General features: G+C 71.8%; 56 protein-coding genes and 2 pseudogenes (1 of these 58 running past the window's edge). 39 read left to right on the top strand and 19 right to left on the bottom strand.

The window, feature by feature from the left end:
- The first annotated feature begins 102 nt into the window (after positions 1–102).
- The 15 genes and pseudogenes from H0S67_RS20655 to H0S67_RS28490 all read left to right on the top strand — a co-directional run bounded on the left by H0S67_RS20655 (position 103) and on the right by H0S67_RS28490 (position 13,084).
- Complete coding sequence (locus tag H0S67_RS20655; RefSeq protein WP_180934580.1) at positions 103–825, top strand: hypothetical protein; 723 nt, start codon at positions 103–105, stop codon at positions 823–825.
- A 26-nt stretch (positions 826–851) separates the two neighbouring features.
- Positions 852–1,316, top strand: a complete 465-nt coding sequence (locus tag H0S67_RS20650) for an endonuclease/exonuclease/phosphatase family protein (protein WP_180934579.1) — start codon at positions 852–854, stop codon at positions 1,314–1,316.
- Between the two features lie 82 nt (positions 1,317–1,398).
- The gene (locus H0S67_RS20645) at positions 1,399–2,001 is read left to right on the top strand and encodes a DUF1326 domain-containing protein (protein WP_180934578.1); all 603 of its coding nucleotides are present in this window, start codon (positions 1,399–1,401) and stop codon (positions 1,999–2,001) included.
- A gap of 4 nt (positions 2,002–2,005) precedes the next feature.
- Complete coding sequence (locus H0S67_RS20640; RefSeq protein ID WP_180934577.1) at positions 2,006–2,812, top strand: DUF2182 domain-containing protein; 807 nt, start codon at positions 2,006–2,008, stop codon at positions 2,810–2,812.
- Between the two features lie 147 nt (positions 2,813–2,959).
- Positions 2,960–3,376 (top strand): 2-oxo-4-hydroxy-4-carboxy-5-ureidoimidazoline decarboxylase, encoded by a 417-nt coding sequence (gene uraD / locus H0S67_RS20635; RefSeq protein WP_180934576.1) that lies wholly within the window; start codon positions 2,960–2,962, stop codon positions 3,374–3,376.
- Positions 3,373–3,675: a hydroxyisourate hydrolase gene (uraH, locus tag H0S67_RS20630; RefSeq protein WP_180934575.1), complete on the top strand. Its 303-nt coding sequence runs from the start codon at positions 3,373–3,375 to the stop codon at positions 3,673–3,675. The genes uraD and uraH overlap by 4 nt, the downstream gene beginning before the upstream one ends.
- 1 nt (position 3,676) lies before the next feature.
- Positions 3,677–4,525: a factor-independent urate hydroxylase gene (pucL, locus tag H0S67_RS20625; protein ID WP_180934574.1), complete on the top strand. Its 849-nt coding sequence runs from the start codon at positions 3,677–3,679 to the stop codon at positions 4,523–4,525.
- The gene (locus H0S67_RS20620) at positions 4,525–5,403 is read left to right on the top strand and encodes an FAD binding domain-containing protein (RefSeq protein ID WP_180934573.1); all 879 of its coding nucleotides are present in this window, start codon (positions 4,525–4,527) and stop codon (positions 5,401–5,403) included. Before pucL ends, H0S67_RS20620 begins: the two co-directional genes overlap by 1 nt.
- Entirely contained in the window at positions 5,403–5,876 is a 474-nt protein-coding gene (locus H0S67_RS20615) for a (2Fe-2S)-binding protein (protein ID WP_180934572.1), read from the top strand. The genes H0S67_RS20620 and H0S67_RS20615 overlap by 1 nt, the downstream gene beginning before the upstream one ends.
- Positions 5,873–7,237 carry an 8-oxoguanine deaminase gene (locus tag H0S67_RS20610; protein ID WP_180934571.1) on the top strand — a complete coding sequence of 455 codons (1,365 nt, stop codon included), beginning with the start codon at positions 5,873–5,875 and terminating at the stop codon, positions 7,235–7,237. Before H0S67_RS20615 ends, H0S67_RS20610 begins: the two co-directional genes overlap by 4 nt.
- Positions 7,234–9,537 carry a xanthine dehydrogenase subunit D gene (gene pucD / locus H0S67_RS20605; protein ID WP_180934570.1) on the top strand — a complete coding sequence of 768 codons (2,304 nt, stop codon included), beginning with the start codon at positions 7,234–7,236 and terminating at the stop codon, positions 9,535–9,537. Before H0S67_RS20610 ends, pucD begins: the two co-directional genes overlap by 4 nt.
- Positions 9,534–10,778 carry a DUF6986 family protein gene (locus H0S67_RS20600; protein ID WP_180934569.1) on the top strand — a complete coding sequence of 415 codons (1,245 nt, stop codon included), beginning with the start codon at positions 9,534–9,536 and terminating at the stop codon, positions 10,776–10,778. Before pucD ends, H0S67_RS20600 begins: the two co-directional genes overlap by 4 nt.
- A gap of 4 nt (positions 10,779–10,782) precedes the next feature.
- Positions 10,783–12,126 carry an allantoinase AllB gene (gene allB / locus H0S67_RS20595; protein WP_246354923.1) on the top strand — a complete coding sequence of 448 codons (1,344 nt, stop codon included), beginning with the start codon at positions 10,783–10,785 and terminating at the stop codon, positions 12,124–12,126.
- Positions 12,123–12,553 (top strand): annotated as a pseudogene (locus H0S67_RS28495) (hypothetical protein); the annotation flags it as partial. The gene allB and the pseudogene H0S67_RS28495, both read left to right, overlap by 4 nt.
- On the top strand, positions 12,527–13,084 hold the full coding sequence (locus tag H0S67_RS28490) for a hypothetical protein (protein WP_219635369.1): 558 nt from the start codon (positions 12,527–12,529) through the stop codon (positions 13,082–13,084). The pseudogene H0S67_RS28495 and the gene H0S67_RS28490, both read left to right, overlap by 27 nt.
- A gap of 174 nt (positions 13,085–13,258) precedes the next feature.
- Here the strand turns inward: H0S67_RS28490 and H0S67_RS20585 are convergent, their stop codons facing one another.
- Together H0S67_RS20585 and H0S67_RS20580 are read right to left on the bottom strand one after the other, a co-directional pair.
- On the bottom strand, positions 13,259–13,999 hold the full coding sequence (locus tag H0S67_RS20585) for a GAF and ANTAR domain-containing protein (protein WP_180934567.1): 741 nt from the start codon (positions 13,997–13,999) through the stop codon (positions 13,259–13,261).
- 38 nt (positions 14,000–14,037) lie between these two features.
- The gene (locus H0S67_RS20580) at positions 14,038–14,763 is read right to left on the bottom strand and encodes a GAF and ANTAR domain-containing protein (RefSeq protein ID WP_180934566.1); all 726 of its coding nucleotides are present in this window, start codon (positions 14,761–14,763) and stop codon (positions 14,038–14,040) included.
- Between the two features lie 291 nt (positions 14,764–15,054).
- Here H0S67_RS20580 and H0S67_RS20575 point away from each other — a divergent pair, with 291 nt between their 5' ends.
- On the top strand, positions 15,055–16,131 hold the full coding sequence (locus H0S67_RS20575; protein ID WP_180934565.1) for a phosphatase PAP2 family protein: 1,077 nt from the start codon (positions 15,055–15,057) through the stop codon (positions 16,129–16,131).
- Here the strand turns inward: H0S67_RS20575 and H0S67_RS20570 are convergent.
- On the bottom strand, positions 16,058–18,274 hold the full coding sequence (locus tag H0S67_RS20570; RefSeq protein WP_180934564.1) for an acyltransferase family protein: 2,217 nt from the start codon (positions 18,272–18,274) through the stop codon (positions 16,058–16,060). The genes H0S67_RS20575 and H0S67_RS20570 overlap by 74 nt on opposite strands.
- Before the next feature lie 375 nt (positions 18,275–18,649).
- On the opposite strand from H0S67_RS20570, the gene H0S67_RS20565 reads away from it, so the two are divergent.
- The 5 genes and pseudogenes from H0S67_RS20565 (at position 18,650) to H0S67_RS20545 (ending at position 22,061) form a co-directional block, all read left to right on the top strand.
- Complete coding sequence (locus H0S67_RS20565; RefSeq protein ID WP_028650227.1) at positions 18,650–18,853, top strand: cold-shock protein; 204 nt, start codon at positions 18,650–18,652, stop codon at positions 18,851–18,853.
- A gap of 216 nt (positions 18,854–19,069) precedes the next feature.
- A complete protein-coding gene (locus H0S67_RS20560; protein WP_180934563.1) occupies positions 19,070–19,234 on the top strand; it encodes a hypothetical protein in 165 nt (54 codons plus the stop codon).
- A 76-nt stretch (positions 19,235–19,310) separates the two neighbouring features.
- Positions 19,311–19,604, top strand: a complete 294-nt coding sequence (locus tag H0S67_RS20555) for a metal-sensitive transcriptional regulator (protein WP_180934562.1) — start codon at positions 19,311–19,313, stop codon at positions 19,602–19,604.
- A gap of 23 nt (positions 19,605–19,627) precedes the next feature.
- Positions 19,628–19,834 carry a cation transporter gene (locus H0S67_RS20550; protein ID WP_180934561.1) on the top strand — a complete coding sequence of 69 codons (207 nt, stop codon included), beginning with the start codon at positions 19,628–19,630 and terminating at the stop codon, positions 19,832–19,834.
- 14 nt (positions 19,835–19,848) lie between these two features.
- A pseudogene (locus H0S67_RS20545) lies at positions 19,849–22,061 on the top strand (heavy metal translocating P-type ATPase).
- A gap of 83 nt (positions 22,062–22,144) precedes the next feature.
- Here H0S67_RS20545 and H0S67_RS20540 read toward each other — a convergent pair.
- Positions 22,145–23,194: a hypothetical protein gene (locus H0S67_RS20540; protein ID WP_180934560.1), complete on the bottom strand. Its 1,050-nt coding sequence runs from the start codon at positions 23,192–23,194 to the stop codon at positions 22,145–22,147.
- Between the two features lie 42 nt (positions 23,195–23,236).
- Here H0S67_RS20540 and H0S67_RS20535 point away from each other — a divergent pair, with 42 nt between their 5' ends.
- From H0S67_RS20535 to pstB, 5 genes are all read left to right on the top strand, one after another.
- The gene (locus H0S67_RS20535; RefSeq protein ID WP_180934559.1) at positions 23,237–24,097 is read left to right on the top strand and encodes an NUDIX hydrolase; all 861 of its coding nucleotides are present in this window, start codon (positions 23,237–23,239) and stop codon (positions 24,095–24,097) included.
- A 167-nt stretch (positions 24,098–24,264) separates the two neighbouring features.
- The gene (gene pstS, locus H0S67_RS20530; protein WP_180934558.1) at positions 24,265–25,356 is read left to right on the top strand and encodes a phosphate ABC transporter substrate-binding protein PstS; all 1,092 of its coding nucleotides are present in this window, start codon (positions 24,265–24,267) and stop codon (positions 25,354–25,356) included.
- Positions 25,357–25,456: 100 nt separating this feature from the next.
- Complete coding sequence (gene pstC, locus H0S67_RS20525) at positions 25,457–26,404, top strand: phosphate ABC transporter permease subunit PstC (protein WP_180934557.1); 948 nt, start codon at positions 25,457–25,459, stop codon at positions 26,402–26,404.
- Entirely contained in the window at positions 26,401–27,483 is a 1,083-nt protein-coding gene (gene pstA / locus H0S67_RS20520) for a phosphate ABC transporter permease PstA (RefSeq protein WP_180934556.1), read from the top strand. Before pstC ends, pstA begins: the two co-directional genes overlap by 4 nt.
- A 45-nt stretch (positions 27,484–27,528) precedes the next feature.
- Positions 27,529–28,308 carry a phosphate ABC transporter ATP-binding protein PstB gene (gene pstB / locus H0S67_RS20515; RefSeq protein WP_180934555.1) on the top strand — a complete coding sequence of 260 codons (780 nt, stop codon included), beginning with the start codon at positions 27,529–27,531 and terminating at the stop codon, positions 28,306–28,308.
- 193 nt (positions 28,309–28,501) lie between these two features.
- On the opposite strand, the gene H0S67_RS20510 is transcribed toward pstB, so the two are convergent.
- The 3 genes from H0S67_RS20510 to H0S67_RS20500 all read right to left on the bottom strand — a co-directional run bounded on the left by H0S67_RS20510 (position 28,502) and on the right by H0S67_RS20500 (position 32,361).
- On the bottom strand, positions 28,502–29,500 hold the full coding sequence (locus H0S67_RS20510) for an inorganic phosphate transporter (RefSeq protein ID WP_180934554.1): 999 nt from the start codon (positions 29,498–29,500) through the stop codon (positions 28,502–28,504).
- 4 nt (positions 29,501–29,504) lie between these two features.
- Entirely contained in the window at positions 29,505–30,122 is a 618-nt protein-coding gene (locus tag H0S67_RS20505) for a DUF47 domain-containing protein (RefSeq protein ID WP_180934553.1), read from the bottom strand.
- A 79-nt stretch (positions 30,123–30,201) separates the two neighbouring features.
- Positions 30,202–32,361, bottom strand: a complete 2,160-nt coding sequence (locus H0S67_RS20500; protein WP_180934552.1) for an RNA degradosome polyphosphate kinase — start codon at positions 32,359–32,361, stop codon at positions 30,202–30,204.
- Positions 32,362–32,433: 72 nt separating this feature from the next.
- Between H0S67_RS20500 and H0S67_RS20495 the strand changes: the two genes are divergently transcribed.
- Complete coding sequence (locus H0S67_RS20495; protein WP_180934551.1) at positions 32,434–33,723, top strand: ATP-binding protein; 1,290 nt, start codon at positions 32,434–32,436, stop codon at positions 33,721–33,723.
- Positions 33,724–33,803: 80 nt separating this feature from the next.
- On the opposite strand, the gene H0S67_RS20490 is transcribed toward H0S67_RS20495, so the two are convergent.
- Positions 33,804–34,154: a hypothetical protein gene (locus H0S67_RS20490; protein WP_180934550.1), complete on the bottom strand. Its 351-nt coding sequence runs from the start codon at positions 34,152–34,154 to the stop codon at positions 33,804–33,806.
- Between the two features lie 140 nt (positions 34,155–34,294).
- On the opposite strand from H0S67_RS20490, the gene H0S67_RS20485 reads away from it, so the two are divergent.
- Positions 34,295–35,338 carry an alpha/beta hydrolase gene (locus H0S67_RS20485; protein WP_180934549.1) on the top strand — a complete coding sequence of 348 codons (1,044 nt, stop codon included), beginning with the start codon at positions 34,295–34,297 and terminating at the stop codon, positions 35,336–35,338.
- 17 nt (positions 35,339–35,355) lie between these two features.
- Here the strand turns inward: H0S67_RS20485 and H0S67_RS20480 are convergent, their stop codons facing one another.
- Together H0S67_RS20480 and H0S67_RS20475 are read right to left on the bottom strand one after the other, a co-directional pair.
- The gene (locus H0S67_RS20480) at positions 35,356–36,399 is read right to left on the bottom strand and encodes a zinc-binding dehydrogenase (protein ID WP_219635368.1); all 1,044 of its coding nucleotides are present in this window, start codon (positions 36,397–36,399) and stop codon (positions 35,356–35,358) included.
- 16 nt (positions 36,400–36,415) lie between these two features.
- Positions 36,416–38,965 carry a coiled-coil domain-containing protein gene (locus H0S67_RS20475; protein ID WP_180934548.1) on the bottom strand — a complete coding sequence of 850 codons (2,550 nt, stop codon included), beginning with the start codon at positions 38,963–38,965 and terminating at the stop codon, positions 36,416–36,418.
- Between the two features lie 143 nt (positions 38,966–39,108).
- Between H0S67_RS20475 and H0S67_RS20470 the strand changes: the two genes are divergently transcribed.
- Positions 39,109–39,900 carry a response regulator transcription factor gene (locus H0S67_RS20470; RefSeq protein ID WP_246354922.1) on the top strand — a complete coding sequence of 264 codons (792 nt, stop codon included), beginning with the start codon at positions 39,109–39,111 and terminating at the stop codon, positions 39,898–39,900.
- Positions 39,901–39,935: 35 nt separating this feature from the next.
- On the opposite strand, the gene H0S67_RS20465 is transcribed toward H0S67_RS20470, so the two are convergent.
- The 4 genes from H0S67_RS20465 to H0S67_RS20455 form a co-directional block, all read right to left on the bottom strand.
- Positions 39,936–41,138: a sulfatase-like hydrolase/transferase gene (locus H0S67_RS20465; RefSeq protein ID WP_246355420.1), complete on the bottom strand. Its 1,203-nt coding sequence runs from the start codon at positions 41,136–41,138 to the stop codon at positions 39,936–39,938.
- Positions 41,051–41,362 (bottom strand): hypothetical protein, encoded by a 312-nt coding sequence (locus tag H0S67_RS26045; RefSeq protein ID WP_246355452.1) that lies wholly within the window; start codon positions 41,360–41,362, stop codon positions 41,051–41,053. The genes H0S67_RS20465 and H0S67_RS26045 overlap by 88 nt, the downstream gene beginning before the upstream one ends.
- Before the next feature lie 282 nt (positions 41,363–41,644).
- Positions 41,645–42,451 (bottom strand): mycothiol synthase, encoded by an 807-nt coding sequence (mshD, locus tag H0S67_RS20460; protein ID WP_180934545.1) that lies wholly within the window; start codon positions 42,449–42,451, stop codon positions 41,645–41,647.
- 47 nt (positions 42,452–42,498) lie between these two features.
- Positions 42,499–43,236: a response regulator transcription factor gene (locus H0S67_RS20455; protein ID WP_180934544.1), complete on the bottom strand. Its 738-nt coding sequence runs from the start codon at positions 43,234–43,236 to the stop codon at positions 42,499–42,501.
- 80 nt (positions 43,237–43,316) lie between these two features.
- Between H0S67_RS20455 and H0S67_RS20450 the strand changes: the two genes are divergently transcribed.
- On the top strand, positions 43,317–43,631 hold the full coding sequence (locus H0S67_RS20450) for a MoaD/ThiS family protein (protein ID WP_180934543.1): 315 nt from the start codon (positions 43,317–43,319) through the stop codon (positions 43,629–43,631).
- 98 nt (positions 43,632–43,729) lie between these two features.
- On the opposite strand, the gene H0S67_RS20445 is transcribed toward H0S67_RS20450, so the two are convergent.
- Complete coding sequence (locus H0S67_RS20445; RefSeq protein WP_180934542.1) at positions 43,730–44,161, bottom strand: Hsp20/alpha crystallin family protein; 432 nt, start codon at positions 44,159–44,161, stop codon at positions 43,730–43,732.
- 164 nt (positions 44,162–44,325) lie between these two features.
- Here H0S67_RS20445 and H0S67_RS20440 point away from each other — a divergent pair, with 164 nt between their 5' ends.
- The 3 genes from H0S67_RS20440 to H0S67_RS20430 all read left to right on the top strand — a co-directional run bounded on the left by H0S67_RS20440 (position 44,326) and on the right by H0S67_RS20430 (position 45,490).
- On the top strand, positions 44,326–44,613 hold the full coding sequence (locus H0S67_RS20440) for a MerR family transcriptional regulator (protein WP_180934540.1): 288 nt from the start codon (positions 44,326–44,328) through the stop codon (positions 44,611–44,613).
- A 264-nt stretch (positions 44,614–44,877) separates the two neighbouring features.
- Complete coding sequence (locus tag H0S67_RS20435; RefSeq protein WP_180934539.1) at positions 44,878–45,183, top strand: TlpA family protein disulfide reductase; 306 nt, start codon at positions 44,878–44,880, stop codon at positions 45,181–45,183.
- 76 nt (positions 45,184–45,259) lie between these two features.
- Entirely contained in the window at positions 45,260–45,490 is a 231-nt protein-coding gene (locus H0S67_RS20430) for a hypothetical protein (RefSeq protein WP_180934538.1), read from the top strand.
- Positions 45,491–45,504: 14 nt separating this feature from the next.
- Here H0S67_RS20430 and H0S67_RS20425 read toward each other — a convergent pair whose 3' ends face one another.
- Positions 45,505–46,527 (bottom strand): GDP-mannose 4,6-dehydratase, encoded by a 1,023-nt coding sequence (locus H0S67_RS20425; RefSeq protein WP_180934536.1) that lies wholly within the window; start codon positions 46,525–46,527, stop codon positions 45,505–45,507.
- A 309-nt stretch (positions 46,528–46,836) separates the two neighbouring features.
- Between H0S67_RS20425 and H0S67_RS20420 the strand changes: the two genes are divergently transcribed.
- Genes H0S67_RS20420 through H0S67_RS20410 form a run of 3 tightly spaced genes read left to right on the top strand, consistent with a single transcriptional unit; the run spans position 46,837 to position 48,513 of the window.
- Entirely contained in the window at positions 46,837–47,313 is a 477-nt protein-coding gene (locus tag H0S67_RS20420) for a DUF4395 domain-containing protein (RefSeq protein ID WP_180934535.1), read from the top strand.
- 55 nt (positions 47,314–47,368) lie between these two features.
- Entirely contained in the window at positions 47,369–48,217 is an 849-nt protein-coding gene (locus H0S67_RS20415) for a sulfurtransferase (protein WP_180934534.1), read from the top strand.
- Complete coding sequence (locus H0S67_RS20410; RefSeq protein ID WP_180934533.1) at positions 48,217–48,513, top strand: DUF1416 domain-containing protein; 297 nt, start codon at positions 48,217–48,219, stop codon at positions 48,511–48,513. The genes H0S67_RS20415 and H0S67_RS20410 overlap by 1 nt, the downstream gene beginning before the upstream one ends.
- Positions 48,514–48,991: 478 nt before the next feature.
- Here the strand turns inward: H0S67_RS20410 and dtd are convergent, their stop codons facing one another.
- Both dtd and H0S67_RS20400 read right to left on the bottom strand, forming a co-directional pair.
- Positions 48,992–49,429, bottom strand: coding sequence for a D-aminoacyl-tRNA deacylase (gene dtd, locus H0S67_RS20405; RefSeq protein WP_180934531.1), 438 nt, complete (start codon positions 49,427–49,429; stop codon positions 48,992–48,994).
- Positions 49,430–49,622: 193 nt separating this feature from the next.
- A complete protein-coding gene (locus tag H0S67_RS20400) occupies positions 49,623–51,059 on the bottom strand; it encodes an oligosaccharide repeat unit polymerase (protein ID WP_180934529.1) in 1,437 nt (478 codons plus the stop codon).
- A 223-nt stretch (positions 51,060–51,282) separates the two neighbouring features.
- On the opposite strand from H0S67_RS20400, the gene H0S67_RS20395 reads away from it, so the two are divergent.
- The 3 genes from H0S67_RS20395 to H0S67_RS20385 all read left to right on the top strand — a co-directional run bounded on the left by H0S67_RS20395 (position 51,283) and on the right by H0S67_RS20385 (position 54,511).
- On the top strand, positions 51,283–52,131 hold the full coding sequence (locus H0S67_RS20395) for a beta-keto acid cleavage family enzyme (protein WP_246354921.1): 849 nt from the start codon (positions 51,283–51,285) through the stop codon (positions 52,129–52,131).
- Between the two features lie 122 nt (positions 52,132–52,253).
- Entirely contained in the window at positions 52,254–52,676 is a 423-nt protein-coding gene (locus H0S67_RS20390) for a hypothetical protein (RefSeq protein ID WP_180934528.1), read from the top strand.
- An 89-nt stretch (positions 52,677–52,765) separates the two neighbouring features.
- Entirely contained in the window at positions 52,766–54,511 is a 1,746-nt protein-coding gene (locus H0S67_RS20385) for a DUF4012 domain-containing protein (protein WP_180934527.1), read from the top strand.
- 128 nt (positions 54,512–54,639) lie between these two features.
- Here the strand turns inward: H0S67_RS20385 and H0S67_RS20380 are convergent, their stop codons facing one another.
- On the bottom strand, positions 54,640–54,873 hold the 3' portion of the coding sequence (locus H0S67_RS20380; protein WP_180934526.1) for a DsrE family protein. The gene runs 129 nt beyond the window's last position; only the last 234 of its 363 coding nucleotides appear in the window; its start codon lies beyond the right edge, outside the window — the gene reads right to left on this strand; the stop codon is at positions 54,640–54,642.

Here is a 54,873-nt window from a genome sequence, read left to right as displayed (position 1 = left end):
CCTTCCTCGTCCGCACCCCGCGCACCGCGAGCAACACCCGGATCCCCAACCTGGGGGCCCGACGGTCCGAGCGGGCGCCGGATTCCCGTAGCGTCCCCCGGCGTGACCGACAAGCTCCCCCCGCGCCCGCACGCCCACCGAGGACGCCCGCGCCGCCGGCCGCACCGGTCGCGTGGCCGGCTCTGGGCTCGGCTGGCGGTCGTCCCGATCACCGTGGTCGCGCTTCCGGTCGCGGGCTCGGCGTTCGGGCTGTCGGTGCCCGGCGTCGACGCCGCCCTCCAGGCCGCGGGCGCACCCGCGCTCCATGACACGTCGACCCCCAGGCAGCAGCACGCACCCGCCCACCACGCGCCGACCGCGCCGACCACGCCGGCCGCGGCCGCCCCGCCCGCCCCGGCAGCGCAGCCGCTCAGCTCCGGGCAGACGCTCACCTCGGCGCCCCCGTCGCCGTCCCCCTCCGTCATGGCCGCCCGGGCCGAGAAGGCCGCGAAGCGAGCCCACCACCCGGCACACGCCACCAGCGCGTCCGCCTCGGCGAGTCCGTCGCCCACCGCCTCCTCGAGCCCCGACCTGCCGGCGGCGGCGTTCCGGGTGGCGTCGTTCAACATGCTCGGTGCCTCCCACACCGGTCCCGGCAGCGAGCGTCCGCAGTACGCCTCCGGCCCCACCCGCACCCCGTGGGCCGTGCAGCTCCTGAACAACGCCGGGATCACCGTGGCCGGCCTCCAGGAGTTCCAGACGCCGCAGATCCAGGAGTTCAACAAGGTCGCCACCGGCTGGCACGCGTGGCCCGGGCTCGGCACGCTCGGCGGGTCAACTCGGTGATCTGGCGGACCGGTACCTGGCAGCCGGTGCAGACCCACACCATCGACATCCCCTACTTCGGCGGCAGCGACGTCCCGATGCCCTACGTGCTGCTGCGCCACGTTGCCACCGGCCAGCTGGTGTGGTTCGCCAACTTCCACAACCCGGCCGACGCCCACGGGCCCGCCCAGCGCTGGCGCGACGAGGCCGTACGCCGTGAGGTCGCCCTGGTCAACCGGCTCCATGCCGACGGCACCCCGGTCATCGTGACCGGCGACGCCAACGACCGGGACCGCTTCTTCTGCCCGCTCGCCTCCGGCGCCGGCGTCACCTCCGCCGACGGCAGCCACCTGACCAGCAGCGGCTGCGACCTCGCCCCCGCCCCGGGTGTCGACTGGGTCGTGGGCACCAACGACGACCTCGACTTCTCCGACTTCCACCGGGTCCGCGGCGGCCTGGTGAGCCGTACCTCCGACCACCCCTTCGTCTGGGCGCAGGCCACCGCGCACTGACCGCCGCGAGAGGGCACCGACCGGCCCTTGACGGGTCCCCGGGGCAGTCGAAGACTGGAGGCTCAGGGGAAGGGGCCGGGTCATGGCGTGGAATCTGACCGGTAGCTATGTGGAGACCTGCTCGTGCGAGCTGATGTGCCCGTGCAATCTCTCCTTCGACCACGGCGCGACCTACGACTTCTGTCGGGTGACGCTGGTCTTCAACATCCGCGACGGTGACATCGAGGGCACCGACATCGCGGGGCGGCGGGTCGCGATGATCGCGGACACGCCCAAGGTGATGACCGACGGCAACTGGCGACTCGGCGTGTACATCGACGACCAGGCGAACGACGAGCAGTTCGACAAGCTCGTCAAGGTGTTCGGCGGCCAGCTCGGCGGGCCGATGGGCGCCCTGGCGCCGCTGGTCGGTGAGATCGTCGGGGTCGAGCGCGCCGCCATCGAGATCGCCGACGACGGCCTGCGCCACACTGTGCGCGTCGGCGACACCATCGACTTCGAGATCGAGGACATCGTCCCGTTCGGCGTGGAGACCGGCCAGCCCATCCGGTTCGACGGGATGTTCCACCCGGTCGGCTCGAACCTGACGATGGCCGAGGCGAAGCGCACCAGCATCAACGCCTTCGGCATCTCCTACGAGGGCAAGACGGGCCTGTCCACGTCCGAGTTCTCCTGGGCCTCCTGATCCGATGGCGGCGACGGCCGGACCCGTCGACGCCGGACTCGGTGCGAAGGTCGCCGCGGTCCGGGCCCGTCTCGGCCTGGTGCTGGCGCTGTTCGGGATCGCCGTCGTCGGCTGGATCTGGAGCGCCCACGCGATGGCCGGCATGGACGCGGGACCGTGGACCGGGCTCGGCAGCCTGGCCTGGTTCCTCGGCGTCTGGGTCGTGATGATGGCGGCGATGATGCTGCCGTCGGTGGCCCCCACCGTCGCGTTGTACACCCGCGTCACCAGGCCGACCTCACGTCTCTCCCCGTGGATCTTCGTGGGCGGCTACCTGCTCGTCTGGGCCGCCGCCGGCCTGGTCGCGTACGCCGTGGGCGTCGCGGCCACCACCGTGCTCGGCGACGAGCTCGCGTGGGACCACGCGGGCCGGGGGATCGCCGGTGCCACCCTGGTGGTCGCCGCGGTCTACGAGCTGACCCCGTTGAAGAACGTCTGCCTCGCCAACTGCCGGAGTCCCCTCGGCGCGTTCCTGGGCTCCTGGCGGGGAGGGCGGACCGGTGCCCTGCGGATGGGCGTCCGCAACGGTGCCTGGTGCGTCGGCTGCTGCTGGGCCCTGATGGCCGCCCTGTTCGCCCTGGGCATCATGAGCATCACCTGGATGGCGCTGGTCGCCGGGATCATCGCCGTCGAGAAGACGCTCCCGCTGCGCCGAGACCTCACCTACGCCACGGCCGGACTGCTCCTGGTCCTCGGTCTCCTGCTGCTGGTCGCACCCAGCACCCTGCCCGGCCTGACGATCCCCTCGGGCCAGCGGATGTCGATGACCTGAGCGGACGACGCTCCCGCCCCGGGCAACCGGTGTCGGCAAATGCCTGAGCGACGCCCGCTGAGTGGATAGCGTGGCTGTGGTGCAGGTCACAGAGTTCAACGCTCTGCCGGCGGGGAGGCACGGAGCCTCGTCGCCGGCTGCCTCGGCGTGCCCCGGTGGGTGGACGAGGTCGTGGCCGGGCGGCCGTACGCCGACACGGAGCTGCTGTTCAAGCAGGGACACGACTCGGCGCTGGCGCTGACCGACGACGAGCTCGCGCAGGCCCTGTCGCGCCACCCGCGGATCGGGGAGCGGCCGGACGCCGAGGACGCCGAGGCCCGGCACTCGCGGGCCGAGCAGTCCGGGGTGCGGGCCGAGGACGTGGACCGCCTGCGCGCGGCCAACGCGGCGTACGAAGCGAGGTTCGGGCACGTCTTCCTGATCCGGGCGGCCGGCCGCAGCAGCGAGGAGATCCTCGCCGAGCTCGAGCGCCGTCTCGCCAACGACGACGCGGCCGAGCGCGAGGAGACCGTCACCGCGCTGCGCGACATCGCCCTGCTGCGCCTGGAGAAGGTCGTCGGATGAGCCACGTGACCACGCACGTCCTCGACACCTCGGCCGGGCGGCCCGCCGACGGCATCGCCGTGACGCTGGAGCGCGGCGGCGAGGTGGTCGCCACCGGCACCACCGACGCCGACGGCCGCATCGTCGACCTCGGCCCGGACCGGCTGGACGCGGGGACCTACCGGCTGCGGTTCGACACCGGGGGGCGCAGTCCCTTCTTCCCCGAGGTCGTCGTCGCCTTCGTCGTCACCGACGACACCCACCTGCACGTGCCGCTGCTGCTCAGCCCGCACGGCTACACGACCTACCGGGGGAGCTGACGTGGGCATCGTGCTCGGCACCAACCGCTACGGCAAGGCGGACACGCGCGTCTTCCGGATCGTGCGCGACACCGACCGGCACGTGGTCCGCGACCTCAACGTCTCGACGTCGCTCACCGGCGACTTCGCCGCCGCGCACCTCGAGGGCGACCAGGCCCACGTGCTGCCGACCGACACCCAGAAGAACACTGTCTTCGCGTTCGCCAAGAAGGTGGGGATCGGCGCGATCGAGGACTTCGGGCTCGCGCTCGCGCACCACTTCGTCGACGACGTGGCGCCGGTGACCGGGGCAGAAGTCCGGATCGAGGAGTACGCCTGGGAGCGGATCGCCGACCATGACCACGGCTTCCGCCGGGGCGGACCCGACGTGCGCACGACCCGGGTCGCGGTCTCGGCCGCGGGCACATCGGTCGTCAGCGGCGTCCGGGACCTGGTGGTGCTGAAGTCCACCGGCTCGGAGTTCGCGGGTTTCCTCGTCGACGACTACACCACCCTCGCGCCCACCCACGACCGCGTGCTGGCCACCTCGCTCACCGCCGGGTGGACGTACGCGGCGGACGTCGGCGCCGAGCGGCCCGACTGGGACGCGACGTACGACGCCGTCCGGCGGACCCTGCTCGACCGGTTCGCCCACGTGCACTCGCTGGCCCTCCAGCAGTCGCTGTGGGAGATGGGCCGGGCGGTCCTCGAGGCCGCGCCGTCGATCGCCTCGATCGAGCTGGTCGCCCCCAACATCCACCACATCGCCGTCGACCTGACTCCCTTCGGGCTGGCCAACGACGGCGAGGTCTTCCACGTGACCGACCGGCCCTACGGGCTGATCGAGGTCACCGTCGGGCGCGGGGACTGATGGACTTCCTGTCCCCGACCTCCCTGCCCGACGCGCTGGCCGCGCGTGCGGAGCACCCTGGTGCGGTCCCGATCATGGGCGGCACCGACGTGATGGTGGAGCTGAACTTCGACCGCCACCGCCCGCCCGCGCTGCTCGACCTCACCCGGGTGTCCGAGCTCGCGACGTGGGACCGCGTGGGCGACGAGATCCGGCTCGGCGCCGGCGTCACCTACAGCAGGGTGATCGCCGAGCTCGCCGCCGAGCTGCCAGGGCTGGCGCTGGCCGCCCGCACGGTCGGGTCGCCGCAGATCCGCAACCGCGGCACCGTCGGCGGCAACGTGGGCGCCGCGTCGCCCGCCGGCGACTCCCACCCGGCGCTGCTCGCCGCCCACGCCGAGGTCGAGCTCTCCTCCCTCACGGGAGTACGCCGGGTCCCGGCCGCCGAGTTCTACACCGGGCCCAAGCGGCACGCCGGCCGTCCCGACGAGCTGGTCACCGCGGTCTGGGTGCCGGCCGCGACCGGGCCGCAGCAGTTCAGCAAGATCGGGACCCGCAATGCGATGGTGATCGCGGTCGCCGCCCTCGGGCTGGCGCTGCACCCGGAGCAGCGCTCGGTCGGCACCGGCATCGGCTCGGCCGGCCCGACCCCGCTACGGGCCCGCGACGCCGAGGAGCTGCTGGCCGCCGAGCTCGACTGGGAGGGCCGCGCCGACGTCCCCGACCCGGTGGCCGAGGAGTTCGGCCGACTGGTCGCGGCGGCCGCGTCTCCGATCGACGACGTGCGCGGCACCGCGGCGTACCGCCGCCACGCCCTGGCCGTGATGGCCCGCCGCTGCCTGGCGTGGGCCTGGGCCGAGGCGCAAGGCCGAGAAGGCCCACGAAGGGGAGAGGGCTGATGCGGGTCACGATCACGGTCAACGGCGAGCAGCGCGTGGCCGACGACGTCTGGGCGGGCGAGAGCCTGCTCTACGTGCTGCGCGAGCGGCTCGGCCTGCCCGGCTCCAAGAACGCCTGCGAGCAGGGCGAGTGCGGGTCGTGCACGGTCTACCTCGACGGTGTCACCTGCTGCGCCTGCCTGGTCGCGGCCGGGCAGGCCGACGGCCGGAGCGTCGACACGGTCGAGGGCCTCAGCCACCACGCCGGGGAGGGCGAGCTGCACCCGGTGCAGCAGGCGTTCGTCGAGACCGGCGCCGTGCAGTGCGGCTTCTGCACCCCCGGCCTGCTCGTCGCCACCCACGACCTGCTCGCCCGCGACCCCGACCCGGACGACTCCGAGATCCGTGAGGCGCTCGCCGGCAACCTCTGCCGCTGCACGGGCTACGAGAAGATCATCGAGGCCGTGCACCTGGCCGCGAGGCGGATGCGATGAGCCGCGTGGTCGTCGACGGGTGCGCGGTGGTCACCATGGACGCCGACCGGACCGAGCACGCCGTCGGGCACGTCGTCGTCGACGGCGCCCGGATCGCGTCGGTCGGCGAGGGCCGGGCGCACCGGGACCTGCCGGACGCGACGTACGTCGACGGCACCGGGTGCCTCGCCACGCCCGGCCTGGTCAACACCCACCACCACCTCTACCAGTGGCTGACCCGCGGCTCGGCCGTCGACCACACGCTCTTCGAGTGGCTGACCACGCTCTACCCGGTCTGGGCCGGGCTCGACGAGGACACCGTGCGGGTCGGGGCCACCGGCGCGCTGGTGCAGATCGCCCGCACCGGCTGCACCACGACGACCGACCACCACTACGTCTTCCCCGCCGACGGCGGTGACCTGCTCGGCGCCGAGATCGAGGCGGCCCGCACGGTCGGGCTGCGGTTCCTGCCGACCCGGGGCTCCATGGACCTCGGCCGGTCGCGCGGAGGCCTCCCGCCGGACCACGTGGTGGAGGAGGTCGACGCGATCCTGGCCGCGACGGCCGACGCGATCGACCGGCACCACGACCCGTCGCCGGACTCGATGCTGCGCGTCGGCGTGGCGCCGTGCTCGCCGTTCTCGGTCACCGGTGACCTGCTCCGGCAGGCGGCCGCCCTCGCTCGCGACAAGGGCGTCCGGCTGCACACCCACCTCGCCGAGACCATCGACGAGGAGGAGTTCTGCCGGGAGAAGTTCGGTGTGCACCCGGTCGACTACGTCGAGTCCCTCGGCTGGGTCGGGCCCGACGTCTGGTTCGCCCACGGGATCCACCTCGACGACCGGTCGGTCGGCACCCTCGCCGCCACCGGCACCGGCGTCGCGCACTGCCCGTCGTCCAACGCCCGCCTCGGCGCCGGCATCTGCCGGACCCGCGACCTCCGCAAGGCCGGCGTCCCCGTCGGCCTAGGCGTGGACGGCGCCGCCTCCAACGAGGCCGCCTCGCTCGTCGAGGAGCTGCGCCACTCGGTCCTCTTCGCCCGCGCGGTCGGAGGGCCGACCGCCCTCACCGTCCGCGACGGGCTCGAGCTCGCGACGATCGGCGGCGCGAGGGTGCTCGGCTGGGACGACCGGATCGGCTCGCTGGAGCCCGGCAAGCAGGCCGACCTCGCGCTGTGGCGGGTCGACACCGCCGCCCACGCCGGCATCCCCGACCCGGTCGCGGCCCTGGTGCTCGGCACGCCGCCGCCGCTGGAGCTGCTGCTGGTCCAGGGCCGGCCGGTCGTGCGGCACGACGCGATGGTCGAGGTCGACGAGGAACGGCTCGCGGTCGACGTGCTCCGGGCGTCCGAGACCTTGATGGCGAAGGCGGTGACGGCATGACCGGGACCACGGAGACCACCGGGACCACCCGGGTCGGGGCGCCCGGCGGAGTGGGGGAGTCGCCGCTGCGGCCGGACGGGATCCTCAAGGTCACCGGGGAGTTCGCCTACGGCAGCGACCTCTGGATGGACGACATGCTCTGGGGCGTCACGCTGCGCAGCCCGCACCCGTCCGCCCGGATCCTGAAGGTCGACATCACCGAGGCGCTGCGCACCGCCGGCGTGTTCGCGGTGCTGACCCACGACGACGTGCCCGGCCAGAAGCACTTCGGCCTCGAGCACCAGGACCAGCCGGTGCTGGCGGTCGACGTGGTGCGCTACCAGGGCGAGCCGGTCGCGCTGGTCGCCGCCGACCACCCCGAGACCGCCCGCCAGGCCGCCAAGAAGATCGTCGTCGACTACGAGGTGCTCGAGCCCGTCGTCGACGCCCGCAAGGCGCTGCTGCCCGATGCACCGCAGCTGCACCCTCACGGCAACCTGGTCCGGCACGTGAGGATCCGCACCGGTGACCCGCACCCGAGCGCCGAGGTCGTGGTCTCCGGCGACTACGAGGTCGGCATGCAGGACCAGGCGTTCCTCGGACCCGAGTCCGGCCTCGCGGTCCCCGACGGCACCGGCGGTGTGGACCTGTACGTCGCCACCCAGTGGCTGCACGTCGACCAGCGGCAGGTCTGCGCCGCGCTCGGGCTCGGCCCCGACCGGGTCCGGCTCCGGCTGGCCGGCGTCGGTGGCGCGTTCGGCGGCCGGGAGGACCTGTCGATGCATGTCCACGGCTGCCTGCTCGCGCTGCACACCGGCAAGCCGGTGAAGATGGTCTACAACCGCGAGGAGTCGTTCTTCGGCCACGTGCACCGGCACCCCGCCTCGATGCACTACGAGTACGGCGCGGACCGAGACGGCCGGCTCGTCTACGCCCGGGCCACCATCCACCTCGACGGCGGCGCCTACGCCTCCAGCACCCCCGCGGTCGTCGGCAACGCCGGCACCATGGGGCTCGGCCCCTACGAGATCCCGAACATCCACGTGGACTGCTACGGCGCCTACACCAACAACCCGCCCTGCGGCGCGATGCGCGGCTTCGGGTCGGTGCAGACCGCGTTCGCGGTCGAGGCGATCATGGACAAGCTGGCCGAGGCGGTCGGCCTCGACCCGGTCGAGATCCGGGTCCGCAACGGCTTCCACGAGGGCTCGACGGCGCCGACCGGCCAGGTCATCGACAGCGCCGCCCCGGTCGCCGAGCTGGTGCAGCGGCTCCGGGCGATGCCGCTCCCGCCCGATGACGGCGGCGAGCTCGACCTGCGCCGGCTCCCTGGCGGGGTCGCCAACACCACCCACGGCGAGGGCGTCCGTCGCGGCGTCGGGTACGCCGTGGCGTACAAGAACGTGGCCTTCTCCGAGGGCTTCGACGACTACTCGACGGCCCGGGTGCGGCTGGCGGTCGTCGGCCACGAGCCGGTCGTCACGGTGCACACCGCGGCCGCGGAGGTGGGCCAGGGCCTGGTCACCGTCGAGCAGCAGATCTGCCGCACCGAGCTCGAGGTCGAGCGGGTCGTGGTGGCCCCGAAGGACACGCAGGTCGGGTCGGCCGGGTCGAGCTCGGCGTCGCGGCAGACCTACGTCACCGGCGGCGCGGTCCGGGCAGCCTGCCAGAGCGTGCGCCGGACGGTGCTCGCCCGGGCGGCCCAGCGGCTCGGCGTCGACGCGGCCACGCTGCGCCTGGCCGGAGACGCGGTCGTCGACGACCTCGGTGCCGTGGCGGTCACCCTCGCCGACCTGCTCGGCACCGACGAGGTCGAGGACACCGTCGAGTGGCGGCACCGGCCGACGTACCCCATCGACCCCGAGACCGGGCAGGGCAACGCCCACGTGCAGTACGCCTTCGCCGCGCACCGTGCCGTGGTCGACGTCGACGTGGAGCTCGGGCTGGTCAAGGTGGTCGAGCTCGCCTGCACCCAGGACGTCGGCAAGGCGGTCAACCCGTCGGCGGTCGTGGGCCAGATCCAGGGCGGCAGCACCCAGGGCATGGGCCTGGCCCTGATGGAGGAGATCCAGATCGTCGCCGGCCGGATCACCAACCCGTCATTCACCGACTACCTGATCCCCACCATCCTGGACACCCCGCCGATGCCGATCGAGGTCCTCGAGTACGCCGACCCCCATGCGCCGTACGGCCTGCGCGGCGTCGGCGAGGCCCCCACCATCTCCTCGGGTCCCGCGGTCGCGGCGGCGATCCGCGCGGCCACCGGCCTCGACCTGCGCCGGGTGCCGATCCGGCCCGAGGACGTGACGGGCACCCGATGACACCCCGACTCACCGCCGCCGACCTCGCCGACGTGGAGCGGATCATGGCGCCGGCGGACGCGGCACTCGACCGGCTCTACCCCGGGGACACCGGCGAAAGGCAGCCGGTGCACACCGTCTACGTGCCGGCGGACCGGGTCGGCGCCGGGGTCGTGGCCGGGTACGCCGCGGCCGCCCGCGCCGCCCTCGACGCGCACGCGCCGTCGCCGGAGGCCCTCGCGCTGGCGACCGGGGCCGATCCCGACGAGGTCGCGGCGGTGTGGCCGCTGCTGCTGGCCAAGCTGGAGCGGGAGCCGGTCGAGGACCTGCGCATCGACCTCGAGGACGGTTACCGCGGCCACTCCGACGCCGAGGAGGACGCCGACGCGGTCGCGGCCGTGGGCGTCGTGGCGGCCGACCCGCCGCCGTACTGGGGGGTGCGGTTCAAGTCCTTCGAGGCCTCCACCCGGGCGCGCGGGCTGCGCACCCTCGACCTCGTGCTCGGCGCCGCCCTCGAGGCGGGCCCGCTGCCCGACGGCTTCCGGCTGACGCTGCCCAAGGTCACCTCCGTGGAGCAGGTGCAGGCGATGGTGCTGGCCTGCGAGCGGCTGGAGGCGGCGTACGCCCTCGACCACGGCCGGCTCCGCTTCGAGGTCCAGGTCGAGACGCCCCAGGTGGTGCTCGGCCCCGACGGCGCCGCCACGGTCGCTCGGCTGGTGCACGCGTCCGCCGGCCGCTGCAACGGGCTGCACTTCGGCACCTACGACTACACCGCGGCGCTCGGCATCGCGGCCGGCCACCAGGCGATGGACCACCCGGTCGCCGACCACGCGAAGAACGTCATGCTCCTCGCGGCCGCCGGCACCGGCGTCCCGGTCAGCGACGGGTCGACCAACGTGCTGCCGGTCGGGCCGGCCCGGCAGGTGCGGGAGGCGTGGGCGCTGCACCACCGGCTGGTACGCCGCTCCCTGTCGCGCGGGCTCTACCAGGGCTGGGACCTGCACCCGGCCCAGCTGCCGACCCGGTTCCTGGCGACGTTCCTCTTCTACCGCTCCGGCCTCGACACGGCGGCGGGGCGCCTACGGGACTACCTGGGTGGGGCCGCGGGCGCCGTGCTCGACGAGCCGGCGACGGCGCGGGCGCTGGCCGGCTTCCTGCGCCGCGGCCTGCACTGCGGCGCCGTCACGGCCGACGAGATGGAGCGGCTCACCGGTGCGCCGGCCACGACCCTCGACGACCTCGCGCTGCGGCGGGTGGGCTGAGGTGGTGGCGGACCTCGCGATCACCGGCCCGGTCCTGCGGGACGGCCGTCTCGAGGAGGCCGTGGTCGTCGTGGACGGCGGCCGCATCAGCGCCGTCGAGCCGGCCGGCACCCACGTGGACGCCGCCGAACGGGTGCGCCTGGCCGCTGACGAGGTGCTGCTGCCCGGCCTGGTCGACACCCACGTGCACGTCAACGAGCCCGGCCGCACCGAGTGGGAGGGCTTCGCCAGCGCGACCCGCGCCGCCGCCGCCGGAGGCGTGACCACGCTGGTCGACATGCCGCTCAACTCCATCCCGCCGACCGTCGACCCCGCAGCGCTGGAGACCAAGCGCCGGGCCGCCGAGGGCCGGTGCCACGTGGACGTCGGCTTCTGGGGCGGCGCCGTCCCGTCGAGCCTGGGGCGGTTGCGGGCGCTGGCCGACGAGGGGGTCTTCGGGTTCAAGTGCTTCCTGGTCGACAGCGGGGTGCCGGAGTTCGCGCCGCTGGACCGGGCCCAGCTCGACCGGGCCCTCGCCGAGGTCGCCTCCTTCGACGGGCTGATGGTCGTGCACGCCGAGGACCCCGACGTGCTCGCCGACGCTCCCGCTTGCGCCGGCCCGTCGTACGCCGGGTTCGTCGGCTCGCGGCCCCGGGAGGCCGAGGACGCCGCCATCTCGGGACTCCTCGACCTCGCCCGGGAGAACGGCACCCGCGTGCACGTGCTGCACCTGTCGAGCGCGAGCGCCCTGCCCCTGCTGGCGAAGGCCCGCGCCGACGGGGTGCGGGTCACCGTCGAGACCTGCCCGCACTACCTGACGCTTAGCGCCGAGGAGGTGCCCGACGGGCACACCGAGTTCAAGTGCTGCCCGCCGATCCGCGACGCCGCCAACCGCGACGCGCTGTGGCGGGCGCTGGTCGACGGCGCCATCGACGCCGTGGTCTCCGACCACTCGCCTTCGACGGTCGACCTCAAGCGGCTCGACACCGGCGACTTCGGCTCGGCCTGGGGCGGCGTTGCGTCGCTGCAGCTGGGGCTGCCGCTGATGTGGACCGCCGCCCGGGAGCGGGGGATCGGCCTCGGGCAGGTGGTCGCCTGGATGTCCACGGGACCCGCGGCGCTGGCCGGCCTCGACGCCAAGGGTGCGATCGAGCCGGGCCGCGACGCCGACCTGGTGGCGTTCGCGCCCGACGCCTCCTTCGTGGTCGACCCCGGGCGGCTGCACCACCGCAACCCCGTCACGCCGTACGCCGGACGCACGCTGACCGGCGCGGTTCGCGACGTGTGGCTGACCGGCCGCCGGATCGTCGCGGGCGGCTCCGTCGCGCCCGACCCGCTGGGACGCCTGATCAGGAAGGACCGTCGATGAGCGGTTTCACGCACCTGCCCGACCTCGCCTCGCGCGACCTCTCCGGCAGCGTCTGCGCGGCCAACGACGAGTTCTTCGCGGCGCGGGAGAACCTCATCCGCCCGGAGCCGGCGTCGGCCGTGCACACCTTCGGCCACAAGGGCAAGGAGTACGACGGCTGGGAGACCCGCCGGCGCCGGGAGCCCGGCAGCGACTGGGCGATCGTGCGGCTCGGGGTGCCGGGCGTTTTGCACGGCGTGGTCGTGGACACGGCCCACTTCACCGGCAACTACCCGCCGCACGTCTCGGTCGAGGGCGCGGCCGCACGGGCTACCCGTCACCCGACGAGCTCGCCGCACTCGCGTGGGAGCCGCTGGTCCCGAGGTCCCCGGCGTCGGGCGACACCGCCAACGAGTACGCCGTGTCCGACCGGCGCGTCTGGACCCACGTGCGGCTCACGATCCACCCCGACGGAGGCGTTGCCCGCTTCCGCGTGCACGGCACGCCCGTGCCCGACCCGCGCTTCCTCGTCGGCACGATCGACCTCGCCGCGCTGGAGAACGGCGGCTCGCTGGTCTCCTGCTCCGACGCCTTCTACGGCTCGGCGGGCCGGCTCATCCTGCCCGGCCGGGCGCGCAACATGGGCGAGGGCTGGGAGAACGCACGGCGTCGCGACGACGGCCACGACTGGGCCCTCTTCCGGCTCGCCGGGGCCGGCGTGGTCCGCCACGTCGAGCTGGACACGTCGTACTTCCTCGGCAACGCACCCGGCTGGGTCCGGCTCGCCGGCTGCTCGGTCTCCTCGTCCGACGACGTGGAGGACGCCGCGTGGTTCGACCTCGTGCCGCGGGTGCGCTCGCAGCCCGACACCCGGCACCGCTTCCTCGTCCCCGAGGACCGGCCGGTCACCCACGTGCGGCTGGACGTCTACCCCGACGGCGGGATGGCCCGGCTGCGGGTGTGGGGCGAGCTGTCCTGATCCGTCGGGCCGGGCGGGGCCGGCGGTGGATCAGCCACCGTTTCGTCTGCGGAATCGGTGGCCAACTCACCGCTGGGTGGCGAGCCGGGTGGTCGGGCGGTGGGTGAGCCACCGTTGTGGCGGGCGAAACGGTGGCCAGCTCACCGCCGGCCCGGTGAGCAGTGGGGCCGGAGGTCAGTCGACGTCCGTCGCGGACGGCGTCGTGAGCGCGGGGATGCTGCCGGGCCTGGCAGTGACGTCGTGCGCCACGTCGCTGATCGGCGTGCCCGTCTCGCGCGCGAAGACTCGGAGCAGCTCGTAGGCCTCGTCCAGGGAGCAGCCGTGGATCTGGGCGAGTGCACCCTTGGCCTGCTCGATGGAGATGCGGGCGTTCAGCGCGCCCTGGAGCTGCTCGGTGAGGATCTCGCCCTGCCGGATCGCGCGTTCCTGGATCAGTGCGATGGTGGCGACGTCGGCCAGCGCCTGCACGACGCGCGCATCCGCGGGATCGATCGTGCCGGGGTCCGTGCTGAAGAGGTTCAGCGCGCCGATCACCTCGGAGCGCAGCCGCATCGGGAACGCGTGCACGGCACGGAAGCCGTTCTGCACAGCGAGGGGCGCCCACCGCGGCCAGCGGTCCTGGGCGTTCGCGAGGTCCGCCCCGACGATGGCCCGGCCGGTGGAGAAGCACTCGTGGCACGGACCTTCGTGCGACTGCAGCTGGAAGAGCTCGAGCATCTGGGTGCGTTCGTCGGAGGCGGCCATGAGCCGGAGCTGGCCATGGTGGTCGGCGAGGAGCAGCCCCACCGCACTGATCTCGAGCAGGTCGGAACTCCGGGCAGTGAGCCCCTGCAGGAACTCGATCAGGTCGAAGTCGTCGGTGAGGGTGTCGGCCACCTCGACGAAGATGTGAGCCAGCCGGTCGGCTGCGATCATGCTGGACCTTTCGCGATGCTCATGGGAACCGGGGCCGCTCAGGAGTCCGGCTCGAGAACAAGTCTACGAGCGACGACATCGGCCGCCACCTCGTGCAGCGGCCGGTCCTGAGCGTAGGCGTGGGCGCGAAGCCGCGCCATGGCCTCGTGGAGGCTGACCCCGAGCTGGACCTGCACCATGCCCTGCGCCTGGTAGACCTCGAACTGACCGTCCAGCGAGCTGCCGAACGCCGGGTGCTCGTTGTCGGCCGCCGCCTGGGCGTCGAGCAGGGTCGACATGGCCGCCTCGGCGAACGCCAGTCCCTGGTTGAGATCTCGGGTGGACAGCGAACCGGTCTGGTCGCGGTACACGTCCATGGCCCGCAGGCGGGCCCCGCCGAGCTGGAGCGGGAAGGCGAAGACCGCGTTGATGCCGTGCCCCCGGACGGCGGGGGCGTAGCCGGGCCACCGGGTCCTCGCGGCCAGCGCAAGGTCCGGGGTCAGTACCGGGCGACCGAGCGAGAAGGCATCCAGGCAGGGCCCCTCGCCGAGGGTGAACTGGAGCTGCTCGACGGTTTCGGTGTCCGGCCCCGAGGCCGCGAGCACGCTGGCGTCACCGTTGTGCGCGAGGAGGCTGATGCCTGCTCCCGTCGCACCCAGCTCGCGCGCAGCCGCTCGGCACAGCCGCTGCATCCAGCCTCCCGGGTGGGGCTTGTCGCCGCCCAGCGACGGCTCGTCGGCGATCAACGACCAGACGTCACGGCGGGGTGGACCCGCGGTGCTCATGCCGACCCGCGGTGCCCGGAGGCGCAGCGTCCCGCGGCGTTCCGCTCGACTTCCACCGCCGCACGCTTTCCAGGAATCGCAGCCGGTTCCGAAGAGCCACGTCCACAGACTAGGGAGTTTCCACCCTACCTCCGCGCCGGTCTCGCACGCGGAAGGTTCACGGTCCCTTCATGCGGGCCGCGGATAGTCCCGGAGGTCATCGAGCCCTCCGGAGGTGGACCCATCCCCATGTCAGAGTCGTCCTGTCGCCCGTCACGGCGGTCTCCTTCGGCCACAGCGTCGCCCGCATCGATGACTCCGCCGCCGACCGGCCGCGAGGGGCAGGACCGCGGCTGGCTGTGGCGCGTGTGGCTCCTCGTGGCGGTCTTCGCCGCCGTGTCGCTGGCGAGGTCAGCCCAGGTGGGGATCGGCTTCAAGGACCCGGGCGGCGAGATCCTCCGGTCCAGGATCGCGCTGTCGCTGGCGATCTTCGTCGGGGTGCTGCTGGACGCCGCGGTGCGCACCCCGCGGCCCGGCTGGAGCGTGCGGGCGGCCTGGTCGACGCTGTGGGAACGGTGGACCGGCCGCCGGCTCTCGCTCGCGCTGGGCGGGCTGCTGGCCTACCACTGTGTCTACTTCTGCTACCACAACCTGAAGAGCTGGGACGTCTTCCGCGCGCCTCGCGACCAGATGCTGGAGTCCTGGGACCACTGGCTCTTCCTCGGGCACAGTCCCGCAGTCCTCCTGCACGACCTGTTGGGCCAGCACATCGCGGCGTACGTGCTGATGGTGATCTACGAGTCGTTCCCGACGCTGGCCTCGGTCTCGTTCGTCGCGGCCCTGGCGCTCGCCCCGCGCATCAAGGAGGGGTACGTCTTCATCGCCTCGATGCTGTGGGTGTGGATCCTCGGCGTCGCGTCCTACTACCTGGTCCCGTCGTTGGGTCCGTTCGACGCCGCGCCCGGCGACTTCAGCGGGCTGCCGCGCACGATGATCCAGGACACCCAGGCCCGCTACCTCGCCCAGCGCGACCATCTCCTCGCCCACCCGCACGCGGCCGACGCCTTCGCGCAGATCTCGGCGTTCGCGAGCCTGCACGTGGCCGTGACGACGGCCACCCTCCTGATGGCCCGCTACTACGGCCTGCGGCGTACGGCGCGCGCCCTGACCGTCTTCCTGGTCGGGACCGTGCTCGCCACCATCTACCTGGGCTGGCACTTCGCGGTCGACGACCTCGCCGGGCTGGTCATCGCCTTCGGGTCGGTCCGCCTGGGCCGGTGGATGATCCACCCGCCCCGGCGCGCGGACGGACGGCTCACGACCCCAGTCGTGCCGCTGCGGTCCGCCGCCGACCGCCCAGGTCCAGCGCCCGGTCCAGCGCGGGTGTGAGGTGCTGGGCGTACTCGACGGTGACGTGGGCCAGGTCGCGGCGGGGGACGAAGTGCCCGATCACCGCCGGGCACTGGTTGCCGACGCAGAACCACGGCGTCGGGTCGACGTACTCCGCGCCGGCCGCCTGGGCCCCGCGGCGTCCGGCGGCGATCAGGTCCAGCGAGCGCGGGTCGCGGCCGGCCATGCACGAGCGCAGTGACGCCCCCCGCTTCGACAGGCACAGGCTGACCTGGAAGTCGTTGGCGGGCGGGTCCCCGATGAAGACGGTCCGGCCGGAGTGGGCGGAGAGCCGCTCGACGGACCTCGTCATGCCCGCCTCGAACATCGCCAGCGTGGCGTCGTCGTCGGTGACGAGGGTGCCGGAGTCGTCGACGTAGCCCCGGTTGGTGTCGGACTGGGAGCCGAGGATGGTGACCGCGGGCTCCAGCTTCGCCACCTGGTCGACCGCCCAGTCCTGGAACTCCTCGCACCCGTTGCTCGGACCGCCGGTCTTGCGCTCCGGGGTCACGTCCGCGGCGGGGCAGCCCTCCCGCACGAGGTAATAGGCCTTGTAGCCGTACTTCTCGGCCAGGATGTCGAGCGCCGGGATCCACTGGCGCGCGTGCGAGTCGCCGACCAGGACCAGGGTGCGGTCGGCGGACAGGTCACCGCGCGGGCACAGCTTGTCGGGGTTCGTCGGGTAGTACTGGCAGCCGCCGAGGTCGGGCTTCTCCGGGTCCAGCTCGAGCCGGGAGGGCTGGAGGTGCCGGGGGATCTCCAGCCCGTTGCGGGCGGCCAGCACCGAGGCCTCGACCAGCGCGACGGCCGGCAGCCTGCTGAAGTGCGGCTTGGGGTCGTGGCGGGTCTGCCCGTAGTTGCTCCGCGTGATCCACGCGCCGCCGCCTGCGTTCATCTTGGTGACCACGGCCCCGGCGCCGGCCATCATCGGCAGCACCAGGGCGAGCACGGCGGGGTAGAGGACCAGGCCGCGGGCGGGACGCAGCGAGAGCGACTGCATCCGGCGGAACGGGTTCTCCACGAAGTGGTAGCTCAGCCCGGAGACGGCCACGGCGCCGGCGAGCACGACCAGTCCGGACGCGCCGGAGATCGGGCGCCACACCGAGCCCGCGATCACGAGGGCTGGCCAGTGCCAGAGATAGATGGAGTAGGACCAGTCGCCCAGCACCCGCATCGGTGGCACCGACAGCAGCGGCTGGGGCCCCCAGCGGGCCGGTGAGAGGCCCCCGGCCAGCAGCAGCGCGGTGCCGAGCACCGGCAGGGCCGCGGCGTACCCGGGGAACAGGGTGTCGGGGTCGAAGGTCAGCGCCGCGACGGCCACCGCCACCAGGCCGGCCCAGGACACCAGCCCCAGCACCGGGCGGGGGAGCCGGCGCAGTCCCGGCACCAGGCACGCGGTCAGGGCGCCGATGCCGAGCTCCCAGGCCCGGGTGAAGGGGGAGAAGTACGCCGTCACCGCGTCGTCGCGCGTGTGCACCACCGACCACGCGAACGAGGCGGCGATGACGAGGAGCAGCAGCACGACGGCGCTGCCGGTGACCGCTCGGCTGCCCGGGTCGCGCTCGCGGACGACGGCGTGCCGCCCGGCGGCCTTGGGAGCAACGACGCGGCGGCCGACCGCGTGCCGCCCCCGCCGGCGTCGCTCCTGCCGGCGGGCCGCCAAGCGCACGACCAGGCACAGGGTGAGCAGCACCAGCGGCCAGACCACGTAGAACTGCTCCTCCACCGCCAGCGACCAGTAGTGCTGCAGCGGGGAGGGGGCGGAGTCGCCCTGGAAGTAGTCGGTGCCGTCGCTGGCGAACTTCACGTTGGCGGCGAAGAACGTCGCCCACAGGGCGTCGCCGATGACCGCCTCGGCCTCGATGCCGCTGAGGAACCAGACCGAGGCCGCCACGGTGACCAGCGTGACCAGGGTCGCCGCCGGCAGGATCCGGCGGGCGCGGCGGGCGTAGAAGCCGATCAGGGAGACCCGGCGGTCGCGGGCGACCTCGGCGAGCAGCAGCGAGGTGATCAGGAAGCCGGAGATCACGAAGAACACGTCGACGCCCACGAAGCCGCCGTGCAACGGCCCGACGGACGCGTGGTCGAGTGCCACGAGCAGGACCGCGACGGCACGGAGACCCTGGATGTCCCCCCGAGACATTCGCGACACCTCGGCATCCTAGGTCGTGCGACGCCTCCCCGGGCGGTCTTCGCACCGCGGTGGGACGCAGCCACCGGCCCCGGACCGGACTCACCCGACCGGGTGGTTATCCGGCCGGACACGCGCCCGTAGCGCAACCTTCACGATCTCCGTCGGTAAATGCTTGGTCCAGAAACTGGATACGGGGTGATGGCTTGGTAGTGTCGACCCTGCAACAGGTGCAAGTTCCAGCAGGTCTGACGCCCGCGGAGTTTGTGATCCAACGGCGTTTCTTCTTCGTGTGTGCCACTCACGCAAGTCGAGGCGACGTGTCACCGCATCTGATGCGGATCGTCGAAGTGACGATTCTCGCCCCGATGAAGGAGTAACGAGCAAATGGCTCAGGGCACCGTGAAGTGGTTCAACGCCGAGAAGGGTTTCGGCTTCATTGCGCAGGAGGACGGCGGCGACGACGTCTTCGTGCACTACTCGGCGATTCAGTCGCAGGGCTACAAGTCCCTCGACGAGAACCAGAAGGTTGAGTTCGACGTCACCCAGGGCCCCAAGGGTCCCCAGGCGGAGAACGTCCGTCCGCTCTGATTGCGGACGCCAGCCAGGACAGCACCTGTCCGACTGGTCTGTTGCGAGGCCCCATCCCTAGGGATGGGGCCTCGTGCCGTCTTTTGGGGTTCCGCTCGGGTGGTTCCTCATCCCCAAAGGGGTCAGATTTCGGGGCGGGTGTTTCATTCCCGGAATCGCCGGGCACCCTTGACCCCAGAGGGGGCCGACCGTCCACCACGACCGAGGGAGCATGAGGTGCACGACCAGTTCGACGTCACCCTCGAGGACGCTGACCTGCTCGGTGAGGTGGAGCTGACCACCAGCCTGATCATCGCCGCCAGCGAGGCCGAGGACCACCTGTCCGCCGACGAGATCGACCAGATCCTCGGCGTTGCCGAAGAGCCCCGCAGCGCGAGCTGACCCGCGACCTTCCCGCGGAGGGCCTCCCCGTTCCGCCTGCTGGTCCGCCGTACCCCAGGGGGGTACCGTGGTAGTCATGACGGAGCACCAGCACGGCTACATCCACCGCAAGGACGACTACCTCAAGCGCCTGCGCCGCATCGAGGGGCAGGCCCGCGGCCTGCAGCGGATGGTCGAGGAGGAGAAGTACTGCATCGACATCCTCACCCAGGTCAGCGCGATGACGAAGGCGCTGCACGCGGTGTCGATCGGCCTGCTGGAGGAGCACATGAACCACTGCGTGGTCGACGCCGCCCGCGCCGGTGACGACGAGGCCCGCGAGAAGGTCACCGAGGCCGTCGACGCGATCTCGCGACTGGTCCGCTCCTGACCGCCGCGACTGAGGAGGCCTCGATGAGCAACGTGAGCACCTGGACCGTCGCCGGCATGACCTGCGGCCACTGCGTCGCCTCGGTCTCCGAGGAGATCGCCGAGATCGACGGCGTCGAAGCCGTCGACGTGGTCCTCGAGACCGGTGCGGTCACCGTCACCAGCACCACCCCGCTCGACCGCGCCGCCGTGGAGGCGGCCGTGGACGAGGCGGGGTACGCCCTGACCTGAGCGGGGTCGACCCCATGACCACCGACGTCGAGCTCGCCATCACCGGCATGACGTGCGCGTCCTGCGCCAACCGGATCGAGCGCAAGCTGAACAAGCTGGACGGGGTCGTGGCGACGGTCAACTACGCGACCCAGAAGGCCAGGGTCAGCTACCCGACACCGTCACCACCGACGCCCTGCTCGCGACGGTCGAGGGGGCGGGCTACCACGCGCGGTTGCCGGAGCCCCGACGCGAGGTCCCGGAGCGGCCGGACGGGGCCGACGCGGAGCTCGACGCGCTGCGCCAGCGGCTCGTCGTCTCCGCCGTGCTGACCCTGCCGGTGGTGCTGCTGGCGATGGTGCCGGCGCTGCAGTTCACCTACTGGCAGTGGGCGTCGCTGACGCTGGCCGCGCCCGTCGTCGTGTGGGGTGCGTGGCCGTTCCACCGGGCGGCGTGGACCAACCTGCGCCACGGCACCTCGACGATGGACACGCTGGTGTCGATGGGTGTGCTGGCGGCGTTCGGGTGGTCGCTGGTCGCGCTCTTCGGGGGTACGGCGGGCACGCCCGGCATGACGCACCCGTTCGAGCTCACCGTGCAGCGGACCGACGGCCTGGACAACATCTACCTCGAGGCCGCCACGGGCGTGACGACGTTCCTGCTCGCCGGGCGCTGGTTCGAGCTGCGGTCGAAGCGACGCGCGGGGGCCGCCCTCGCCGCGCTGCTCGAGATGGGGGCCAAGGAGGTCACCCTGCTCGAGGACGGCGGGGAGCGGCTGGCGCCCGCCGACGAGCTGGCCGTGGGGGCGCTCTTCGTGGTCCGCCCCGGGGAGAAGATCGCCACCGACGGGGTCGTCGAGCGCGGCACCTCCGCGGTCGACGCGTCGATGCTGACCGGGGAGCCGGTGCCGGTCGAGGTCGGCCCGGGCGACGCCGTGGCGGGGGCGACGGTCAACGCCGGTGGGCGGCTCGTCGTCCGCGCGACCCGGGTCGGCGGCGACACCCAGCTGGCGCAGATGGCGCGCCTGGTCGAGGACGCACAGCACGGCAAGGCCGACGTGCAGCGCCTGGCCGACCGGATCTCGGGCTTCTTCGTGCCGATGGTGATCGTGCTGGCGCTCGCCACCCTGGGCTTCTGGCTGGCCGTCGGCGCCGGGGCCTCGGCGGCGTTCACCGCGGCGGTGTCGGTGCTGATCATCGCCTGCCCGTGCGCGCTCGGCCTGGCCACGCCGACCGCGCTCATGGTCGGGACCGGCCGGGGCGCCCAGCTCGGGATCCTGATCAGGGGGCCGGAGGTGCTCGAGTCCACCCGGCGCATCGACACGGTGGTGCTCGACAAGACCGGCACGGTGACCACCGGCCGGATGTCCCTGGTCGACGTGGTCGCCGCGGGTGGCGAGTCGGTGGAGGACGTACGGCGGCTCGCGGCCTCCCTCGAGGCGGGCTCGGAGCACCCGATCGCCCGCGCCGTCGTCGAGGGCGCCGGCGTCGACGGCGACCTGCCCGAGGCCGAGGACTTCGTGAACGTCGAGGGCCTCGGCGTGCGGGGCGTCGTGGACGGCCACGCCGTGCTGGTGGGCCGGCCGCGGCTGCTCGAGGAGTGGTCGCAGCACCTGCCGCCCGAGCTGGCGTCGGCCGTCGAGGTGGCCCGGGCCGCCGGCCGCACCCCGGTCGCGGTCGGCTGGGACGGTCGGGCGCGCGGCGTGCTGGTCGTCTCCGACACCGTGAAGCCCACGTCGGCGGAGGCGGTGCGACGGCTGCGCGGCCTCGGGCTGGAGCCGGTGCTGCTGACCGGCGACAACGAGCGGGCCGCCCGCGCGGTCGCTGCCGAAGTGGGCATCGAGGAGGTGGTCGCCGACGTGCTGCCCGCCGACAAGGTCGACGTGGTCAAGCGGCTCCAGGACCGGGGCCGGGTGGTGGCCATGGTCGGCGACGGCGTCAACGACGCCGCCGCGCTGGCGCAGGCCGACCTGGGGCTGGCCATGGGCACCGGCACCGACGTGGCGATCGAGGCCTCCGACCTCACCCTGGTGCGGGGTGACCTGCGGGTCGCCGCGGACGCGGTGCGGCTGGCGCGGCGCACCCTCACCACGATCAAGGGCAACCTCTTCTGGGCCTTCGCCTACAACGTGGCCGCCCTGCCCCTGGCCGCCGCCGGGCTGCTCAACCCGATGCTGGCCGGGGCCGCCATGGCCCTGTCGTCGGTGTTCGTGGTCTCCAACAGCCTGCGGCTGCGTCGCTTCCGTTAGCACGCCGAGTCGGCGCTCCTTGACACCTCGGGGAACGCCGAGTCGGCGCTGGTTGACGCGCCTGGCCGCAGGCGACCTCGCGATCAGCAGGTGGCGAAGAGGACCGGGCCGCTGCCGAGGTCGGAGAGCACGTAGGCGTCCCGGCGGGGGATCAGGTCCATGGTGACGAGCTTGCCGGAGGCGGTGGCCGACTTGACGGAGAACCGGTCGCCGAAGGTGCCGCCCTGTCCGGGTGCGGGACCGCGGGCCAGGGTGAGGCGGGTGTCGGCGTTGGTCTTGGCCTGGTCGTCGGTCTCGAAGGCCATGACGACCCTGACGTGCCGGTCGGGCTGCACCGACATGGCGAAGCTGCTGATCGGGTTCACGTCGCCGGCGTCGGCCAGCAGCTGGTCGGCGGCCTGCTGCTCGGACGGGTCGGCGTGGCTCATCGCCAGCGCCGAGCAGGTGTAGTCGCCGGAGTAGATCGACGCCGAGAGCGGCTCCCCGCTGGCGTCGATGACCTCGTCGAGCTCGTCGGAGGCGCCGTCGCCGTGCAGCTCGTCGACCGCCTGGCTGAGGTAGCCCTCGTTGTCGCTGGTCAGCACCAGCCCGTCGTCGCTGTCGATCGCGACGTACTGCAGCTCGGGGGTCAGGTCCGGGCCGATGGAGTTGAGCAGGTCCTCGCCGCCCCGCCAGACCCCCGTGTCCGACGACGGCCGGGTGTAGCCGATCGACGCGAGGTCGTCGCCGATGCCGCCGAAGTCGGTGCCGTCGGGCAGGTGGATCATCACCACTGCGCCCTGCGTGGACTGGCTGAAGAGCTCCCAGTCGGCCGAGGCGGGGGAGAAGCCGTACTTCTCCTGGAGCACCGGCGCCGACTGCACGAGCGCCGACGTCGAGGTCAGGTCGGCGTCGTACCCCTTGGTCAGCATCCGGTTCAGGTCGGAGACCGGGGAGTCGGCGGTCGTCGACACGCCGACCGCGCGGCGTACGGCGGTCCAGTCGGTCCAGGAGAGCCGTTCGGCGTCCGGCGGCGCCATCGAGGTCGCGCGCTGGAGATCGGTCCGGTCGTGGTTGCGCCACCAGAGCAGGCCGCCCACGACGAGCGCGACCACGACCGCCGCAGCGGTCCCGATCACGAGACGTTTGCGCACGGCTACTCCTGTCTCGGGGCGAGGTGATGTGAGACTACTGGCATGCCCTCGAAGGACGTGCTGGCCGCCGGTGCCGTGGTCTTCCGCCCGGGACGCCAGGTCCTCCTCGTGCACCGACCCCGGTACGACGACTGGTCCTTCCCCAAGGGCAAGCTCGATCCCGGCGAGCACGCGACCGCCGCCGCGGTGCGGGAGGTGGCCGAGGAGACCGGGCTGCACGTGCGGCTCGGGCCGCCGCTCGGGTCGCAGCGCTACGAGAACGGTGGCGGCCGGATGAAGACGGTCTTCTACTGGACCGGCCGGGTGGTGGGCGACGACGACGTGAGCGGCTACCTGGTCAACGAGGAGATCGACGAGGTGGTGTGGGTCGACCGCGACGCGGCGTACGACCGGCTCACCTACCCCCACGACCGCGACACCCTGCACGAGGCCACCAAGGTGCGCCGCAAGACCCAGGCGCTGGTGGTCCTGCGCCACGGCGTGGCCCGCTCCCGCAAGGCCTGGAGGGGCGACGACCGGCTGCGGACGCTGGTCCACGCGGGCCAGGAGCAGGCACAGCGGCTGGTGCCCGTGCTGTCGGCGTACGCCGTGTCACGCGTGGTCACGTCCAGCAGCACCCGCTGCGTGGAGACGGTGCGGCCCTTCGCCGACACCACGGGCTGGAAGCTCGAGCTCGAGGACGGGCTGAGCGAGGAGGACTCCACCGTCGCCTCCGTGCTCCGGGTGGTCGACGATCTCGCCCACGACGACCACGCGGCGGTGCTGTGCACGCACCGGCCGGTGCTCCCGTCGGTCTTCGACGCTCTCGGGCTGGACGACCCGCAGCTCGACCCGGGCGGGATGTTGGTGGTCCACCTGCGCAAGGGCAGGGTCGTCGCCACCGAGCAGCACCAGGTCCGCTGAGTCAAGGCCTCCCGGCCTTGTTCACGTGATCGCCGTCTCACCTGCGCCGCGGCGTCGACGAGTGGGTGGTTCGAGTTCACCCTCGTTCACCGTCGACCACGCAGCCGGACACCTGCGCTCCCTAGCGTCCCTGCTGTCATCCCCGAGAGAGACATCAGGAGAACGAAGTGAAGAGCACTTCCATCCGCCGGGCAATCGTGCCCGGAATCGCCGTGCTGACGCTGGCGCTGACCGGCTGTGGGGCCGGCAACGAGGCCAGCGGTGACAGCGGCAGCGGCCTGAGCGGGACGCTCAACGGCGGCGGGTCCTCGGCCCAGGAGTCGGCCCAGGCTGCCTGGCGCGCCGGCTACCAGAGCGCCAACAGCGGGGTCACCGTCAACTACGACCCGGTCGGCTCCGGCACCGGGCGCGAGAACTTCATCTCCGGCGCCTACATGTTCGCCGGCTCCGACTCGGCCCTGAGCACCGACGGTGGCGAGCTCGACTCGGCCAAGAAGCGCTGCGGCGGCGACGTCATCGAGGTCCCGGCCTACGTCAGCCCGATCGCCGTGGTCTACAACCTGCCGGGCGTCGACAAGCTGCAGTTGTCGTCCGCCACCATCGGCGACATCTTCTCCGGCAAGGTCACCAAGTGGAACGACCCGGAGATCGCCAAGGACAACCCGGGCGCCAAGCTGCCGAGCACCACGATCACCCCCGTCCACCGCTCGGACGACTCCGGCACGACGGCGAACTTCACCGACTACCTGGAGCAGACCAGCGGCGGCACCTGGAAGTACCCGACCGACGACACCTGGCCGATCAAGGGTGGCGAGGCCGGCGAGGGCACCTCCGGGCTGGTCGCCGCGGTGAAGGCCGGTGACGGCACGATCGGGTACGCCGACGACAGCCAGGTCGGCGACCTCGGCGTCGCCTCGATCAAGGTCGGCTCGACGTACAACGCCCCGAGCGCCGAGGGCGCCGCCAAGGTGCTGGCCCTGTCGCCGAAGGTCACCGGCCGTGGTGCCGACGACATGGCGATCGCGGTGGACCGCAGGACGACCGAGGCGGGTGCCTACCCGCTCTCGCTCACGTCCTACCTGATCGCCTGCCCGACCTACAGCAGCAAGAACGACGCCGACATGGTGAAGGGCTTCCTGTCGTACGCGGTGTCGACCAAGGGGCAGCAGGCCGCTGCCACGCAGGCCGGCTCCGCCCCGCTGGACCCCAGCCTGCAGAAGCAGGCGGCCTCGATCGTCGACAAGATCTCGGCCAAGTAGGCATCACGAGTACCTTGACCGCCGGGGTGCGGCGGGCCGGGATAACCGGTCCGCCGCACGCTGGCGTTCAGCCGTAGTCCCCCGTAGCCCAAGGAGCATCGTGTCCGTCACCACCTCCGTCCCGGAGAAGGCCCCGGCGAAACCGCCGCGGAGCCTCGGCGACCGCCTGTTCTCCGGCGTGGCCCGGGCCGCCGGCCTCACGATCCTGGCCGCGCTCGCCGGTGTCTTCATCTTCCTCACCATCGAGGGCGTGCCCGGCCTCAGCCAGCCGACCAGTACCTACGCGCCCAACCACGACTTCCTGTCGTACGTCGGACCGCTGATCTACGGCACGATCCTCGCCGCGGTGCTCGCTCTGATCCTGGCCGTCCCGTTCGCCCTGGGGATCGCGCTGTTCATCTCCCACTACGCGCCGCGCCGGCTCGCCGTCCCGGTCGCCTACGTCATCGACCTGCTGGCCGCCGTGCCGTCGGTGGTGTTCGGCCTGTGGGGCGCCCGGTCGCTGGCCACCTACCTGGTGCCTCTGCACGAGTGGCTCTACGCCCACCTGTCGTGGCTGCCGTTCTTCGCGGGTCCGCCGTCGGTGACCGGCCGCACCATCTTCACCGCCGGCATCGTGCTGGCGATCATGATCCTGCCGATCATCACCGCGATCTCGCGCGAGGTGTTCGCGCAGACGCCGCGGCTGGACCAGGAGGCGGCGCTCGCGCTCGGCGCGACCCGCTGGGAGATGGTCCGGATGGCGGTCTTCCCCTACGCCCGCTCCGGCATGGTCTCGGCGATCATGCTCGGGCTCGGCCGCGCCCTGGGCGAGACGATGGCGGTGGCGATGGTGCTCTCCGCCTCGCCGATCGTCACCCTGAACCTGATCTCCAACACCAACCCCGCGACCGTGGCGTCCAACATCGCCTCGAGCTTCGCCGAGGCCACGCCCGCCAAGCTGCACGTGCTGATCGCCACCGGCCTGGTGCTCTTCGCGTTCACCTTCGCGGTCAACTTCGCCGCCCGGTGGGTCGTGGGCCGCAACGATCGGAGGATGTCGCGATGACGAGCGCGAACCTTGCCCCCGACCTCGCCGCGTCGATGCGGCTGTCCCGTCCCCGGCTGCCCCGCTGGGCGCCGGTGCTCGCCCTGGTCCTCACGGTCGCCGCGGCCGGGCTGCCGGCGATGCTGCTCGGCTGGTCCGTCGTGGGCTGGCTGGCCCTCGCGCTCGTCCTCTTCCTCGCGGCGCTCCCCGGCTGGGCGTGGGCCGTGGAGGGCGGCCGCTCCGCGGTCGACCGGTTGATGACCGCGCTGATCTGGTCCGCCTTCGGGATCGCGGTGATCCCGCTGGTCTGGCTGATCTGGACCGTCGTCAGCCAGGGTGCCTCGGTCATCAGCGTCGAGTTCCTCACCTACTCGATGCGCAACATCGTCGGCTCGGGCGGTGGCATCTACCACGCCCTGATCGGCACCCTGCTCGTCACCGGGGCCGCGGCCGTGATCTCGATCCCGATCGGGATCTTCGCCGCCATCTACCTGGTGGAGTACGGCAAGGGAACCCAGCTCGGACGCTGGATCACCTTCCTGGTGGACGTGATGACCGGCATCCCCTCGATCGTGGCGGGCCTCTTCGCGCTGTCGCTGTTCGTGCTGCTCTTCGGTCCGCAGTTCCGGGCCGGGATCGGTGGCGCGGTGGCCCTGTCGCTGCTGATGATCCCGATCGTTGTGCGCTCGACCGAGGAGATGCTGCGGTTGGTGCCTGCCGACCTGCGCGAGGCGTCGTACGCCCTGGGCGTGCCGAAGTGGCGCACGATCTCCAAGGTGGTGCTTCCGACCGCATTGGGCGGCATCATCACTGGTGTGACCCTGGCGATCGCGCGCGTCATCGGTGAGACCGCGCCACTGCTCGTGGTCGCCGGCAAGACCGACTCCACGAACTTCAACCTCTTCAACGAGCGGATGAGCACGCTGCCCGTCTACATCTACTACTCGTTCACGCAGCCGGGCATCGCACCGCCGGGCGTCAGCGACCCGCCGGGCATCGCCCGTGCGTGGGGCGCCGCGCTGGTGCTGATCGTGATCGTGATGGTGCTGAACCTGCTCGCGCGGGTGATCGGCAAGATCTTCGCCCCCAAGAAGGGCTGACCCGGCGACCCCGGGCTCAATCCTTTTCGACCACAAGGAACTCACATGGCCAAGAGCATCGACGTCTCCGACCTGAACATCTACTACGGAGACTTCCTCGCCGTCGAGGGCGTCAACATGACCATCAAGGCGCGGTCGGTGACCGCGTTCATCGGGCCGTCGGGCTGCGGCAAGTCCACGATGCTGCGCTCGCTGAACCGGATGCACGAGGTGATCCCCGGTGCCCGGGTCGAGGGCAAGATCATGGTCGACGGGCAGTCGCTCTACGACGCCTCGGTCGACCCGGTCGCCGTACGCCGCGAGATCGGCATGGTCTTCCAGCGCCCCAACCCCTTCCCGACGATGTCGATCTACGACAACGTGCTGGCGGGCAACCGGCTGAACGCCAAGCGGCTGAAGAAGTCGGAGTCCGACGACATCGTCGAGCGGTCCCTGAAGGCCGCCAACCTGTGGGCGGAGGTCAAGGACCGCCTCGGCAAGCCCGGCATGGGCCTCTCCGGCGGCCAGCAGCAGCGGCTCTGCATCGCCCGCGCGATCGCGGTCGAGCCGCAGGTGCTGCTGATGGACGAGCCCTGCTCGGCGCTGGACCCGATCTCGACGTCGGCCATCGAGGACCTGATCCACGAGCTGAAGACCGACTACACGATCGTGATCGTCACCCACAACATGCAGCAGGCCGCCCGTGTCTCCGACGACACCGGCTTCTTCAACCTCAAGGCCACCGGCGAGCCCGGCCACCTGGTGGAGTTCAACCCCACCAAGAAGATGTTCACGAACCCCGACCACGAGTCCACCGAGGCGTACATCTCGGGGCGCTTCGGCTGACCTGCGTCGGCCCCGGGCGTCATACGGTCCGGTCGCCCCGGCAGCCACGTCGTACGACGTCCCGCGGGACGTCGTACGAGCTGGTCGCTCGGGGGGCCGGGCCGTATGACGTCTCGAGGGAGGTCATACGAGCTGGTCGCCGTGGCAGCCGGAACGTATGACGTCCCAAGGCCCTCGGACTACTGCAAGCGACTCAGACCGGGACGAGGACGTTCAGGATCTCCCAGCACCCGGCGGCGACGAGGCCGGCCATCGGGAAGGTGAGCACCCAGGCGGTCACGATCGAGCGCGCCACGCCCCAGCGGACGGCGGAGAAGCGCTTGGTGGCGCCGGCGCCCATGATCGAGGACGTGATCACGTGGGTGGTCGAGATCGGGGCCTGGTAGACGAACGCGGTCGTGTAGAGCACCGCCGCGCCGACCGACTCGGCGGAGAAGCCGCGGGCGGGGTCGAGGTGGATGATCCGGCGGCCGAGGGTCCGCATGATCCGCCAGCCACCCGAGTAGGTGCCGAGCGAGATCGCCGACGCGGCCCCGACGACCACCCACAGGGGGAGCGAGTCGCTCTCCGAGGCGTAGCCGGAGGCGACCAGGGCCAGGAAGATCACGCCCATCGTCTTCTGGGCGTCCTGCAGGCCGTGGCCGAGCGCGAGCGCGGCGGCCGAGACGGTCTGGGACATCCGGAAGCCGCGGAAGACCTTGTGCTGGTTGCGCCGCCGGAAGATCCACATGATGGCCAGCATCACCAGGAAGGCGAAGATGAAGCCCACGATGGGCGAGGCCACCATCGGGATGACCACCTTGTCGAGGATGGTCTGCCAGTGCACGGTCGCCCCGGCTGCCAGCGCCGAGCCGACCAGCCCGCCGATCAGGGCGTGCGAGGACGACGAGGGCAGCCCGAAGCGCCAGGTGATCAGGTTCCAGGCGATCGCCCCGAGCAGGCCCGCCAGTACGACGATCAGCCCGGCGTTGCCCGACGGCGGCACGATCGTGTCGCTGACCGTGTGGGCGACCTCCTGGCCGAGCAGCGCGCCGACGAAGTTCATGACGGCGGCCAGCAGCAGCGCGACCTTGGGGGTCAGTGCCCGGGTCGAGATCGACGTGGCGATGGCGTTCGCCGCGTCGTGGAAGCCGTTGGTGTAGTCGAAGGCGAGGGCAACGACGACTACCGCGATGACGATCGCGAGGTCCATGCGTTCAGGACTCCTTGACCGCGATCTGCTCCACGATGTTCGCGACCTTCTCGAAGGCGTCGATGGCGCCCTCGAGCGACTCGACGATGTCCTTCAGCTTGAGGACCTCCATCGCCTTGAACTCGCCGGAGAAGAGGTTGGCGAGCGTACGGCGGTGGTTCTTGTCGCCGGCGTTCTCGAGGCGGTTGATCTCGATCCAGTACTCGTCGAGGCTCTGCATCGACTGCAGCTGCGGCATCGCGGCCGCGGTGATCTCGGCGCAGCGCTGGAGCACGTCGACCTGCTCCGACAGCTCGGCCGGCAGCACCTTGACCTCGTAGAGCAGGATCTGGTCGACGACCTCGTCCATCATGTCCATCACGTCGTCGAGCCCCGAGGCGAGCGCGTAGATGTCCTCGCGGTCGAAGGGCGTGACGAAGGTGGTGTTCACCCGGCGCACGATCGCGTGCGTCGTCTCGTCGGCCTGGTGCTCGGCCTCGCGCATCCGGCGCGCCACGTCCTCGTGGTTGGCCTGTTCGCTGAGCATCTCGGCAAGCAGACCGGCGCCGACCACGAGGTGCTGGGCCGACTCGGTGAAGAGGTCGTAGAAGGTGGTGTCAACCGGGCGGAATCGCAAACCCACGGAGAACTCCTGGTGAGGAGGAGCAGAACGGCCATCATGCTAGGGGGTGCGGTCCGCGATGCTGCAAGTCAGGGCCGTGTCAAGCCGACGTACGTCGTCTCCGCTGCCTCTCGATGAGTGCCTCCTGGAGGTGCAGCTGGCCGTCGTTGCGGGTCCAGGTGCCGTCGCTCTCGAGCAGCCACGCGCTGGTCTCCTCGTCGAAGGCGAGGTCGAGCAGCCGCCCGATCGACTCGACGTTCTCCTCGCCGGGGAGCCGCACCAGCACTTCCACCCGGCGGTCGAGGTTGCGGTGCATCATGTCGGCCGACCCGATCCAGGCGACGGGCTCGCCGGCGCTCTCGAACCAGTAGATCCGGCTGTGCTCGAGGAACCGGCCGAGCACCGAGCGCACCTCGATGGTCTCCGACAGGCCGGGTACGCCGGGTCGCAGCGCGCAGATGCCGCGCACCAGCAGCTGCACCGGTACGCCGGCCTGCGAGGCGAGGTAGAGCGCGTCGATCACGGCCTCGTCGACGATCGAGTTGGCCTTGAACCGGATCCGGGCCGGCCGGCCCGCCTGGTGGTGGTGGATCTCGCGGTGGATCTGCTCGACGAGGCCGTCGCGCACGGAGTCCGGCGCGACCAGCAGCTGGCCGTAGATCGCGTTGCGCGACCAGCCGGAGAGGTTGTTGAACAGGTGCGCGACGTCCTCGCCGATCCGCTCGTCGGTGGTGATCAGGCCGAGGTCCTCGTACATCCGGGCGGTCTTGGAGTTGTAGTTGCCAGTGCCGATGTGGGTGTAGCGGCGGATCCCGTCGGGCTCGTCGCGCACGACCAGCGACAGCTTGCAGTGGGTCTTGAGCCCGACCAGGCCGTAGACGACGTGGCAACCGGCCTGCTCCAGCTTGCGGGCCCAGCGGATGTTGGCCTGCTCGTCGAAGCGGGCCTTGATCTCGACGATCACCAGCACCTGCTTGCCCGCCTCGGCGGCGTCGATGAGGGCGTCGATGATGGGGGAGTCGCCGGAGGTGCGGTAGAGCGTCTGCTTGATCGCCAGCACGTGCGGGTCGGCGGCCGCCTGCTCGATGAACCGCTGCACCGACGTGGCGAAGGAGTCGTAGGGGTGGTGCAGCAGCACGTCGGTGCGCCGCGCGGCCTTGAAGACGTCGACCGGGGCCGCCGACTCGACCTCGGCCAGCCGGTGGTGGGTGGTCGGCACGAACGCGGGGTACTTCAGCTCCTCGCGGGCCAGGTCGGCGATGTCGTGCAGGCCGCGCAGGTCCAGCGGGCCGGGCAGCCGGAACACCTCGTCGGTGGAGATGCCGAGCTCGGAGACGAGCAGCTCCAGCACGGCCGGCGAGATGGACTCCTCCACCTCGAGCCGCACGGGCGGGCCGAAGCGGCGGCGCAGCAGCTCCTTCTCCAGCGCGGCCAGGAGGTTCTCGGCGTCGTCCTCCTCGACCTCGAGGTCCTCGTTGCGGGTGACCCGGAAGCTGTGCACCTCCAGGACCTCCATGCCGGGGAAGAGCCGGCGCAGGTGCTCCCGGATCACGTCCTCCAGCGGCACGAACCGCTGGTTGCCCAGCGGCACGAACCTCGCGAAGATCGGCGGCACCTTCACCCGGGCGAAGTGCTCCTTGTTGGTCTTGGGGTTGCGCACCAGCACCGCGAGGTTGAGCGAGAGCCCCGAGATGTAGGGGAAGGGGTGCGCCGGGTCGACGGCCAGCGGCGTGAGCACCGGAAAGACGCGGTCGCGGAAGAGCCGCTTGCAGTACTTCTGCTCCTCACGGTCGAGGTCGTCCCACCGCACCAGCTGGATCCCGGCGTCGGCCAGCTCCGGCACGAGCTCGCGGAACTGCCGCGCGTGCCGCTCCATGAGGTCGCCGCTGTTGGTCCAGATCTGCTCCAGCACCTCGCGCGGCATCAGCCCCGACGCGGCGCGGACGGCGACACCCGCGGCGATGCGCCGCTTGAGGCCGGCCACCCGGACCATGAAGAACTCGTCGAGGTTGCTGGTGAAGATCGCCAGGAATCGGACCCGCTCGAGCAGCGGCAGCTCGGGATCCTCTGCCAGCTCGAGCACCCGCTGGTTGAAGCGCAGCCAGGACAGCTCCCGGTCCAGGAAGCGGTCGTCGTACTTCTCGACCGCGGCGAGCTGCTCGTCGTCGGGGAAGTACGGCGGCTCCACGTCGAACGTCTCGTGATCCCCGGGCTGCTCCTCGACGGGATGGGCGACGCTGGGAACGCTCTCGGGGCTCATCGGTCCAGTGTGGCACCGTCGGGTGAACGGAAGGGAGCGTCTGCGACGGCCCAAATGGGGTACAACTCTCGTGTGGAGCAACACGTCCCCGGACTGCACCGCACCTTCGCCCCCCACCCCGCCAGCGTCGGAGACGCGCGGCGGCTCATGCGCGAGGTGCTGGTGGCGGCCGGCCGGGAAGACCTGGTGGAGTCGGCGGAGCTCGTCGTCACCGAGCTGGTCACCAACGCCCTCGTCCACGCCGGGACCCCGATCGACGTCGCCGCGATCGTCGACGACGCCGGGCTGCGGATCGAGGTGAGCGACGGCAGCGGCCACCTGCCGGTGCTGCGCCGCAACGGCACCCTGGCCGGGACCGGGCGGGGCCTGTGGCTGGTGCAGAGCGCGGTCGACGACTGGGGCATCGATGCCCACGAGTCGGGCAAGTGCGTCTGGGTGGAGATCAGCGTGGGCATGGGCGCGCCCGGGACGTACGCCGACCCGGGGCGCGACGTACAGGTGCTCAGCCTCCGCGACGACCGGGGCGACGTCGCGGTGGAGCTGCTCAACGTGCCGCTGCTGCTCCACATCGCCTGGCAGCAGCACGCGGAGGCGCTGCTGCGCGAGTACCTCCTGTTCAGCCTCGGCGACGAGGGCGACGTCGCCGGCCTCCAGGCGCATGCCGCGTCCAGCGACGCGATCGCCCTGCTCCTCGACCACCTGCCCGACCCCGGCATCGGCGACGACCCCGACAGGCTGATGGCCACGGCCGTCGAGCCCGACGTCTCCAGCGACCGCGAGGTGCTCCGGGTGCCGGTGGACTCGCTGCTGCACTTCCGGGTCCTCGGCGAGGCCCTCGACACCGCCATCGGGCTGGCCGACGCGGGCGTCCTGCTCACGCCGCCGACCCAGCCCGAGATGCAGGCCTTCCGGCGCTGGGTGTGCGATGAGGTCGAGCGGCAGAGCGGTGGCGGCGGCCCGCTGCCGTGGGTCGACCAGAGCGAGGCGGCCCCGCCGCCGGGGCGGACGCCGCTGGAGTGGGCCAGCGAGGTGGTCCGCGACTCGCCCGACACCCTGATCGCGGCCGACGACACCAACGGGATCGTGGCGGTGAGCCGGCCGGCGCTCGCGCTGCTCGGGTACGACGACCCTGACGACCTGGTCGGCCGGCGCCTGATGTGGATCATCCCGCCGCGCTTCCGCCAGGCCCACCTGGCCGGGTTCACGATGCACCTGACCACCGGCCGGGCGCCCCTGATCGGCCGGCCGGTCACCGTCCCCGCGCTGTGCCGCGACGGCAGCGAGACCCTCGTCGAGCTGGTCGTGGAGTCCCAGTGCCTCCCCGGCGGCCGGCACGTGTTCGTGGCCTCACTGCGCCGCTAGGACCGTCGGACCACATGTAACGCTCCGTTAGGGACTCTGCCGCGCCGTTCTGCGGGGGCTCCAGATTCCCTAACGGAGCGTTACAAGCGGGGCCGCGCGCTCATGAAGCGGGCGAGGACGAGCACGACGGCGATGCCGGTGAGGGTGACGCCCGCGCAGCCGGCGGTCCACAGCAGCGGGCCCCAGTCGGTGACGACCACGTCGGGGTACGGCGGGTCGTACTCGCATCGCAGCGTGGCCGGCCACTGCAGGATCGGGCCGGTCACCACCACGCCCTCGTTCGGCGGCGAGGGCGCCCGGGTGAAGCAGTAGTCTTCGAGGTAGTGCCCCAGCCCGACCGCCCACACGGCGAGCGCGACGAGCGGGCCGAGCAGGCAGAGGGCCGCGGCGCCGCCCCAGACGGCCAACCGCCGGATCGGGGAGATGGACACGGCCACGCAGTGTGCCGCACCCGGCGCCGTCCCGCAGCCGATGGCCGGACGAGGCAGGACGGCACGCCACCGCACAAGGCGGGTGTCCACGGGGCAACCACCACCCCGACGCCCCACCCGGAACGCCCTAGGGTGCGCGGGTGACCTTCAAGCACCAGCTCGCCGACGCCAGCCAGCGCCTCCGCTCCGCGACCCTGCGGGGCGCGCTCGCCCTCCCGGAGCCGGTGCAGCGCCGGCTCGCGGGGAAGCCGATCGTCCGCGACGGCCAGACCCTGGCGACCGACACCCAGCTCGCGCTGCGGCTGCAGAAGGTCGCCCGCGAGGTCGGCGCCGAGACGCTGCCGATCCCCGAGGGCCGGCGCGCGATCCTGCGGCACTCCGCGATGACCGGGGGCCGGCAGCCGGTCGGCGCGGTGCGGAGCCTGCCGGTGGGCGACCTGGCCGGGCGCCTGTACGTGCCCACCGGGGTCGACACCCCCGGCCCCACGCTGCTCTTCCTGCACGGCGGCGGCTGGGTCTACGGCGACCTGGACTCCCACGACGCCGCCTGCCGCTTCCTCGCCGAGCGCAGCGGGGTGCGGGTGCTCGCGGTGGACTACCGGCTGGCGCCCGAGGCGCCGTTCCCCGCGGCGTACGACGACTCGGTGGCGGCCTACCGCTGGCTGGTCGAGAACGCCGAGTCCGTCGGCGCGGACCGGGACCGGCTCGCGGTCGGCGGCGACTCCGCCGGAGGCTGCCTGGCCGCGACGACCGCGATCGAGGCCGCCCGCGAGGGGCTGCCGCTGGCGTTCCAGCTGCTGATCTACCCCGGCACCGACCACACCGCGGCCGGCGGCAGCCGGGCGATGTTCTCCGAGGGGTTCTACCTCACCAGCGCGTTCATGGACCTGGCCACCGCGAGCTACGTCCCGCCGGGCGCGGACCCGCGCGACCCCCGGCTCTCCCCGCTGTACGCCGACCTGCCCGACGGCCTGGCCCCGGCGTACGTCGCCACCGCCGGCTTCGACCCGCTGCGTGACGAGGGCGAGGCCTACGCCCGCAAGCTCGCGGACGCCGGGGTGGAGGTGGAGCTCAAGCGCTACCCCGACCAGATCCACGGCTTCTTCAACATCGTCGGCGTGGGCCGCACCAGCCGGGCCGCCAACGCCGGGATCGCCGCCAAGCTCAAGGCCGCCCTGGCCTGAGCCGGGACGGCCCGGGTTCAGGCGCGGGCGGGGACCACGACCAGCTTGCCGACGTGCCGGCGCTCGGCCAGCTGCCGCTGGGCCTCGGCCACCTCGTCGAGGTCGAAGGTGGCGGAGATGACGGGCCGCACCTCGCCGCGTCGGGCGAGGTCCACGAGGAGGTCGAAGATCCTCGGCGTGTGCATCGTCGACCCCACCAGCGCCAGGTTGGCGAGGTAGATCCGCCGTACGTCGAGCTCCACGGCCCACCCGTCCAGGGCGCCGGCCACCACCCAGCGACCGCCCGAGCGCAGCAGACCGAGGCCGGGGGCGACGGTGCCGCCCGCGACCACGTCGATCACGGCGTCGTACCCCCCGGGGGCGGCGGCCGCCGCGTCGGCGACCACGTGGCCGCGGCGCCGGTCCACGATCTCGGATGCTCCGGCGTGGCGCACCGCCTCCGACTTGTCGCCGCTGCACACGGCCACCACCCGTGCCCCGCGCGCGTGCGCCAGCTGGACCGCCGCCAGTCCGACGCCCCCGGATGCGCCGGTGACCAGCACGGTGTGGCCGCCGGTGATCCCGCCCCGCTCGAGCATCCCCAGCGCGGTGCCGTAGGCGATCGGCAGCGATGCGAGCTCCACGTCGCTGAGGGGGGAGTCGTCGACCCGGTGGGCCCGGTCGGCCGGCACCACGACGTACTCCGCGAAGCCCCCGTCGCGCTCGCTGCCGAGCACGTCGACCGGCCGCGCGTCCGGCCCGGAGTCCTCGTAGAGCGCGGGGTCGACCAGGACCCGCGCACCCACGATCCCGGTCGTGTCCGCGTCCCCGCAGGCGACCACGGTGCCCGCCACGTCGCCGCCCTGGATGCGGGGGAAGTCGAGCGGTCCGAGCCACCCGGCTCTCTCGTCGGTGCCGTAGGAGCCCTCCCGGGTCCACAGGTCGGTGTTGTTGCACCCCGCGGCGCCGACGCGCACCAGCACCTCGGCGGGTCCCGGTCGGGGCACCGCGACGTCGCGGAGCTCGATCGGGCCGCCGTGGCGCACGGTGACCGCGGCCCGCATCGTCGAGGGAAGCGTCACGGACTACCGCCCTCGGCTACAGCCCCGGCCGCCAGGCCCGCAGCGCGTCGACGAACGCCACCCCGTCGACCATCCGGCCGTCGACGGCGACCGGGTCGAGGCCGCGGCGCCGGAAGAGCAGCTTCCAGTCACGCTCGCCCGGCTCGCCGACGACCTCGAGCTCGGTGGCCTCGTTGGTGAGGTCGAAGCGGTGCTGCCGGTCGCCGATCACGATGTCGACCAGCCCGTGGTCGATGCGCACGTGCGAGTGGGAGGGGCGGATCCACCAGGCCAGGACGGCGAGCAGGACCGCGGCCAGCGCCGCCGCGACGCCGGAGACCGGGTTGAGCCCACCGCCGAGGCTGTACGCCGCGACCGCGGCCGCGACGACGGCGAGCACGAGGCAGGCCCCGGCGCCGACCCGGCTGCTCCGGGGCGGCTCGAAGGTGAGCACCCCGTTGTCCTCGGCGTCGGTCGAGCCCGGGGTCATCGCGCGGGACGTGGCCTCGGAGGCCGTCGAGGGCAGCGGCGGGAGCACGACCGCCTTCGGGCGCTGCCACCAGCGGCGGCGGGTGGTCAGCTCGTCGAGCAGCAGGCCGCGGGTCTCGGCCAGCGCGAAGGCGAGCTCGCGGGCCCGGTCCTCGGCCTCGCGACGCTCCCGCATCGCCTCCTCGGCCAGCTCGGCCTGGTGGCGGACGGCGGCCTCGACGGTGGCCCGGTCGGTGGTGCGCTCCTCGACCAGGCGCTCGGCCTCGGCGCGCAGGCGCACCTGCTCGGCGACGGCCTCCTCGGCCTCCGCGCGGGCGCGCACCGCGGCGGCCAGCTCCTCGGCGTGGTTGGTGGCGTCGCGGGCCGCCAGATCGAGCACCTCGCGGGCCCGGCGCTCGGCCCGGGCGCGGTCCTCGGCGGCCTGCTGCGCCTGCTCGGCGTGCTCGCGGGCCTGGTGCTCGGCGACCTCGCGCGCCGCCAGCGCCTCGGCGGCGCTGTCCTCGGCCCGGGCCCGGTCGACGTGGGCGCGGGCGGCGGCCTCGGCCTGGTGGCGGGCGGCCTCGTCGGCGGCGGTGCGGGCCTGGTGGGCGGCGGTGGCCGCGTCCGCGAGCTCGACGGCGGCGAGGTGCGCGGCCTCCTGGGTGGCGGCGGCGCGGGCGGCGGCCTCGGCCAGCTCGTGTGCCGACTCCTCCGCGGCGGCCCGCTCGGCGTGCGCCTGCCGGCCGGCCTCGGCCTGGGCCCGGGCGGCCTCCTCGGCCTCGAGCCGGGCCGCGTGGGCGGCGGTGGCCAGGTCGGCCTGCTCGCGGGCCAGGTCCTCCGCGGTCTCGCGGGCGGCCAGCTGGTCGGCGGCGAGCGCCTCGGCGGCGGCGCGGGCGGCGGCCTGGTCGGCGGCGGACCGCTCGGCTGCCTGGCGGGCCTCGGTGGCGAGGCGGGAGGCCTCGGCGTGCTCGGCGGCCGCGGCGGCGGCCCGGTCGGCCAGCGTGGCGGCGCTCTCCTCGGCGGCGATCCGGGCCTCGTGGGCGGCCTGGGCGCGCTCGGCCTGGGCGCGGGCAGACTCCTCCGCGGCCGTCCGGTCGAGGTGGGCCTGCTCGGCCTCGCGGGCCCGGTCGCCGGCCGCGGTCTCGGCCTCGGCCCGCAGTACGTGGGCCTGGCGGGCCAGCTCGGCGTGGTGGCCGGCGGTCTCGTCCGCGCCGGCGCGCGCCTCGGCGTGCTCGGCGGCCAGGGCCTCGGCGGCGGCGCGGGCGCCGGCCTGGTCGGCGGCGGCCTGCTCGGCGGCCTGGCGGGCCTCGGTGGCGACGCGGGAGGCCTCGGCGTGCTCGGCGGCCGCGGCGGCGGCCCGCTCGGCCAACGCCGTGGCGTGCTCCTCGGCGACCAGTCGCGCCTCGTGGGCGGCGTGCGCGGCCTCGGCCTGCGCGCGGGCCGACTCCTCGGCCGCGGTCCGGTCCAGGAGTGCCTGCTCGGCGGCGGCCGCCCGGGCGGTGGCGTGCTCCTCGGCCTCGCGCCACCGGGCGTGCGCGGCCTCGGCCTGCTGGGCCTGGTGGCGGGCGGCTTCCTCGGCCTCGGCCCGCTCGGCGGCGCGCGCGGAGGCGGACTCCTCGGCGGCCAGCCGCTGGGCGGCGGCGTGCTCGGCCGCCTCGGCCTGGTCGCGGGCGACCTGCTCGGCCGCGCGGCGCACCAGCGTCGCGTCGACCGCGGCCTGCTCGGCGGCGGCGCGCTCGGTGAGGTGGACGGTGAGGGCCTCCTCGGCCTGCTGCCGGGCGGCGACCGCGGCCGACGCGGCGGCGGCGTGCTCGGCGGCGACCCGGTCCGCCTCGGCGCGGGCGGTCGACGCGTCGCGGGCGGCCTCCTCGGCCACCATCCGCTCGGCGGCCTGCTCGGCGGCGGCCAGCTCGGCGGAGTGGCGCAGCGCGGCGGCGCGCTCGGCCGCGGCGGTCTGCTCGGCGGCGCGGCGTACGGCCTGCTCGGGGGTCTCGTTGGTCGGCGCCTGGTCCGCCCGGCGGCGCCAGCGGCGCCCGCCTGCGTCGTCGGGGCGCGCACGATCCTGTCGAGACTGGTTCTCGACCCGATCGTCGGGGGTGCGGGGGGCGGCCGGGTTCATCGCGGCGAGCGTAGTACCTCACAGGCCCGGTGGTCGCATGCACGTCCGCCCTAATTTCGGGCGGCGCACCCCCGACCGATTACCGATTTGTGGACCGAGTGTTGATCGAGCGTGGGTGAGCCGTGGACGAGGCGAACCTAGCGTTGAGGAGCACGCGGAACCGCGGCCTCGGGCAGGGCCTCGGAGGGGGAACCACCATCACGACCGACACACACGCGCAGCCGGCGCTGCCGGTGCTGCCACTGCCTGCCGCGACCGGCTTTCCCCGGCCGCCACACCTGCTGATGGTCGAGGACGAGCCCGACACGGCGCTGCCGCTGGTGCGCACCCTGGAGCGCGAGGGCTACCTGGTCAGCTGGGTGGAGACCGGGCGGGACGCCCTCGCCCACCTCGCCCGCCACCCCGCCGACGTGGTGGTCCTCGACCTGGGCCTGCCCGACATCGACGGGCTCGACGTCTGCCGCAGCGCCCGCAGCGAGGGGTACGACGGGGGCGTGCTGATGGTGACCGGCCGCGCCACCGAGGCGGACCGGGTCGCGGGGCTCGACCGGGGCGCCGACGACTACCTGGTCAAGCCGTTCGGGCTCGCCGAGCTGCACGCCCGGGTGCGGGCGGTGCTGCGCCGGACCGGCCGGTCCGAGTCCGCCGACCGGGCCGCGGAGCTCGTGGTCGACCACCAGGGCGTCGCCCGCGTCGGCGGGACCGAGCTGGCCCTGGGCCCGCGGGAGCAGGACGTGCTCCGGCTGCTGGCCGAGCACCGCGGCCAGGTGGTGGCGCGGGGCGTGCTCATGGACGCGGTGTGGAGCAGCGGCTGGGACGGGTCGCCGAAGATCCTGGACATGACGGTCGCCCGGCTGCGGCAGAAGCTGGAGCGCGTCGGCGCCGCGGCACGGATCGTCGCGGTGCGCGGGGTCGGCTTCCGGCTCGACGACTGATCAGCTCGCCTCGTCCGGCTCGGGGACCGGAGACCTCACCTCTCCAGAGCCCGCAGCGACTTGCCCCTCGCGTTGCGCAGCGCGGTCAGGCGCGCAGTCATCGCGGTGGTGTCGGTGGTCGCGTGCTGGCTGCTCATCTGGTGGGGGTCGGCGGCCAGGTCGTAGACCTCCTGCTCGCCCGCCGCGTAGTAGTCGATCAGCACCGTGTCGTGCTCGCGCAGGTGGGCCCAGTCGTGGGCCGGGTGCTCGGTGAGCATCCGCTTGCGCCACCCGCTCCAGTCGCTGGTGGTGATCGGCGTCAGGAACGAGCGCCCGTCCAGGTCCCGGCCGGCGTCCGGGTCGAGGCCCGCGATCTCCAGGGTGGTCGGCATCAGGTCCACCGTGGTGACCAGCTTCCCGGACACGGTGCCCCGGGTGACGCCGGGACCGGTCACCACGAACGGCGTGCCCACGCACTCCTCGTAGGGCACCTCCTTCTTCGCCAGCCGGTGCTCGCCGAGCATGTAGCCGTTGTCGGTGACGAAGAAGACCCAGGTGTTGGCCAGCATCCCGAGCTCGGACAGGTTCGTCAGGATCGAGTCGACCTGGTCGTCGACGTCCTGGAGCTCCTCGAGCTTCCCCTCGTAGCCCGCCCGCAGCTTGGCCTTGTTCTTGAACGGGATGCCGTGCAGCCAGCTGGGCTTGTCGCTCATGTCGACCTCGTTGAGAGCCGGCGGGTTCCAGGCCACGCCGTCGAAGTCGTGCTCATGGGCCGGGGACGGGTTGTAGCTGTCGACCGCTGAGGTGTCGCTGTGCGGGTTCGTCGGCGCGAACACCGCGAACCACGGGTCCGGGTCGGTGGCCCGCTTCCGTAGCCAGGTGTTCAGCTGCCGGGTGGCGAACTCGTCCACGTGCATGTCCACGGTGCGCACCGTGCCCGCCACGTTGACCTCGTGGCTGACGGTGCCCAGGCTCGCGACCCAGCGCTGCCAGCCGGGGGCGACGTACGTCTTGTCGTCGTAGCCGTTCATGTACTTGCCGAAGTAGCCACAGGCGTAGCCCGCCGCGCTCATCCGGGTGCCGATGGTGTCCTGGTCGAGGCCCTGGCCGTTGAACTCCGCCATGGTGTCCTCGTTGGTCTCGCAGCCGTGGTTGTGCGCATACATGCTCGTCAGGATCGAGGCCCGCGAGGGGCCGCAGAGCGGGACCGCGACGTTGCCCTTGGTGAACCGGACGCCACCCTTGACGACCGGGTCCAGAACTTCCGCATCTTCGGCAGGGTGTGCCGGGGCTGGTCGTCGGTGATGATCCACAGCACGTTGGGGCGGTCGCTGTGGCGGAGCGCGCCGCTCGCGCCCAGGCCCGGGGCCGCCGACGCCCGGCCTCGGGTCATGCCCACGCCCACGGTGGCCCCGAGGGCGGCGCCGGCGCCCAGGAGGAGCCGGCGGCGGGCGATGTTGGTGGGGACGGTCCTGTCCGGCATGACTGGCGATCTCCTGCGGTCGTGGACTGATGGGCGCTCAGCCGGGCCACCAGGAGGTTCGATGGCATGACATGGGGTGGCGGTCGAGATCGCGGGCCGCAGACGCGGGCGCCGCGGTCCCCGACGACCGGGCCGCCCCCGAGTCGCGGCGTGACCACGGCATGCGTGCGCAGCCGGGCACGCGGAGCCGGGCACGTTGTCGTGCGGCCCACGATGCCGAGTCGTGCTGGTGGGGCCAAGGACCCGCGATGGCTCGGCGTGTCGCCGCGCTGGCCTACGGCGTCAGCCCCGGCGGTACATCACGTGGGTGTCGTGGGCCGCGTGCCCGAAGCCGAGGCCCGAGTAGACCGCGATCGCCGGGGCGTTGTCGGACTCCACGTAGAGCAGCACCTCCCGCGCGCCACCGTCGGCGAGGTGGTGCAGGCCGGCGAGGGTGAGCGCCTTGCCGAGGCCACGGCCCTGCGCGGCCGGGTCGATCCCCACCACGTAGACCTCGCCGAGCTCGGGGGAGTGCCGCTTGGTCCAGTGGAAGCCGAGCATCCGGTCGCCGTCGACCGCCACCAGCAGCCCGGCGGGGTCGAACCACTCCTGCGACATCCGCTCGGCCAGGTTGGCCGCGTCCATCGCCCCCTGCTCGGGGTGGGCGGCGAAGGCGGCCGCGTTGACCCGGATCAGCTCGGCCTCGTCCCCGGGCTCGAACCCGCGGATGGTGACGCCGTCGAGCGCCGGCACCTCGGCCAGCGGCAGGCTCCCCGGCCGGCGCATCACCCACAGCTCGCGCACCCGGTCGAACCCGTGATGCCGCGCCAGCGCCGCCGCGCCCGGGTGGTCGCCGTGCGACCAGGCCCGCAGCTCCCCGTCGTACGCCGCCAGCACCTCGGCCAGCAGCTCCCCGCCCAGGCCGTGCCGGCGCGCCTCGGGGTGCACCACCAGGCTGAGCTCGGCGCCGACCAGCAGCGCGAACGCCTGCTCAAGCTCCCACCTCGTCACCCGGTCGGGGTGGTGGCGCAGGGTCAGCCAGGTCGCCTCGTCGAGGGGGGCCGCGCCGTCGGCCTGCTCGGCCGCGGCGGCGATCGCGTCGATGTCCACCCACCCACCCTAGGAACCGGGGTTCGGGCCGGCCGGTGGGCTCGCCGTCAGGCGTCCTGCTCGACGTCCGCGGTGGCGCGGGCGTCGGCGGCGGCCTCTTTCTCCTTGGCGGGGAGCACGAAGCGGTAGCCGACGTTGCGGACCGTCCCGATCAGCGTCTCGTTCTCGGGGCCGAGCTTGGCGCGCAGGCGGCGGACGTGCACGTCGACGGTGCGGGTGCCGCCGAAGTAGTCGTAGCCCCACACCTCCTGCAGCAGCTGCTGGCGGCTGAACACCCGGCCGGGGTGCTGGGCGAGGAACTTGAGGAGCTCGAACTCCTTGAACGTCAGGTCGAGCGTGCGGCCGCCGATCTTGGCGGTGTACGTCGCGTCGTCGACCACGACCTCCCCGCTGCGGATCACGTGCGACTCGGGGTCGTCGGCGTCGAGGCGGGCCTGCAGCCGGCCGATCGACAGCCGGATCCGGGCCTCGAGCTCGGCGGGGCCGCAGGTGTGCAGCACGACGTCGTCCATGCCCCAGTCGTGGGCGACGACGGCGAGCCCGCCCTCGGTGACGATGAGCAGGACCGGGACCTCGGTCCCGGTGGTGCGGATCAGGCGGCACAGGTCGCGGGCGTGCGCGAGGTCCTGGCGGCCGTCGACGAGGAGCAGGTCGACCTCCGGCGCCTCGAGCAGCGCGCTGCCCTCGGCGGGCAGGATCCGGACCTGGTGCCCGAGGAGGGAGAGGCCCGGCAGGACCTCGACCGAGGGTTGCAGGGCGCTCGTCAGCAGCAGCAGGGTGCTCATGTGGACCTCCCGTGAGACGGGGGGACCGAAACGCGACGCTGGGCCTCGGTCTGTTTTCTGATCGGTAAGAATACCGAAACATGGACGCGACGACGGCCGGTTCGGGCAACGGTGAGACGAGCACGCATGCGGGCACGATCCGGTTGCACTACTGGGCGGCGGCCAAGTCCGCGGCCGGGGTGGCCGGCGACGAGCTGCCCGTGGACGGCCCGATCAGCCTGGCCGAGGTCGTACGCCGCGCCGTCGCCCTGCACCCGGGCACCCGGCTGCCCGACGTGCTCCAGACCTGCTCCGCGCTTCTCGGCGACCGGCCGGTGACGGCCGAGGACCCCGACGCGGTCCAGATCGCGCCGGGGTCCACGGTGGAGTTCCTGCCGCCCTTCGCCGGCGGCTGACCCGCCGCCGTCGGTTGAGGCGATGCACTGAGGAGGCGCGCCAGCGCCGTCTCGAAGTGTGCGAGCGTCAGCGAGCCTCGAAACCCGGTGACCCGACCTCAGGCCTCGATCGCGGTGCGCCCGGAGTCGGCGGACCCGCTGGTGACCTCGATCTTGCGCGGCTTGGCCTTCTCGGCCACGGGAACGACGAGCCGCAGCACGCCGCCGTCGTACGCCGCCTCGATCCGGGCGAGGTCGAGGTTGTCGCCGAGCACGAGCTGGCGGCTGAACACGCCGCGCGGCCGCTCGGAGGCCAGCATCTCCCAGTCACCGTTGCGGGGGACGCGCTCGGCGCGCACGGTCAGCACGTTGCGCTCGACCTCGAGGTCGATGCTCTCCGCGGCGACGCCCGGCAGGTCGAACTCGATGACGAACCGGTCGCCCTCCCGCCAGGCGTCCATCGGCATCACCGCAGGACGGTTCGTGGTGCCGAAGATCTGCTGGGTCAGGCGGTCGAAGTCACGGAACGGGTCGGTGGTGCGCAGCAACATCACAAGGTCCTCCTGGTCCTGGTGTCGAGGGCGCCGGGTCGGTGCCCTACCTGTATTGACTGTTATAGGTTTCTTGTAACTCAAGAATGAGGCAAAATCAACCCCGCCCGGTGTTGAGGTGCGAGCGTCAGCGAGCCTCGAAACCCCGCTGGAAGGGAGAGGGCATGAGCGAGCACACCCGCGGCGTGTTCGCGATCTCGGTCGCGGCCGAGATGGTGTCGATGCAGGTGCAGAACCTCCGCGTGTACGAGCGCCGCGGCCTCCTCGAGCCCGACCGCACCGCCGGAGGCACCCGCCTCTACAGCCGCGCCGACGTCGAGCGCCTGCAGCGGATCGGGGACCTGCTGGCCGAGGGGCTCAACCTGGCGGGCATCGCGCGCGTGCTGGCGCTCGAGGACGAGGTACGCCGACTCCGGGCCCAGGTGGCCCGGCTGCGGGGACCCGACGCCTGAGGCTGACCTCCGGTGGTTGAGGTGTGAGGAGCTTGCGTCCGGTGGTTGAGGTGCGAGCGTCAGCGAGCCTCGAAACCCCGCGCGGAATCGAAATGCCATCTGCCTCGTTGACCCCCACATGAGCGCAGGAGCGTGGGTACTCGTCGTCGCCGTCGTGGCCGCACTGGCCTTCGGGCTCTATCGCGCCGTGACCGACGGGCGCTTCCGCGGCACCCACCGGATCGCGGGTGTTGACGAGGCCGCCGCCGAGACCCCCAGCCGAGCGTGGTCGAGGCCGCGGGCCTCGACGTACAGCTGGGGGAGCGGGCAACGCTGCTGCAGTTCTCCTCCGCCTTCTGCGCACCGTGCCGCGCCACCAGGCGCACCCTGGCCGACGTCGCCACGGCCGTGCCGGGGGTCGTGCACGTCGAGATCGACGCCGAGCACCACCTCGAGGCGGTCCGCCACCTCGGGATCCTGCGCACCCCCACCACGCTGATCCTCGACTCCCGGGGCCTCGAGGTCACCCGCGCCTCGGGTGCACCACGCAAGGAGCAGGTGCTCTCCGCCCTGGAGACCGCGGTCAGCTGACGGCCGCGCTACCCAGAAGTGGGTAGAAGGGCGTCTCGACCGATCCGTCGTGCCCCTGCCTTCCTAGCGTCGGAGCATGCACCTGGTCCACGCCCCGCATCTAGGCGGGAAGCACCGCGTCGAGCGGAGTCGCCAGCCCGCTGTGTGCCCCGACTGTGGGCACCCAGGGGTGGCCGTCGCCGGCTCGCCGCTCGGGCGACTGGTGCACCGGGTGCGGCCCTCGCACGAGTGCCACTACGCGATGTACGAGTACAGCGTGCTGCGGGACGAGTCCTGCGGCTGCCGCTCCCACGCCCACGTCGGCTGAACCGGCCGCCGCGATCAGGCGGCGTGCAGGTACGCCGCCGAGTGCTCGACGCCGCTGCGCAACCGCTCCATGTCGGTCCGGACCATGTGCCCGATGACCTCCTCGAAGCTGTGCTCGGGCTGCCATCCCAGGAGCTCGCGCGCCTTGGTCGGGTCGCCCTGCAGGTCCATGACGTCGGCCGGGCGCATCAGGTCCGGGTCCTGCTCCACGTAGCGAGCCGGGTCGCCGAGTCCGGCCGCCTCGAAGGCCACCTCGAGCAGCTCCGAGAGAGGACGCGACCGTCCCGTGGCGATGATCAGGTCCTGGGGTTCGTCCTGCTGCAGCATCAGGTGCATCGACCGCACGTAGTCGGCGGCCGAGCCCCAGTCGCGGCGTACGTCGAGGTTTCCGAGCGTGACCTTGTCGCGCCGGCCCAGCGCGATCTCGGCGGCGGCCAGGGTGATCTTGCGGGTCACGAACTGGGGTCCGCGCAGCGGGCTCTCGTGGTTGTAGAGGGTGCCGTTGGCCGTGAAGAGGCCGTAGGAGTCGCGGTAGTTCACGGTGAGGTGGTGGGCGAAGCTCTTGGCAGCGGCGTACGGGCTGCGGGGGTAGTGCGGGGTGTTCTCGGTCTGCGGCTGCTGGTCGGAGATGCCGAACATCTCCGAGCTCGACGGCTGGTAGAAGCGGGGTGCCTCGCCGTGTCGGTCGCGGTAGGCGACGATCTCCTCCAGCATCCGAAGAACGGACATCGCGTTGGTCTCGGCCACCAGCTCGGCGTTGCGCCAGCTGGCGCCCACCGAGGTGAATGCCGCCAAGTTGTAGACCTCGCGGGGCTGGAGGGCCTCGATCGCCTCCCCGAACCCCTGGCGGTCCCGCGAGTCGAGCTCGATCACGGTGATGTCCCGCAGGTACGCCGCCAGCCGATCGGTGGCGTCCGTGCCCGGAGCCACCGTTCCGACGACGCGGTAGCCCAGGCTGGTGAGGTGCCGAGCGAGGTAGATCCCGTCCTGTCCCGCCACTCCGGTGACGAGAGCGGTGCGGGAACGTGTGTCACTCATGGGCAGTGATCATAGACAGCCCAAAACGTCCGCATCGTGACACGGGCGTCCATCAGTCGAGACGGAACAAAGACCCGGAGCCTCGGGTTCTCCTACAGTGATGCGCATGTCCTCGACCATGCTGACCCGCCGCCGCGCAGTGGACCACTGCCGCGTGCGCTCGTCGCTGTGTCGAATGTCCTGACGGGACGCGTTCCGAACTCCCTTTAATCTACCGGATTAGTCGACTAATCTCGGTGTGGAGTCCTCGCCATCCGGCGGACGCGCCCGTGCCGCGAACACGCAGCCCTCGTTCCGAGCAGGAGAGACATGTCCACCGACACCCCGGCCACCAGTGCCACCCGACCGCAGACCGCCGAGCGCGGTGCGCAGGTCGACCCCCGCGGTCAGCAGTTCGCCGCCGCAGTCACCTCCGTGGTGCTGGCGGTCGTGCTCCTGGCCGCACCCAGCCCGGTGGCGATCGCGCTGCTCGCCGTCCAGGTGGTGCTCTTCGCGATCGGTGCCGGCCTCGGCGTCCAGAGCACCCCCCACGCGCTGGTCTTCCGGAGCCTGATCCGGCCCCGGATCGGCGCTCCCCGTGAGCTCGAGGACGCGACCCCGCCGCGCTTCGCCCAGACCGTCGGCCTGGTCTTCGCGACCGTCGGCCTGGTGGGCTTCCTGGCCGGCGCCACCGCCGTCGGCCTCGTCGCCACCGGCTTCGCCCTGGTCGCCGCCCTGCTCAACGCGGTCTTCGGCTTCTGCCTCGGCTGCGAGATGTATCTGCTGATCAAGCGCGCCACCAGCTGACCCACCAACCCAAGAACCCCCAGCGCCCGCCGCCGGCGCACAGAAAGGTAGAGAAATGAGCCGCGAGAACTCGCTCGTCACCGCCCAGTGGGTGGCTGACCACCTCGATGACCCGAAGGTGGTGCTCGTCGAGGTCGACGAGGACACCACCGCCTACGACAAGGGCCACATCAAGGGCGCCATCAAGCTCGACTGGACCACCGACCTGCAGGACCAGGTCCGTCGCGACTTCGTCAACAAGCAGCAGTTCGAGGCGCTGCTCTCCGAGCGCGGCGTCGCCAACGACGACACGGTCGTCCTCTACGGCGGCAACAACAACTGGTTCGCCGCCTACGCCTACTGGTACTTCAAGCTCTACGGCCACGGCGACCTCAAGCTCCTCGACGGCGGCCGCAAGAAGTGGGAGCTGGACTCCCGCGAGCTGACCGAGGAGGTGCCCACCCGCGAGAAGACGTCGTACACCGCGCAGGAGCAGGACCGCTCGATCCGGGCCTTCCGCGACGAGACCGTCGAGGCGATCGGCGTGAAGAACCTCGTCGACGTCCGCAGCCCCGACGAGTACGCCGGCCGCCTCCTGGCCCCGGCCCACCTCCCGCAGGAGCAGGCCCAGCGCGCCGGCCACATCCCGACCGCGGCCAACGTGCCGTGGAGCAAGGCGGCCAACGACGACGGCACCTTCAAGTCCGACGACGAGCTGAAGAAGATCTACACCGAGGCTGGCGTCGACTGGAGCAAGGACACCATCGCCTACTGCCGGATCGGGGAGCGCTCCTCGCACACCTGGTTCGTGCTCAAGGAGCTGCTGGGCCAGGAGAACGTCAAGAACTACGACGGCTCGTGGACCGAGTACGGCTCCCTCGTCGGCGTCCCGGTCGCCCTGGGCGACGAGAGGGGCGAGGCCTGATGTGCGGCGCGACTCAGGGCGGGCTCTCGCTCGACGGGATCAACGTGGCCAAGGAGGCCGTGGTGCAGGGCCAGGTGACCCGCGGCGGCGAGCCGGTGGGCAACGCCTACGTCCGGCTCCTCGACCGCACCGGTGAGTTCACCGCCGAGGTCCCGACCTCGGCCACCGGCCACTTCCGGTTCTTCGCCGGCGAGGGGGAGTGGACCCTGCGCACCCTCGCCCCCAAGGCGGACCCGGTGGACCGCAAGGTGCACGCCGCCGTCGGCTCCGTCGCCGAGGTAGCCGTCGCCATCTGACCCCCGGTGGTCGAGCTGCGAGCGTCGGCCGTCGCCGTTGGTTGAGGTGCGAGCGTCAGCGAGCCTCGAAACCCCGGGGACATCGCCGGTCGAGTAGCGAGCGCCAGCAGTCAACGGTGGTTGAGGTGCGAGCGTCAGCGAGCCTCGAAACCCCTCAATCCCCCCAGGCGCCGCCCGGGACCGCACAGGTCCCGGGCGGTGCTGCATGTGTGAGGAAGCCCATGGTTGACAGGGATTCGGCCGAAAATGGGCAAGCCATCAGGTCCCACCTGTCACGCTTGGCCCCCGCTGATGTTCATTGTGGGAGGGACGAATGATCGGGCAGCGCAAGCGCGTGCGAAGCGTGCAGAGGGAGCGCCGCAAGCGCCAGTGGGAGACGGCAGGCATCGTGATCGTGCTGCTCGTCACCCTGTTCCTGGTGTGGAAGGCGATGCAGGCCGGCTGAGCCGGCACGGAAGGCAGTCCAGCAGCGGGCTGCCTATCCCCGCGCCGGGCTCTCCAGGATGAGCGTGACCGGCCCGTCGTTGACCGATTCGACCCGCATGTCGGCCCCGAAGACCCCGCGCTCGACCCGCGCCCCGAGCCGCACGAGCTCGTCGCAGACGGCGTCGTACGCCGGCTCGCTCACCGGCCCCGGCGCCGCGGCCTGCCACGTCGGCCGACGTCCCTTGCGGGCGTCGCCGTAGAGCGTGAACTGGCTGACCACGAGGATGGGCGCCCCGACGTCGGAGGCCGACTGCTCCTCGCGTAGCAGTCGCAGGTCCCAGATCTTCCGGGCCGTCCACTCGACCTGAGCCGGCCCGTCGCTATGAGTCACGCCGATGTAGACGAGCAGCCCTGGCTCCTCAAAGCCGCCTACGATCGCCCCGTCAACGGTGACGTTGGCGTGACGAACTCGTTGGATCAAAGCACGCATGTTGGTCCCAACGCCTCCCGCGCTGTAACACACGGCGGTTTCGAGATCATGGACCGTTCGCTGGTGAACCCTGGCGCGATCATCTTGAGTCTGGCAGCCATTCTTCCAAGCATCAAAATCTCTGGATTCGGCGCCCCTCGGAGTGATGAAAGGACCGATGGGAGAGGCTTAAACATCCTCTTTCTGGAACTGCTCATCTTGCTAAGAATGTTGACTTTCTCGACACGTCGGCGCGTGGTTGATTCACCTGTACTCGTCGCGACTCCCCGCGGCTTTTTGATTGCACAAACATGCCAGTTACCAAGATGACTGCTAGGTAGGCCATTGCTTGGAGAAGCGAGCCTCGCAGGATCAAGAACATGTAGCCCGGGAGTATGCATCCCAGAACCCCAGGTGATCGTTCGACCGAAAGTGCTGCCCGGATTCGTTGATCCGCTCTGCGCGCACACCAACCGAGGAGGAACATGCCGAGAATGAGGGCTAGCCACGAGCCATTGATCAGAAGTTCTGCCTGTAGCGGCGACGAGAGATTGGTGAAGGTGTACCCCCTCGAGTTCGCCAAGAGAATGCCAGTGTCTACCGGTTTGCTTGGCCAGATGTCCCTCGGCACCCAGAAGAACAGGACCCCAAGTGCCTGTTGACCGTCGGTCGAACCATGACGCTGAAGATAAAGAAGCGAATTGCTCAATTGTCCGAATGCGTCGAAGTCGCCCGTCGTAAGTGCGCCGACGGGACTGTCCGACTTGAACTCTGCCCGCGAGCCATAACGAAAAGCATCGGCCATTGGGAAGAGGAACACGAGAGCCGAAAGGATTGTGATACCTACGATGCGGGTGCGGAACTGTGTGGCGTAGCCGCCGGCGACGGTCAAGAGACCCAATGCCACTGTGCCGAAGACATAGCGAGGGCTGCTAATCGGGTTTACGACCAGCAAGAGTGCGGCGCCGACGAGGCATTGCAGAACGATGTGTCGATGACTGGAGCCTGTGCGGGTAGCCTTAGCAAGGGCGACGAATGCCACCAACAGGGACATCGACACGAATGCGCGAACCATGACGGATGTCAACGGATTGGGCCACGCCATCTGCATCCCAATGTCGAGACCTGCTCTGCTGGCGAGCAGGGTCCCGATACCCACTTTTGCCACGAAGTACACACCTGCAAGAAGTGCAACGACCGCGAGTAGCAGAGTGCGGTTGCGATGAAGCGTTACTGGAGTGGCCACCGATGCGATCGGCGCGCGGATGCCAGAGAGATGGTTGCCTGCTAGATAGGCAAAGCAGCCCACGATTACCCCGGTCAAGGCCGGGTCGAACAGTGCTGTGGGGAGGTTCGGCGTTGTGTTCGGAAAAACCCCCAGGCGCAGTTGCACTAAAGGTGCGAGCCCTAAGAAGACGTACGTAAATGTCCAGAACGTGGTGTCGACCAATCGTTGAACGCCCGCACCGACCAAGAACGCCAAACGCAGCCCGGCGATGACCATGACTACTACCGCTCCGACGGAGTTATAGCGCGCGTTCGGCGTCGCGACCCAAAAGAAGGTCGGAGTCAGAATGGCGAGCGCGGCGCCGATGAAGACGACAGCAACCCCGGTCAGTTGACCAGATCTACTGTCCTCAGCCTTGCTCACCCCGGCGAGGGTACGCGAGATGTGTTGACGTCCGCGACGGCCCCGCACATGTCCCGGTTTCGGCATCGGAGTCGGCGCCCGGCGACAGGCTCTCGAGGCGACGAGTCAAGTCTGAAGACTCCAGCGCGCATGAGCTTGGTTGTGCAGCCACGTCGTCGGCCGCGCCAACTTGACCCGATCGCAGGTAGCGAGCGGGATCGAACAGTTGTGTCAGGATCCGGGTGTGAATGCCGTGCCCGCCGACCGCATCATGATCACCGTCGCTCCCACGGGAGCCGAGACCGCGAAGGCCGACTGTCCCGAGTTGCCCACCACTTCCGAGGAGATCGCCGCGACCGCCGTCGCGTGCGAGGCGGCTGGCGCGTCGATGATCCACCTCCATGTGCGCGACCACGAGCACCAGCCAACGCTCGACCCCGCCCTCCTGCGTGAGTGGGTCGCGGCCGTGCGCGAGTCGACCGACCTCGTCGTCCAGCTCTCGACCGGTGGCTCGGTGCACGACCCGCTCGATCGGCGGCTCAAGGTGCTGGACGCTGAGCCGGACTCGTGCAGCCTGACCATGGGCACGACGAACTTCGGTGACGACGTCTTCTCCAACCCGTGGCCGTTCGTCTGCGAGCTCTACCAGCTCAGTCAGGAGCACCGGGTCGTCCCCGAGTTCGAGCTGTTCGACCTCGGCCAGGTGCACGCCTTGGGTCGCCTGCTGGACAAGTACGGCCTGCCCTACGGCGGCAAGGTGCACTGCGACTTCGTGATGGGCGTCCCGGGCGGTATGCCCGGCACCGCCGACGCGCTGGTCGCCGGCGTCGCCACCCTCCCGGAAGCGGTGACCTCCTGGTCGGCCACGGGCATCGGCCGCACGACCCTGCCCGTCGCGCTCGCCGCTCTGTCCAAGGGCGGACACCTGCGGGTCGGCATGGAGGACGTGCTGACCATCAGTCGCGGAGTCCCGGTGGAGAGCAACGCCCAGCTCGTCGAGCGTGCCGTGGCGATGGCCGCGCTGGCCCAGCGCACCCCCGCCACCACAGCGGAGGCCCGCACTCTCCTGGGCCTGGAGCGCGTCTCCATGTAACGGGGGCGTGAATTCTCGGGGTCCCGGGTCCAAAGTGACCCAAGTGATGTGCGCATCCCCAATTTTCGTGAAAGAGTGGCCGTTCAAGTCTCACTCGTTGCACTTTCATGGGGAGTTCCAAGATGAAGAAGATGCTCGCCGGCCTGGTGGCCACGTTCATGATGCTCGGGCTCGTGGCGGGCCTCTCTGCAGGCGCTGCGAATGCCGACAGCGTTCCCGCTCGGTACCAGAACACTGTTCCGACCAGCGTGAGCATCAAGGTCGCTGACACGGTGAAGAAGGGCAACGCGGTCCGGATCGGTGTCCGCGTTCAGGCTGCTGGCAACGGCAACCCGGACTCCGGTCACGTCACCATCCGGGTGGCGCGCGTGAACGGTGGCTACCGCTACCTCGACGTGAAGGGCTACGACGGTGGCACCGTCTACTTCACGACCACCAAGCTGCCGCAGGTCGGCAAGTACAGCGTTCGTGCCCGCTTCGACCGCTCGACCAAGTCGAAGTACATGGACGGCAACAACGTGGCGACCTTCAAGGTCGTTCGCTGACCTGATCCGATAGTCTCGGTCCTCGGCCTCGCACGCATTCGCGGCGGGGCCGAGGCTCATTTCGGCCCTCCATCGCTAGGACCCCATCCGTGTCGAACCGCCGACGCCTGCTCTGGACCGTCCCCGTCGCTCTGCTCATCGCGGTCGTCGCCTACACAGGCTGGCTGGTCTGGCGAGTGCAAGGCGACCTGCAGGCGGCCGAGAACAGCGCGACCAGGCTTCGGGACACGCTGGACAGCGGTGACGGCTCGGCGCGGAAGGCCGCGCTCACGGACCTGCAGGCCGACGCCGCCAGCGCAAGGCAGCGCACAGAAAGCGCGTGGTGGACCGGCCTCACCTATGTGCCCTTCCTCGGTGACGACGCCACCGGCGTGCGCGCGCTAAGTCGGTCGCTCGACACAGTCGCTGCCAACGGCGTCCAGCCGCTCTCCGACACAGTCGACGACCTCGATGGGGTGCTCGCACACGGTCGGATCAACGTGGCCGCAGTCCGTCGACTGCAGTCCCCGGTGGCTGACGCGCACGATGCCTTCGTCACCGCCGACGCCGACGTGAGCGGGCTGGACAGCTCGGGCTACGCGGGTCCGTTGAAGTCCCGCTTCGACCGCTACACGAAGTTGATCGGTGACACTGCTCAGGCCCTCTCGTCGGCGCAAAGGGCGACGCAAGTGCTGCCGACCATGGTGGGTGGGGACGGGCCCCGCGACTATCTGCTGATCTTCCAGAACAACGCGGAGATCCGCGCCACCGGCGGGCTGCCCGGGTCCTGGGCCAGAATTCACGCCGAGGATGGCCAGCTCAGCCTGGCCCAGCAGGGCACCGGTTCGCAGTTCGGACAGCGTCCGAAGCCGGTGCTGCCGCTCACCCCGGCCGAGCGCGTGCTGCAGCACGAGCAGTTGGGCCTGTACTTCCTCGACGCCGGCTTCACGCCGGACTATCCCCGCGCCGCCCAACTGTGGACCGCACGCTGGGAGGAGACGTTCCCCAACGTCAAGCTTGACGGCGTGGTCGCCCTCGACCCGGTGGCCATGTCCTACCTGCTCGAGGGCACCGGGCCGGTGCAGGTGGCCGGCATCACCCTCACCAGCAAGAACGTCGTTAGCGAGCTGCTCAACCGCACATACAGAAGGTTGTCGGCGCCGGCCGCCCAGGACGCCTTCTTCGGGAAGGCGGCGCAGAGCATCTTCGCGGCCAGCACGGACCACCTGAAGTCACCCCTCCGTTTCGTGGAAGGCCTGGCTCGGGCCGCTGAGGAGGGCCGCTTCCTTGTCGCTGCCTCGGACCACTCGGTCAACGCAGCAATCGACGGCACGCGGGTCCGTGGTGCCCTGACGGCCGACGACGGGGACATCCCCCACATTGACATCGGCCTCAACGACGCGACGGCCGCCAAGATGTCCTACTACCTGCGCTACTGGGGCGAGGTGAAGTCCACCGGCTGCTCGGACGGCCGCCAGACCCTCTCCGGATCGCTGACCCTCAACCAGGACATCGATCCTGAGGCGGCCACCAAGCTGCCCCGGTACGTGACCGGGGGCGGGGACTCGGGCACAGACCTTGGCTCGCAGACCGTGCTGATCCCGATCTACGGCCCCTACGGTGGCACCATCAACCACATCTCGGTCAACGGCAAGAACTTGGATCACATCATCCAGACCGTCAACTACCGCGGACGGCCGGCCACTCTCGTGTTCGCCGACGTCTCGTCACGCAAGGACGTGGTCTTCAACTTCACGATGCACACGGGCAAGGGGCAGACCGGCGCTGTCCACCTCGGGCTGACCCCGAGCATCGTCCCGGGCAACAACGACACCGTCTCCAAGTCCGCCTGCTGATCCGGCCGGTGGCCGAGGGCGGGCAGGAGCAGACTGCTGGTTGAGGCGCGAGTCCACCAGGTGGATGAGGTGCGAGGGGCGGGCTCGCCGGTGGTTGAGGTGCCAGCGTCAGCGAGCCTCGAAACCCCTCAGTAGACGAGCGCCTGCACCTCGTCCTGCAGGATCTCCTCGGCAAACACAGCCGCGCCGGCTATCTGCACGCCGGGAATGACGTCATCGGCCGTGATCTCGCGCCGCGCCGCACACTGCGTGCACAGCGTGACCCGGCCGCCGACCACGACCGTGTCCAGGAGCGAGTCCAGAGGTGCCGCTAGCGGCAGGCTGAACTCGGCCGCGCGGCCCGGAAGCGCGAACCACGCGGC

Origin of the sequence: Nocardioides ungokensis (assembly GCF_013466985.1) — a bacterium.
Taxonomy (GTDB): domain Bacteria; phylum Actinomycetota; class Actinomycetes; order Propionibacteriales; family Nocardioidaceae; genus Nocardioides; species Nocardioides ungokensis.
The sequence above is the reverse complement of the archived record's forward strand: the minus strand, read 5'-3'. Positions and strand labels throughout refer to the sequence as shown.

What these genes read in the sequence shown, in the direction of transcription:
- H0S67_RS20440 (WP_180934540.1), top strand. Translation starts at nt 44,326, where the DNA reads ATGAGCGAGCACACCCGCGGCGTGTTCGCGATCTCGGTCGCGGCCGAG.
- H0S67_RS20580 (WP_180934566.1), bottom strand. Translation starts at nt 14,763, where the DNA reads ATGAGCACCGCGGGTCCACCCCGCCGTGACGTCTGGTCGTTGATCGCC.
- H0S67_RS20565 (WP_028650227.1), top strand. Translation starts at nt 18,650, where the DNA reads ATGGCTCAGGGCACCGTGAAGTGGTTCAACGCCGAGAAGGGTTTCGGC.
- H0S67_RS20410 (WP_180934533.1), top strand. Translation starts at nt 48,217, where the DNA reads ATGTGCGGCGCGACTCAGGGCGGGCTCTCGCTCGACGGGATCAACGTG.
- H0S67_RS20615 (WP_180934572.1), top strand. Translation starts at nt 5,403, where the DNA reads ATGCGGGTCACGATCACGGTCAACGGCGAGCAGCGCGTGGCCGACGAC.
- H0S67_RS20575 (WP_180934565.1), top strand. Translation starts at nt 15,055, where the DNA reads ATGACTCCGCCGCCGACCGGCCGCGAGGGGCAGGACCGCGGCTGGCTG.
- H0S67_RS20640 (WP_180934577.1), top strand. Translation starts at nt 2,006, where the DNA reads ATGGCGGCGACGGCCGGACCCGTCGACGCCGGACTCGGTGCGAAGGTC.
- H0S67_RS20445 (WP_180934542.1), bottom strand. Translation starts at nt 44,161, where the DNA reads ATGTTGCTGCGCACCACCGACCCGTTCCGTGACTTCGACCGCCTGACC.
- H0S67_RS20510 (WP_180934554.1), bottom strand. Translation starts at nt 29,500, where the DNA reads ATGGACCTCGCGATCGTCATCGCGGTAGTCGTCGTTGCCCTCGCCTTC.
- pstA (WP_180934556.1), top strand. Translation starts at nt 26,401, where the DNA reads ATGACGAGCGCGAACCTTGCCCCCGACCTCGCCGCGTCGATGCGGCTG.
- H0S67_RS20535 (WP_180934559.1), top strand. Translation starts at nt 23,237, where the DNA reads ATGCCCTCGAAGGACGTGCTGGCCGCCGGTGCCGTGGTCTTCCGCCCG.
- pstB (WP_180934555.1), top strand. Translation starts at nt 27,529, where the DNA reads ATGGCCAAGAGCATCGACGTCTCCGACCTGAACATCTACTACGGAGAC.
- H0S67_RS20390 (WP_180934528.1), top strand. Translation starts at nt 52,254, where the DNA reads ATGAAGAAGATGCTCGCCGGCCTGGTGGCCACGTTCATGATGCTCGGG.
- H0S67_RS20455 (WP_180934544.1), bottom strand. Translation starts at nt 43,236, where the DNA reads ATGAGCACCCTGCTGCTGCTGACGAGCGCCCTGCAACCCTCGGTCGAG.
- uraH (WP_180934575.1), top strand. Translation starts at nt 3,373, where the DNA reads ATGAGCCACGTGACCACGCACGTCCTCGACACCTCGGCCGGGCGGCCC.
- H0S67_RS20570 (WP_180934564.1), bottom strand. Translation starts at nt 18,274, where the DNA reads ATGTCTCGGGGGGACATCCAGGGTCTCCGTGCCGTCGCGGTCCTGCTC.
- H0S67_RS20450 (WP_180934543.1), top strand. Translation starts at nt 43,317, where the DNA reads ATGGACGCGACGACGGCCGGTTCGGGCAACGGTGAGACGAGCACGCAT.
- H0S67_RS20430 (WP_180934538.1), top strand. Translation starts at nt 45,260, where the DNA reads ATGCACCTGGTCCACGCCCCGCATCTAGGCGGGAAGCACCGCGTCGAG.
- H0S67_RS20425 (WP_180934536.1), bottom strand. Translation starts at nt 46,527, where the DNA reads ATGAGTGACACACGTTCCCGCACCGCTCTCGTCACCGGAGTGGCGGGA.
- H0S67_RS20555 (WP_180934562.1), top strand. Translation starts at nt 19,311, where the DNA reads ATGACGGAGCACCAGCACGGCTACATCCACCGCAAGGACGACTACCTC.
- H0S67_RS26045 (WP_246355452.1), bottom strand. Translation starts at nt 41,362, where the DNA reads ATGCCGGACAGGACCGTCCCCACCAACATCGCCCGCCGCCGGCTCCTC.
- H0S67_RS20600 (WP_180934569.1), top strand. Translation starts at nt 9,534, where the DNA reads ATGACACCCCGACTCACCGCCGCCGACCTCGCCGACGTGGAGCGGATC.
- H0S67_RS20415 (WP_180934534.1), top strand. Translation starts at nt 47,369, where the DNA reads ATGAGCCGCGAGAACTCGCTCGTCACCGCCCAGTGGGTGGCTGACCAC.
- H0S67_RS20610 (WP_180934571.1), top strand. Translation starts at nt 5,873, where the DNA reads ATGAGCCGCGTGGTCGTCGACGGGTGCGCGGTGGTCACCATGGACGCC.
- H0S67_RS20620 (WP_180934573.1), top strand. Translation starts at nt 4,525, where the DNA reads ATGGACTTCCTGTCCCCGACCTCCCTGCCCGACGCGCTGGCCGCGCGT.
- dtd (WP_180934531.1), bottom strand. Translation starts at nt 49,429, where the DNA reads ATGCGTGCTTTGATCCAACGAGTTCGTCACGCCAACGTCACCGTTGAC.
- H0S67_RS20645 (WP_180934578.1), top strand. Translation starts at nt 1,399, where the DNA reads ATGGCGTGGAATCTGACCGGTAGCTATGTGGAGACCTGCTCGTGCGAG.
- H0S67_RS20420 (WP_180934535.1), top strand. Translation starts at nt 46,837, where the DNA reads ATGTCCACCGACACCCCGGCCACCAGTGCCACCCGACCGCAGACCGCC.
- H0S67_RS20500 (WP_180934552.1), bottom strand. Translation starts at nt 32,361, where the DNA reads ATGAGCCCCGAGAGCGTTCCCAGCGTCGCCCATCCCGTCGAGGAGCAG.
- H0S67_RS20475 (WP_180934548.1), bottom strand. Translation starts at nt 38,965, where the DNA reads ATGAACCCGGCCGCCCCCCGCACCCCCGACGATCGGGTCGAGAACCAG.
- pucD (WP_180934570.1), top strand. Translation starts at nt 7,234, where the DNA reads ATGACCGGGACCACGGAGACCACCGGGACCACCCGGGTCGGGGCGCCC.
- H0S67_RS20550 (WP_180934561.1), top strand. Translation starts at nt 19,628, where the DNA reads ATGAGCAACGTGAGCACCTGGACCGTCGCCGGCATGACCTGCGGCCAC.
- H0S67_RS20585 (WP_180934567.1), bottom strand. Translation starts at nt 13,999, where the DNA reads ATGATCGCAGCCGACCGGCTGGCTCACATCTTCGTCGAGGTGGCCGAC.